The organism is Luteolibacter sp. (assembly GCF_039920825.1).
Classification (GTDB): Bacteria; Verrucomicrobiota; Verrucomicrobiia; order Verrucomicrobiales; family Akkermansiaceae; genus Luteolibacter.
Genome location: NZ_JBDSCX010000028.1, coordinates 1 through 56,388, shown reverse-complemented (window position 1 = coordinate 56,388; position 56,388 = coordinate 1). Strand labels below are relative to the sequence as shown.

Below are 56,388 nucleotides of genomic sequence, written 5' to 3'. Positions count from 1 at the left end.
TGTCGAGAAAGAGGCAAAGTGAAGGAATTTCGCCGCCAGCTCGCACACAGTTAGATCACCGCCCGGCAGGCAATTCGATTCGCGCCCGATAGTTAAACCGGTCGTTGGGAGCGGCATCACCATTGACTGTGAAGTCACTCCAATCTCCCGTCTGTTGCAAGTTATCGGCCCATTTGAAATCCAAGTTCACTGGTCTGGATTTCACCCCGAGCACCGTCCGCGGGATGGCCAGTTCCATTTCCTTTCCCACCACACGGAACTTAACCGGAACCGGTGAATCCCAGAGGTAACCCGTGCCGGCATGTTTCTCGATGAACGTCTGCTGCGCCGTAGCACTCGTGCGATTAACTACAAAATCGTAACCCAGCCAGCCGTTAGCCGGATTCTGATCCGCGTCGATGTAAAGCAGCATCCAATTCGGATCGGTGGGAGGCGTGATCGGATCGTGATTCCTAACATAGAAATAAACGTTCTCCGCGTCAGCGCTCACCTTGGCAACCACGATGTCGTTCCGGCCGGTTGAGTTCAAATAATTTCCAGCCTTGCCCCAACCCGCATGATCTCGGCGCACGGGATCGCCGATATTGTCGCGGAATTCCGGTGAAACTTCGCGCCAGTCATCGAAACGGCCGTCCACCGTGATCGGCTGGCTTCGCACCGGCGGCAGCGCGCGGACGCCCTTGTAACGGCGGATGGCCGAAACCATCTGATAGTAATAGTTGTCGCCATGCCCGCCCTTCATCGGCTCCACGTCGCGGCTGTGCTCCTGATCGAACTGGTCCACGAACATCACGGGCTCCCTAACGCCACCGAAATCGTCGAAACGCCCGGCAATCCATTCGTTCCAACCCGTGATGAAAATGAACTGCGGATCCACTTTCAACGCGCGTTCCCATTGTTCCGCGAAGTTCAATCCGCGCGCCACCGCGTCGGGAGATTTATCCATCGCGCCATCGTGAAAACTCCTGCCCTTCGCGTTCGCCTCGCTCATGGAGCCGAGCCGATGATCCACCGCATTCTGCGCCACGCCCACGGACATCATCTCGTTTTCACCGGAGGAATTGGTGAAAACATGCTGCGGCGAGATTTCCAGCCAACTCCACATGTCAGGCTGCGTCGGGCCTTGGAAATAGTCCGGCTGTGGTTTCCGGAACGTGAAGAAATCGCGGATATTTTCGTTAGGCCCGCCGGTCAGAGCGATCTTCAAGGTTCGGTCTCCATCAGCGGGCTGCCCGTCGATGAAGGCCCGGCCGGAAGCGAACGTATCCGCCGGATCGCTCCACCAACCGATGGTCTTGTTGGAATCCGACGCTTGTAGAAAATAATTTCCCGGCGCCAGCGGCGGATCGAAGTCCAGAGTGAGCCAGGCATTGTCACCCACATTTTCAAAACGGCGGCTCACGATACGTTTACCCGCCGGTCCGTCGCGGAACAAGGTAAGCGTCACCGCGGCGTCGGAAGTTTGCCAGGTCGGAAAACATCCGGCCACGGAGTGAAACGGTTTTGCAGCACTGAATGACTGTCCGAGCACCTGCCCCGCGGTCAGAGGAATCGGAGATGTTAGTTTCGGAATTCCTTCCACATCACCTTGGAAGTAGGCCGGATCCGCAAGGATGAGCGGCTTGCCTTTCCAGCGGAACCACAAGTCCGGCTGCAATCCCGGCTCATACAGGTTCTTCCACAAATCAGTCACCACCGCTTGTGGATTCCCGAAGGGACAGAGAAATGCGATCTGTGGAGTGCGTCCGCCATTTTGCCGGACTTCGGCAAAGGCGTGCAGCAGGGCCCGGTAGCTTTCCGGATAGGTGAGACCGTTGGTGACATCGAAAATCACCATGTCCACACCCGCATCCGTCAGCATCTGAGCGTGTTTGCGGATCACCGCCTCGTCGTCGGAAACATAATACCCGAAAATGGATTCGCCCCAATGGTGTGGCGCGTGCATTGGCCCCCAAAGCGGACTATCAGGTTTGCCCATCGCCTGCGGATCCGCCGCGCGGATTTTTGAAATATCGAACGGGCCCGCCTCGCCATGACGCCCGAGCCAGAGGAAATAGAAAATGCCGACACATTTATCCTTACGCGGCGCGCCCACCTGCGCCTGTGATGGCAGCGAACGCCCCAAGCCATCTGTGGCCACCCACGTATCGCTGAAGGTGTCCCAAATTTCAGGGGCCGCATGCATCAGGCACGGCAGCAACGCAAGACCTCCAAGCAAGCGGTTGAAAAAATGGCGGGGATGCTTCATGGGAACTCTTTCAAACGACCGATCCCATCGATACCTTTCGCAAGAGCAGAGATCCCAGATGCCCGACATTCAACTACCTATCCTCGCCGCTACCGAAACCGCTATCGCTCATGGCGTGACGCCGGACCGCTGTGACATCCTACAAAACGGCAGCACGTTGGTGCTACGGCTGACGGAAACGCTCGTCGCCAGGGTCGTCCAGGATCTCGACGGCCCGCGACAAGGCACCGCTTGGTTCGAGAGGGAAAACGCCGTAGCCCAACACCTCGCACTGCACCGAGCTCCCGTCATCCCCTTGCATCCCGATCTTCCTCCGGGCCCACACGAGCACCTCGGCTATCCGCTCAACTTCTGGCAATACGTCACCGCCATCGATGCCGAAGCCGATCCGGCGCTGATCGGAAGCACGCTCTATCAGTGTCACGACATCCTGAAACCCTTCACCGGCCAGTTGCCCGAACTCGCCATCCTCACCGAAAGCATCGATCTGCTGGAAACTCTGAAACAACGCTCGCTTTTTCCACCGGCCACGCTCGACCTCCTGCGCGACCGGCTTGTTTCATCTCTCAAAGCACTCCGTAAATTTCCCTATCAGCCGCTCCACGGCGACGCCCATCCCGGCAACCTGATAAACACCACCGTCGGCCTGCTATGGACCGATTGGGAGGATACTTTCCTCGGCCCGGTCGAATGGGATCTCGCCTCCATCATCTGGAATGCGCGCATCCTCGATGAAGATCACGAGACCGCCGACGTCATTCTCGATTCCTACCGCCACGCCGGCGGTGTCATCGATTCCACCGCCCTCCACCACAGCCTCATCGCCCGGGCCGCGGTGATGAGCTCGTGGTATCCCATTCTCTATCCGGACCCCTCGCCGGAGCGGCGGAGCAAACTCCAGTTCAGGCTGGATTGGCTGGACAAGGATCGTTAGAACTCACGGCAGACTCTTTCGCCAGGCAAGCACGGTGGAAGAAAGCCGGCTGACGAGATCGGCGTTTCCGCCTGCGACGTTGTGTGTCTCGTTGGCATCCGTTTCCAGATCGTAAAGCGCGGCGCTTGTTCCATCGTCCTGGATGAGCAACTTCCATTTCCCGTCGCGGATGGCGAGATTCGGGCTGCGGTTTCTACCTTGAGGATATTTGAAGGAATCCGGATTACGGCCGTATTCCCAAAGCAACGGCCGGGTGCGCTTGATGGAATTTCCAGCCAAAGCCGCGGCGACGTCCTCGCCGTCAGTTTCTGTTGGAGAGCTGGCTCCGGCGATTTTCGCGAGCGTCGGAAACAAATCGACCGAGCCGATGACACTTTCCTGATCCACGCGACCCGCTGGAATTTTACCGGGCTGCCAGGCAATACAGGGAACGCGGTCGCCACCTTCATAGAGACTCAACTTACTGCCGCGCATGCCACCCACGCGCTTCTGGGCGAAGGTCGGTAGTGCACCGTTATCACCAAAGAAAAGCACTAGCGTCTCCCGCCCCTTCGCTTCCCGCAACGTCGCTAACAGCCGACCGATTTGCCGGTCCATCTCGGTGAGGACGCTTTTGAATTGTCCCGGAGTTTCCGCCTTCGGATCGGCCGCGTCATCCGGAACCCAAGGCGTGTGCGTGTCGTCGAACCACAGGTTGACGAAAACCGGCTTGTCCTGATGCATCTTGAGGAAATCCAGTGTGCGATCGACCATCCAGCGGCTGCGGTCCCAGCGTTTCACCTTGTCCTTGGGCGACCAGATCCAGTCCGTCGCGGTGAGGTCGGGATCGGGTTCCGGACTCTCCCAAGTGCCTAGACCGAGATCATAACCATATGCGGAAAACTTCGGCGCGTTGTCGACATCACGACCGCCGCCGAGGTGCCATTTCCCGATGTGCGCGGTGGCATAACCGGCGGCCTTGAGTTCGCGGGGAAGCGAAGGGAATTTCGGATCGAGGAAATCCGCCTGTCCGCACTCGGCATTGCCTTTGCGGGTTTGGAGAAAACTATTGATCCTTACGCGCCCCGGAAAAAGACCGGTGACCAGTGCCGCGCGGGATGCCGAACAGATTGGCGAGGCCACATAAAATTGGGTGAAGCGGGTTCCTTCGGCCGCCATCCGGTCCAACTCCGGCGTCGGAACCACACCGCCTTGAGTGCCGATGTCGCCCCAGCCGAAATCGTCGGCGAGGACGACGATGATGTTCGGTTGCTCGGCGGCGGACGCGTGGAGATGGAGTGCTAAAAGGATCGTGAGGTAAAATCGCATGGCGGAATGGATTGGAACCCCATCCATCGGACAAAGTTTCCCGAGCAAATCACAGGCTGGCCCAAAGGTGGGCGGCCGCCATGGTCCGGTGCGGCCGGTAGTTTTCGAGGAATGACTGGATTTCGGCGGAAGTCGGTTTCATTTTCGAATTTGTTAGGCGGTGGATGGCATTGCGGATTCCGGCATCGCCGTGGAGCGAACAATCGCCCAGAGCGAAACCGCGCATGAGCGTGTAATTCACCGTCCACGGCCCGATCCCTTTGATGGATAACAATGCGGTTTCGATTTCCGCTTGTGGCTTGTTTTGTAATTCATCCAACGAAAGCACCCCGGAATCGATCAAACGGGCAACGCGAACGAGAGTCTCCGCCTTGGAGCGTGAGAACTGATAGGGAAGCAGTTCTTCGGGCTCGATGCGTGAGGCGGAAGCCGCGTCCGGATAGCACCAAAGTCCGTCAGAGTGTCGGCGGCCGGCGACGCGGATGAAACTCCGGCGAAGCTTGATCGCGAAGGGGAGATTGATCTGCTGGCCGATGATCGCCCACGTGAGCGCCTCGAAAACAGTCGCTGCCTGCGGAATGCGAAGATGCGGATTTTTCCTCACAAGCGATCCCATGACCGAATCGCGACGGGCGAATTTTGCAAAAACCTCGGGATCGATGTTCAACCCAAGAAGGTTCCTGGCAATACGGATCATTACCGATTCATCGGGAGACCCTCCATCAGAAGAGACGTGGCAATCCGCCGTGCTGGCTTTCAAAGAGATCGAGATCACAACAGGTATGCCATCAAGGACGATTCCCTTGCGGATTTGGTCCACAGCGACCGTTTCAGCGAGCCCTTCGCGATCACGGCCGTGGAAGGATCCGACCTCCGCAGTGCTGTAGAAATCCGGGAGCTGAAGAGTGAAATTTTTCATATTGAGCTCGCTCCCAACTCGGGCCTCGGTCCCATCGGAATCGTGTGGAAGATCGGTTGAGAGGTTTCCTTTTGCAAGGCCGCTGCACTCATGCGAGCGTGCCGGAAAGAAAGTTGATATGACCTACTTCTTCAAAACAATGAAGTCTCCCGTAGGGGAACTCAAACTGGTTGCAAACGACAAGGGGCTGGCAGCGATTCTTTGGGAAAATGACGACCCCGGCCGAGTCCAGTTAGATACATTGATGGAAGTCGCCAGCCATCGGGTCCTCCTCAAAACGGAACGGCAGTTGGGAGAATATTTTGCAGGGAGCCGTAGAAAGTTTTCCGTGAATCTCGATTTCTCCGGCACTGAATTTCAGAAGAAAGTTTGGAATGCATTGCTCACCATCCCTTACGGCGAGACCCGGAGTTATGCGGAAATCGCCGGGCAAATCGACAATCCGAAAGCCGTTCGTGCCGTGGGCGCGGCGAATGGCAAAAACCCGATTTCCATCATTGCTCCATGCCACCGGGTGATCGGATCTAACGGCAAGCTGACCGGATTCGCCGGCGGGCTGGATGCCAAGTCGTGCTTGCTGAAAATCGAAGGCTTCGGCGGACAACCACGGGAAGGGCGCTTGTTTTGAGTTTCGGCAACATCCTTGGATTTAGGCGTCCCGATTGGCCGTAGAAGTTGGATCTGCCACGATTGCAACCGGTTGCATGCAAACGGCAAAAAATCCGTTGAAACCGCGGGATACGGTGGTTGGGTTTCCGTCCCACGCAACCGTGGAAGATCATATGAAAACGAAATCCATGAATCAAATTGTCGTGAAAGACGGCAAATCGAAGATCGCGAATTGGACGCAGGAATTTGAACATCGCCCGACCGTGGGTGATCGTGTCGGAATTCCTGCTGATGTGGCGAAGGCACTGAAGGGATATCAAAGTGAAGCGACCGTTTCCTTGGTGGAGATGGATCAACAAACCGGTGATTTCCACATCGTGCTCGAGGCCGAATGCAATCTGCCTGCGGATCAGCGGCCGGTGGTCACCTTGAATGCCAGCCTGCTGCCGGACAGGATCCATGACCAAGTCGAAAATCTCGTGCGGCAACGCCTGGAGATGCCGGTGCTCGAGTGGGAGGACAGCTCCGAAACCACTCCGATCATCCGGTTTCATCCATTCCAAAGCCAGCCGAGAACACCCTTGGCCACTCTGCAAAAAGAACTTCGCGAAATTCTCAATGACGCCGTGAAGCTCGCGCCCTGCTAGATCGGACGCATCGTTTCAAACCCGTGCGGAGACGGCCTCACCCGAGGTTGTCACCGGACGGGTTCAGGGATGATAACCGCCGTAGGCACGTCCATAACGATAATACGGGGCAGGCCGGTAATAGGCCGGGCCACCATAGTAGTAATGATTGTGGTACCCGTGGTTGTTTCCAATCGCGTAGCCGAGAAGCCCCGCTGCCGCCACTCCGGCGACGACCAGCCCGGGATCGACCGCATAGCGCACTTGCTGCGGCTGTGGGGCTGCCTCCTGCGGCCCCGAGTAGCCCTTCGAATCCTGATTGTAGGCCGTGTTGTAGTTCGGCGGATAAACCGGATAGCACCCGACAACGGATGCGGCGCAGGCGATCAACAACGTCGCTGCGGTCAACCTCAGGGATTGCTTTTTCATTTCCATATATGACCGCGAGGTCGCGGAGTTAATCAACTGGAATTTTGATTGGTTCGCGGAAGCGGGAGTTTTTCCCAAGCCCCGCCGGCGAGGCCTCTGGAGGTTTTCATTTCCGAAATCCGTCGCCGGAAAAATTTGATGGGTCGTTTCGACACCTGATTTCCAAATCCGTTGAACGATGGCCGTTTTTGGGCCCACTTGGCCGGATTTGAGCCCTCTATCTTATTTTAACTCCCTGAATATTACGGCATCCTTCAATCAATCGACAAAGTCCAGGAACGAACGGGAGCGCAACCTCCACCGAATCAGGCCACTACGCTTTGAAACGATCCCTAGGTTGGAAGTTTGAACTCAGCAACTTGACCTCCGCCAGCCAAATGCAAGAAGCCACACTCAGACCGGTCACTGACGCGAAAGCTGAATCGATCGTACGGATGGAGGAAGAGGCGCGACAAGTCATCGCCGAAGCCAATGCGATCGCCGACGCGAAAGCCGCCGCCAAGGCTCGGGGAAAGGCGGAGGATGACCTCGTTTCCGCCGCGGTGAAGGCACGCGCCGAAGCCAAAGCAAGAGCGCGGGCGGAAGAGGAAGCCCGGATCGAAGCCGCTGGCGCGGAGCACTGGTATTACATCCACAATGACAAGCAGCTCGGACCGGTATCGTTGTCCGAGATGAGGGAAAAAATTTCAGACCTGTCGATTGAGCCACCGTTGAATCTGGTGTGGACCGAAGGAATGGACGGATGGAAGCCATTCTATGATGCGCGGATCCTGTGCGAACCGATCGACCCGAAAGAAAATCTAACAATATTGATTCCTTTATCCCGGAAAGAGCCGGAGGTGGAAGAAGAAGTGATCCCCTCTTCAGTCGTCGAAGCCAGAGCTGCGGAAATCGCCAAGGTGGCCGCTGCCGCGAAAGCGGAAGAAACCTTGCGGGCCCAAGACGCGAAAGATACCCGGATCGCCGCAGCGGAGAAAGCGCGAGTCAAGGCGGAGGAAGAGGCGAGACTCCGGGTAGAGGCCGAGAGCAAAGCCACCAAAAACGCAAAACTCCAGGCCCTTGCGGAATCCAAAGCAGCCGAAGAAGCCAGAGCCATCGCTGCCGCCAGAGAGGAAGCGAAAGCGGAAGAACAGGCAAAGGCCCAATCGCTGACGGAAGCAAAACTCAAGGCCGCCGAAGACGCTCGCGCAATCGCCGAAGCGAAAGCGGCGGAAGAAGTCAAACGCCGCGAGGCCGCCGAAGCGAAAGCCGCCGAAGAAGCCAAACTCCGCGAAGCCGCCGAGGCCAAGGCTGCGGAAGAAACGCGAATCGCCAACGCTGCGAAGGCACAAGCAAAAGCCGAAGAAGAAGCGCGGGCCGAGGTGTCCGAAATCGCCAGAGCCAAAGCCGAAGCAAAAGCCGCCGCCGCAGAAGCCAAAGCTGCCAAAGAAGAAAAACTCCGCGAGGCCGCCGAAGCAAAAGCGGCCGAAGAAGCCCGCCTCGCAGCCGAAGCCAAAGTACAAGCGAAAGCCGAGGAAGAAACGAAAGCCAGGGCAGCCGAAGAGGCCAGAGCCATCGCTGAGGAAAAAGCCGAGAAAGAAGCAAAACTCCGAGCCGCCGCAGAGGCTAGAGCTGCCGAGGAAACCAAGCTGCGGGCAGCCGCTGAAGCGAAAGCAGCCGAAGAAGCCCGCCTCGCCGCTGCCGCAAAGGCGCAGGCAAAAGCCGAAGACGAAGCGAGAGCCACAGCCGCTGAAGAGGCCAGAGTCATCGCCGAGCAAAAAGTCGCCGCAGAAGCAAAACTCCGAGCCGCTGCTGAAGCCAAAGCGGCGGAGGAAGCCCAACTCCGGACCGCAGCCGAAGCGAAAGCCGCCGAAGAAGCCCGCCTCGCCGCTGCCGCCAAGGCGCAGGCGAAAGCCGAGGAAGAAGCCAGAGCCACAGCGGCCGAAGAGGCCAGAATCATCGCCGAGGAAAAAGCCGCGAAGGAAGCAAAACTCCGAGCCGCTGCCGAGGCCAAAGCTGCGGAAGAAGCCAAACTGCGGGCGGCCGCTGAAGCGAAAGCCGCAGAAGAAACGCGTATCGCCGCTGCCGCCGAAGCACGGGCGAAAACCCAGGAAGAAGCAAGAGCCAAGGCAGCCGCAGAAGCCCGATCCCTCGCCGAAGCAAAAACCGCCGCAGAAGCCAAGCTCCGCGCTGTTGCAGAAGCAAAGGCAGCCGAGGAAGCACGATCCGCCGCTGCCACCAAAGCTCAGGCAAAAGCCGAGGAAGACGCGAGAATCAAAGCAGAGACAAAAGCCGAACTCAAAGCAGCCCAAGAGGCCAGAGCAATTGCCGAGGCCAAAGCGGAAGCGGAAGCAAAACTCCGTGAGGCCGCCGAAGTAAAAGCCGCTGAAGAAGCCAAACTACGGGCGACTGCGGAAGCCAAAGCGAAAGAGGAAGCGGAAATCGGCGCGGCGGCAAAGGCGGAAGCCGAAGAAGATGCAAGGATCAGGGCAGCGGAGGAATTCGAGCGGAAAGCGTCCGCCGAAGCAAAGGCACTGGAGGAAGCGAATCTGAAGGCCGCGATCGAAGCAAAAGCCAGCGAAGAAGCGACACTCAAGGTGGTCGCCGAGGCCATCGCCGCTACCGTGGCAGAAGCAAGGGAAGAAGAAGCCGGGATCGCTGCGGCCGAAAAAGCCAAAGCCGAGGAAGAAGCCAGAATCAAGGCCGAGATAGAGGCGTTGGAAGCCCAGGAAGCCAAAGTGGCGGCGGCAGCGTTAAAGAGAGCTCAAATCCGGACCAGAGCCATGGAAGACGCCAAATTGGTGGCGGTGGTCAAAAAGCAGGCTCGCAAGGAATCACGTAACAAAGCCTTGGAAGCAGCCAGACTCCAAATGCTGGCAAAGACCGAAGCAGCCGACGCGAGGGCCAGGACGGACAAGGCCACCGCGGAGGCGGAAAAGGCTGAAGCCGCGAAAGAAATCACTGCAGCGATCGAAACCGAATCCGCTGAAGTCGAAACGGTCGAAACGGTCGAAACGAAACCCGCCAAAACGAAGAAGTTTGCGAAAAGCTCCGCCAAGTGCGTTTGGTTTTACACCTCGGAAGGCGAACGCCTTGGCCCGGTGAGTTTCGAGGAATTGAGAGCCATGGCCATCGACTCGTCGTTGGATCCGCGATTGGACATGGTTTGGAAGGAGAGCATGGACGCATGGAGACCCGCAGGTCAGATCGATGGATTATTCGAACGCCACAGCGTCCCGTTAGAACCCACGGCATCGCACTCTCCATTGGCGGAGCCCTTTCGTCCGCTGCCGAAAAGCCCTCGGAAATCGATGGGCAGAGATGCGACCTGGCCAGGTGCGCGCCGCCGCAGCCTGCTTGTCGCCACTTTGATTTTACCCTTCGCCTGGCATTACATGCTGAGCACGTTCAGCCCGCTTCTGGTCAAAGAGTTCGGGCAGGTTCTGATGGGAAAAATTCTGCCACTCGCAGCGCTTGTCCCTTGGGTCGTGCTGATTCATTTTGGGTTAAAGCGCTTGGTGAACCTCGGCATGAGCCGCTGGTGGTCGCTTGCCGCTTTCGCACCGATCCTCAATTTGTGGCTGGGCCATCGCTGCTTCGCCTGTCCTCCCGGATACGCCTATCACAAGAAAATGGATGGCACGGGCGTCATCATGTCCCTCCTCTATTGGCTCGTCACGGCATCGACCGTTGTGATCCTGGTCGGATTCGTCGCCATGCTCTTCGGCGCGATCAAAAGCCCCACCATTCAAAATCACCTGCGCGACGTCGTCCGCATCGCAAGCAAGCCATTCAATCAGCAGTGATCCTCACGGACCGCATAGGTGCAAAAAGTCAGCCTCCGCGACGGGATCATGCCAAAGCATTTTCTCAGAGCGCGGAGGCTGTTGAAATTCACGCGGCTTGCTGGGGCATTAGGTGCCGTCCAAGTTCGTTGCGCATGCCTTTTTTAGGCGACCAGACTTCGATCCGGTTGGAAATCAACAACGTCGTCCGCGAGGGCGCCGCATAGATGTAAAAGGACCAGACATCCCTGGAACCTAACAACTGACTCAGCAGAGTGCGGAATTCACGACGATCACCGCTTTTGAAAAGGTGGCCAGGAGCGGCAATGATCGGTCGGGGTTCATCGAGGTCCGCACGGAAGCGGTCCAGCAATTCCCAATCTTCGGTCTCCTGCTGTGGACCGGGGAGGATTTCCAGAAGTTTGTTGCCATCCTTGGACAGCAGATCGGCGAGGTAATCCGCCAGCATCAGGCGACTTCGGCGCTCGTCGGGGATTGGGAAATCTCCGGCGACGGGCACACCACACTCCAACGGTTGATGGTGCATCCCTTGTCCGGCCAGCCACTTGTGAATCTCTGAATTTGTCAGGCAGCGCATGGTTTTCGGCGAGTTGAAACGGGCCGCGAAATCCCGCGGCGATTGGGAGCGCGCCAGAATGGAACGCAACCGTTAGAAGGAGCACGGGACGTGCCATTCAATCGTCGCTGATCACCTCCGGGGAAGTTTTTTTGGAACGCCAAACGGATGTCGCGATCCAAGCCTAAGCATCAACGACAACGCGTCTTCTAGGCTCGCCGTCAAATACAGACTCGCCAGCGTTTTCCGTAGCCACCACGCTTTCCTCCATGTCTTTCACCTCGCTCGGACTCGCTCCCGCTTTACTGAAGGCTTTGGAAACGGAAGGTTATTCACAACCGACGCCGATTCAAAAGCAGGCGATCCCCGCGGTGATCGCGAAAAAGGACGTGCTGGGGATTGCCAAAACCGGATCGGGAAAAACCGCGGGCTACGTACTGCCGATCCTGCATAATTTCCAAACCGCCCCGCCCTCGCAATATCGCGAACCCACGGTCCTCGTTCTGGTTCCCACCCGTGAACTGGCGGGACAGGTGCGGCAGGTTTTCCAAACGTTCATCCCATCCCTAACAAACAGGCCGATCTGCCTCGCGGTTTCCGGCGGTGTCTCGATCAATCCGCAGATGCAGGCCATCGGCAAGGTCAACATCCTCGTCGCAACTCCGGGACGATTGTTGGAACTGATCGAAAAAAACGCCGTGCGGCTTTCCTCCATTTCCACCCTGGTCCTCGACGAGGCGGACAAAATGCTCAACCTCGGATTCAGGGAAGAGGTCGATCGCATTCTCGCCCTGCTGCCGACCGCGCGTCAGAACCTGTTATTTTCCGCCACCCTAGGTGAGGACGTCGGCCTGATCCGGCAGTTGATCCTGAACGACCCGCAGGTGATCAAGATCGCCGAGGAGCCGGAGGCAACCGATCCCATCAATCAGTTAGGCTACCTTGTGTCCGAGGAAAAGAAAGGCCCGTTATTGCGCTACCTGATCAAGCACGGCGATTTGAAACAGGTTTTGGTTTTCGCCTCCTCCACGCTCAAGGTTGACGGCATTGTCAACAAGCTCCTCAAAAACCGGATCCATGCCGCCGCCATTCATTCCAAGCTGGGCCAGCAAGCCCGCAACTTCACGCTCCAGCAGTTCAAGTCCGGCCAACTCCGCGTCCTCGTCGCCACTGATCTGTTAGCCCGCGGCATCGACATCGAGTTCCTGCCTTGCGTTATCAACTACGAACTCCCCCGCTCGCCCAAGGACTACCTCCACCGCATCGGCCGGACCGGCCGCGCGGAATCTCCGGGCGACGCAATCTCACTGATCAGTCCGGAGGAAATGGATCATTTCAAAGTGATCCAGAAAAAGATGGGGACACGCGTTAAAATCCTCAGCGGCGACCAGCTCGACCTGCAGGGGTATTGAGAGACAAGTTAGCCGCGGAAATAGATAAGCTGGCTGTTGGGATTCGCCCAGGTCACATACTCGATATCCAAGGTCAGAAGCAGCGATCTTACTGACGTAGGCACAAAAGTGAGGACACCTGAAACGGCCACCCGGGGATATAGCGCAATCGCTAGAAACCACTCATCGAATCCGTAGTCCGGCCAGTGGGATTGCGTGGCGGGTATCAGCCCAGCTCCCGGAAAATCAATCAGGGAACTCATTTTCCCACAGCGGCAATACCAGGTGAAGGCATGCAACAGGAGCTTGATCGGCCAGCCGCCCCGGATGCCGAAGCTTTGGCCCAAAAATGGCGTATACCTGATTTCACCGTTTGGATAGAAATCGGTGGCATGAGGAAGACGCCACACGCCGAGTTCGGACCGCCCCATTGCCTCTGTTTTCGCAATGTCCCCAGCAATGTCCCCCACCCGGTCAGAGTCGATCAAGGTGATCAATTTCCCCTCCTCTTCGAGAGGCAGGTAGCGCCACAGCGCGCCTGGGGCGAGACGGATGGATGAACTTTTCATCCACCACACTTCACATCCCGCTTCCACCAAATCCGGGATCAAAAATTCCAGATCCTTCGCCAAATGAACGCGGAACACCACATCCGAAAATTGCTCCCTCAGTCCGGGAACCTCCCGGAGCAGAGGCTCCACGTAGTGTTCCCATGGGTCAAAGCGCAGGGCCAATCCAAGTTCCCGCGCACGCTCCATCCGGTCCCGCGTTGGCTCCGGCAGATCGGGATCACACGCCCTCACGTTCTTCCAGAACAAGGACACACTCGCGATATGCCGCTTGTCCTGAGGGTTGAAAACTTGTTCCACCCCATACCACTCCTCCAGCTCCGCTTTCGCTTCAGGAGTCACAGTTCGATGAAATTCATCCACCATCTCATCGGTGAAGACTGGAAATACGTCGGTCCAACTCATGATATCCTAATCGATAATGGTCTTTCTTCGGCCTGGCATAGATTGCCGGAAATGTGAAGTCGCAGTTCTTAAAACGACTGGGTTAAAGGGATTCATCAGGTTCTCGGATCGCCAAAGAACGGTACGACTTCAACACATCTGTCCCGTCCAAGTAATCTCGTTGTGGGAAAAACGCATAGTGGCTCACCACCGCTCCGCCACAGATCACGTTAGCCTTCATCAGGTCGCGCGGCCCCTGGTTGCACAGGAAGTGCTCATCATCTCCCTCCACATTCAGTTGGGCCATGTCCTCGCCCAGCCAGCAGACAAAATTGATGGAAACCCTCTCCCCGGCCACCGTGATGAACTGCCGGAACGCCTGCTCATGCATTTGTAAATCGCCAGTCTCCAAGTTCCCTAAAAAACTCCGGTGCATGGCTTCCGCCCACAGTCCACTGGCCCACGCATTCCCTCCTCCTGGCGTGTCCACAAGCATGGGGGCATCCGCCACCAACCCCGTCCGCTGTCGCAGAAAATCGCACCACCCATTGTTCACCGTATTGGCAAACACCAGAAAATACTCGGGATGCTCCAGCCTGAACGTCAGCAGATTCCAAATGGCATTCGGAGCAATGAACACGATGTCATCGTCCACCTTGATCACAATCGTATCCTCTTTCCGATACTCGGGAAGCGCATAGAATAGCGTCACCGTGGCGTTGCCATCCGGCTCGGCAGGGCACATCACCATCTTGAAAAAATCCGGGCAAGCATCGCACTGCCGCTGCATCCAAGCCAGATCCTCCACATCTTTGGTGTTCGCCCAAAAATGGTGCTCATCAATGAGTCCGCGTTGATTCAGCAGGTACGGCAATTGCACTTCCATATACCTCCTCCTTCCTGCCGGGCAGACTGAAATGACTCGTTTTCCTTCGATCATGATTTAGGGGCCGTTGAGACAGAGTTCCATGCCAGCTGCGGACGGGGACAGTTAGGAAGCGCATCCCAGGTTTTCGCCTTGGCTCATTTAGCAGAAATGACGGTGCGGTCAATATCCGCAGGCATGCTCCAATCTCCATCAATGAGCCGTTCGTTGATGTCGTAGAAATCGAAAATCCCCTGTCGGCTGATCTCAATCAACTGCACATCGAACGGCATTCTTGGCAGGCGATGGCATCTCAGGATGTGCTTCGCGAGTTTGCGCGAAATAATGTAGCCGATGGTCAGGACATTCGTCACGGCGAGCTTATTGAAAACCTCTCCGCGCTCCTCCACCCGGTAGCTTGGGGTGAAATGATTGCCGATGTCATGGAGCTGGATGTGATCGGCATCGTCTGGCAGTTGATCCCAGATGTTATTCAACGTCAGGTTCGCCGCGTCGCCGAATACAAAGTCATCCTCCAGCACCAATCCATAATCGAGTCCGTAGTCATCGATCCTCTCCATGATCCCGATGTGGGAATGGTAGGCGGCCACTTCTCCATCGGCGAGCGGATTTGGGTTCACACCTCGGACAAGCAATTCCGGCCTCACCTGGCGGGCGTCGAAGGCATCGACAATCTCAAAGGGGAGATCGACATTCGCAAGCTGTTTGAGAACCTGCAATCGCCGTTTTCGTGCCCGTCTCAGCGAAATCACAAATAGTTTCCAGTGGTGTGTGTTCATGAATTTATCTCTCTTCTCAATTCATCAGCCGTCCTTGTAGCCATCCTGCCGCCACACGCCGTGGACGAGGTGGACGCCATACTTGCCGAAGCCTGCTCTTTTGGATTTCAGCATCTTCACATCCTTCCACTGTTCACGATGCCGATAGTAAACCGAGGTCACCGCGTCCGGTCCGGTGGAGTGCAGCACATCCAGATCGTTGCAATCCTCCGCCTCGAAGGTCTCGGTCCTCACCACCAGTTCATCGAGCAGGGCGAGCAGGAAGGGATGCCCGGCCATCGCGCCGAAGGCATAGTTGGCCAGCGTCAGCTTCTCCTCACGGGTTCGCAGCCACTCGGGATAGCGGATGCGGAAGGTCTTGTCGTCGATCTCATGCTCGAAGGCAAAAACAGCATGCTCCCTGCACAGCGGATCGAGCCGGGCTTCCAGCATGAAGTCCGTATCCAGATAGAATCCCCCGAGGCGATAGACCGCCAGCAATCGGAACAAATCCGCCTTCTGCACCGGGCGGGGATACCATTCGTAGAGTTCCAAATAATCCGGCAGTTCCTTCTGGATGAAATCCCGGCAATCGCCGTCCGAGAAAAACAGGAACTCCCATTTCGGGTGCATCTCCTGCATCAGGTGCATGCAGTATTTCAACTTCGGCTCCAGCGTGTGCTGGGAGACATGGGTACAGATGATGCGCTTGGGGATCATGGGAAATCAGAGTTTACCGCAAAGGCGCGAAGGTCGCCAAGGGGACGCAGAGAGGAAAACATTCTTGCGCCCTTCTTGCTCCTTTTTGCGGCTAAAATCATTCATTCTCTTCACTTCAATGTTCGATGTTGGGCGTTCAATGTTCGATGTTCAAAGAGAGTCGTCAACGCACCTTCCACCCCATCTGTTTCGCCGTGGTATCAGCAAAGGCAACCTTTCCTTGATCCATCCAAGCCCTGAGCAGAATTTCCGCTTTCACGAACGGAATTTGACTGACCAGCCCTGCCCGAAACTTCCGGGAAAAGTCCGTTTTCCACAGTGTCATCGGCCCTTCCAACTTCGGAACTTTCAGGAGTTTGCCTTCACCCCACACTTTCTCATCAAGCGCGTTGCTTCGCGCCCAATCGGCAATAGCAGACGTAATTTTGATGAAGTAGTAGCCACAGAAAACCAGGTCACAGTCACCGTAGCGACGGTCGAGAAATAGCTCCCCTCCGTCCGATGAAAGATGAAGCAGCGGATTGAGATCCACGAACCACGGCCCGGCCACATTGGCACTTGCACCCGCCAAGAACGACGGGAGGTCTCCCGTGTAATTTGGAAATTTCTCGACCTCATCGCGCTGAGTGTGATTAAAAATCCCCTGAAGCGCGCCGATTTTTTTACGAGCCCTTTTGACCACAGTTGTTTCGGATCTGATTCTTAGCCGAGCTCCATCCTTCCACTCAGCCCAGGGTCGAATCACATCCCCAAGTGCGGACTCGGGATTCGGATAGTTGATCAGTTCACTTTTCGGACTTGCCCAGGTGCAATATTCGATATCAAGGGCAAAAAATTGCCCCAGCGAAGGAATGTCCCAAGGAACAAAAGTAAGAAGCCCCTCATAAGCCATTCGCGGATACATCACAGCCAGCAAAAACCATTCATCAAAGCCATAGTCTGGCCAAGCGGAACCAGCGATTCGATTTTCCCGCAGCCCAGCCAACTCGCACTTGGCAGGCATAGTCCCCTTCAGATTGTGCCAAATAAACGCCCGCATCAACTGCCGCATCGGATACGACTTTGTGCTGCGGAATTGTGCCGCACTCATCGGCCGATAGCCTTCCCCCATACTCCCGCTGAGGTTATAAGGCGTCCTCCAACCGCCAACACCTACCTTTCGTGCAGCCTCAGTTCTGGCAAGATCCGATAACACATGCTCAACGCGATCTGAATCCGTAATCGTCACGGGAAAAAAATCCGAAGCCTCCTCCAACGCAAGAAATCTCCACATCGCTCCTGGATTGTGGCAAATGGAGCTGTTTTTCATCAAATATACTTCACATCCCACCTTCACCAGATCATCAATAAGAAAGCTCAGGTCATTTGCCAGATAGACACGCAACGCAATATCAGGCTCGGATTTTCGGAGCATCTTGGCCCCTTCGATCAGCGGCACCACATAACTTTCCCATGGATCATATCGACGTGCCAGCCCCAACTCACTTGCGTTGACCATTAAGTCCCGCGAAATGGGTGGCAATTCCCCCTGAGCAACCCCGTCATGCTTCCAAAAAAGACTTGTGGAGACCAAATGCCGACAGCCAATCCGTTGGTTGCAAATCACATCAACTTCGAACAAAAAACGGAGATTTATTTTCTCCTCCTCGGACGATCTTTCGTCAAAGACATCGGCCATCTCATCGACCAAAACCGGAAATACCTCTGTCCAACTCATCCAACAAAAATATGGTATTAATTATTTAGCCAGTCCCCGCAATATTACTTCGATTGGCTCAATATCCACGCTTGAGCCGCTTGAGGCCCTTCCTTGATCCTGATTTCTAAAAACTGATTCACAACCTCAGGCGAAGAATTTTCCAAAATATTGCCCTTTTTCACCAATTCGATGTTTTGATTAAATTCAATTTCCAGCTTTTTGATAAGGTCTCCCACAGTCCCCAGCTCGCCTCCTAGCTTATCATTGGACGACAAGTTGCCCAATATCTCATACATTATGCCGAAATATTGAGAAGGTCCATTATATAAGGAATAGGAAGACAACTCCTTGAACGATTCGGCCACAGTCAGATATTTATTTACGATTTGTATTTTTTGATCTTTGGTCTCCGCACCCTCAATTTCGATCTTACTACCTAGAGCGAGGGAGCGCCCCCCACGGAACAAAATCTCGTCATCTTTACTGTTTAATGATGACAACAGTGCTTCCGCATCCAGTCGGTCCGTGCCTATGGATTCAAGTGCCTGTCTTTGGTTGTCTATTGCATCTCCGAAACCAAAGGAAAATTCGTCGGCGAGCATACCATTATGAATTAGATCCAAAAAGGCATCTTTGTCCTTGGGCCTACCACTATTATTGTCCTCCAGAGCAATTGTCGCCGCAATCAGATAGCCCTGCATTTGCCTGGGATTCAACTTGCAATAAAGATTCGCGAACTCCTTCCTTTCTGCCACCGACTGCGACGAGTCGCTCGCGAGACAAAGCATGGCTCCGGCATTGGCTGTGTATTTTTTAAGCTCCCCAAGCAGAGATTTATCTTTGGTCAATAGAAAGACGGCAACCAATGATTCAACACTCCTGTTATTTGCTCCGAGGTAGTTTTTAAATTCTGCCAACTGAAATTCAGGAAAATTTTTGTGAGCCATTAAATCGACACGTCTGGCGGTCGTTCGCGACAATCTCGTCCGTTTATTCCAAGAGATATCGCCACCAGAGTTACTTTTCGAAACATGAGGATCTTTCCTCATATTAACGGCAGTCACCAGATCCGCTGCATCTGATGGCATCGTTAGTCGAAAAATAGACAATCCAGCGAAGACCAAGACTGCGATAACCGCCAACACCCGAAAAGTAAGAACCCGTCTCATGTCTGGTCGCATCCTGTCTTGCCATTGACGATAGGACACCAAATCCAATCCTCGGGATTATCGTAAGTAATATCTCCAACGATATCAGGATTTTCTTTGCACTGAATGGTCTGACCTCCATTTCCCGTGCATGTGTAGTAATACTTACCATCCCCTCCCGCTTGCGAGAAGCAATTCAAATGATTCAAAACGACATCTTTTCTCTGACAAGCCAGTCCGGTGTCCAACTTGCTAACAATCATTCCGTGCACCAGTCCCGAAAAAAGCGTGGTTACAGAAATCCCAACCGCGAGAGCGGTCGTTTTCTTCATGAAGGAACGGCGTGTGGTGTTTTGAATATTCATCGAACTGATAGGTTGAAATTTCTGACAGAAGAGGGTTGCAAAAAAAAAATCGACCCTAGCAAGGTCTTTTTCGTGATTTCTTCAAACCCTATCGAACAGCGGGCCTCCGACAAGCAGAAACGCTTGATCCTGGTAGGCGGATTCCTCGGCGCGGGCAAAACCACGCTCATTGGAAAGCTGATCCGGCACCTTCAAACAGGCGGCTTGCGCTGCGGAGTGGTGACGAACGATCAGGCGACGGGACTGGTAGATACCGCGCTGGCGGAAACGCTGGATGGCGCGAGGATCTCCGAGATCGCGGGCGGTTGTTTCTGCTGCAAGCTGGATCAACTGGAGGGAATGCTCACCGGTCAGTGGCAGGACGACCCGGCCTCCAGCCCGGACGTGATCGTGGCGGAGCCGGTGGGAAGCTGCACGGATCTGATCGCCACGGTGGTGCTGCCGCTGCGGCGGATCTATGGCGAGGCGGTGGTGATCTCTCCCTTCAGCGTGGTGCTGGACGGAAGGCGGGCGCTGGCCAGTCTTGGCGGGCGGCGGACTCCGGGAGATTTCTCAAAAGATGTCGGCTACATCTACCGGAAGCAGATCGAGGAAGCGGAAATCGTGGTGGTGAACAAGAGGGATCTGCTGACGGGGGAGGATGTGGCGGATTTGCTGGCACGGATCGAATCCAACTTTCCCGAAAAAGAAGTTTTCCTGCTATCCGCCAGGACCGGTGAGGGCTTGGCAGAATGGGCGGAGAGGATCACCGCCACGGAAACCGCCCCGCAGCGACTGATGGAGGTGGACTATGAACGATACGGCATCGGCGAGGCGCTGCTGGGCTGGTGCAACGCGGAAGCGGAGGTGACCTGCCAGCACCCGGAAAACGGGGATTCGTTCCTCAGCCGCTTGTCACTTGCGATTTCAAGCACCCTCGCGGAACAATCCTTCGAGGTGGCCCACTTCAAGATGGCGCTCACCGATGCGGACGGTCGGCTCGGGGTGATCAATCAGGTCCTGAGCGGCACGGCCCCGGAGATTTCCCGTTCCTTCGGCGGAGATTTCCGCCACGGGCGGCTCACGGTCAATCTGCGTGCGGAAGGTGATCCTGATCGGTTGCGGGAAATCGTGGAGCAATGCGTTAGACAGATCTCTCAGGATGGAGTGACGGCGGAGTTGCGGGAGATGGCGGCCTTCCGGCCGGGACAGCCGGTGCCGGTGGAGCGCGTGACGATGCTGTGAGAAAAGAGTTTACCGCAAAGACGCGGAGGTCGCCAAGGGACGAGGAGGAAGAATTTTCCTAACTTTCTTAAAAACTGACTCACGATGACACTTCTTCTCATTCTGACGGTCTGCTTCCTGGCTTGGTCTAACGGGGCCAATGACATTTTCAAGGGAGTCGCCTCGCTGTATGGCTGCGGGGCGGCGAACTATCGGACGGCACTGTGCTGGGGAATCCTGTCCACCGCCGCAGGTTCGCTCTCCGCCATCGTGCTGGCCGCCGGGTTGCTCGGAAAATTCTCCGGCAAGGGGCTGGTCCCGGACACCTTGGCAGGAATGCCGGAGTTCCTCGTCGCCGTGGCGTTGGCTGCTGGAATGACTGTGCTCCTTGCAACATGGCTGGGTTTCCCGATCTCCACGACCCATGCACTGACGGGCGCGATGCTCGGCAGCGGATGGATGGCGGTCGGCAGCGGGGTGAAGCTGGCGGTTCTTGGAAAAGGTTTCCTGCTGCCGCTGCTGCTGAGTCCGGTGCTGGCGATGGTGGCAGGCTCGCTCATCTATCTGTGTCTGCATGGGAGTCGCTTGGCACTCCGGATTCCTAAGGAGTGGTGTTTCTGCCTAGGCCTGGAACGACAGACTCTGCCGGTTCCCCAACCGGTCTCGATGTTCGTCGCGCAGGAATCAGCTCCCCAAGTGACGGCGGAATGTGGTACACTCATGGAGTGTCATGAACGGTATCAAGGAAAATTCATCGGGCTTGAAAGTCAGAAGGCGATGGATTTCGCCCATTTTCTGAGTGCCGGCGCGGTGGGATTCGCCCGGGGGCTGAATGACACTCCAAAAATGGCGGCACTGCTGCTGGTGGTCCCTCAGATCAAAGTGCCATGGGCGATGGTGATTGTCCTCATCTCCATGAGCATCGGCGGACTGCTGGGTGCGCGGCGAGTAGCGGAAACCATGGCAAAGAAGATCACCCGCATGAATCACGGCCAAGGATTCTCGGCGAATCTGGGGACCGCGCTGCTCGTGACCTCGGCCAGCGTGTGGGGCCTCCCGGTCTCCACCACCCACGTCTCGGTGGGAGCGCTCACCGGCATCGGAATGGTCAATGGCAAGGCGGATCTCCCTGTCATCCGCAAGGTGCTCCTGTCATGGATCATCACGCTGCCCTGCGCCGCCGTGCTCGGCATGGCCGCCTACCGGATTCTGCAAATTTTCTCCAATCCCTAAAACCCCTACCCCAAAGACAACCGAACCGATGAGCTGGACCGATGCATTTCCCGTGATGAGTGACGAAATGGTGGAGGAGTTCGAACAACTCGCCACCCCGGCGGAAAGGGCCGAACTGGAAGAATGGTATGGCGTGAAGGAGATCTTCAATGCTCAGGGCAATCCGCATTTGGTGAGCTTTTCGCTGTTTTGGAAACCCAGTAGCGCCAGTAAGAAGATTTATCCCACTCCGACACGTGAGATCCTGCAGACTGCGGGCGAACTCGGACTGGACCTGCGGTTCGAGCCATGGCCGCACTACATCCAACCGGTGCTGGATACGGTCCCGGCACTGTTGAGCAAATTCGACGATGTGACGGCACGAGTCTATCTGGCGGCGGATCTGGATTTCCTCGTGCCTGACTTCGTGGAGGCGGGATGCGAAGTCTATCTGATGCGTCATTCATCACTGGCCCATGCGCCGGGCGTGGCCTGGCGCTTGTTAGCCTTCACCGAAAAGGATCGTCTAGTCACCATGATCGACTCGGACGGCATCCGGGACGTTGCGCTCGACCTCAAACGGACGCGGACGATGCAGAAAACCGGCCTCGGTTGTTGGCGGGAGCCTGTCTGCTTCGATTACGACGGAAGTGGAAAAGTGATCTACAATGCCTTCCGGGGATGTCACATGGGTCTCGTCGGTGGCTGGCCGATGGAAAAGCTCCTGCACGCCTTCACCTGGCATTCCATCCGGGGAAATTTCCCCACCACAGTCGAACTGCCGGGATGTAGTCCCAGGCCGATCGGCAGCGGGTATTGGCCGGATTTCGGATTCGAGGAATGGTTTCTCACCGTGGCGATGTATCCGCGACTGGCGGCAAAAGGCATGTTGACCTTTGTGCCCACTGGAACCCATTCATCGCTGCTCCTGATGGACATCGAATATGTGACCTGGGCGAATCCGAAGAGCGAGCTGGTAATTTTTCCAAGCGGATCATCCTGCTGCGGTCCCGGTCCGGTGATGGTGGAGACTGCTTCCACTGAAACCATTCAGGAAGAAGCTGACATCATTCCATTTCACGCTCTGGAAGGCGCTGTATGAAAATCGTCGTGGTGGGAGCCGGTCTGGCCGGATCCGTGGCGGCGCGGCTGCTGACCGACGCCGGGCACCGGGTGGAGATCTTTGAATCGCGCGGGCACATCGGCGGGAATTGTTATGATGCGTGGCAGGACGGGGTGATGGTCCATCAGTATGGGCCGCATTGTTTCCACACGGACAAGCCTGCGGTGTGGGAATTTGTGAATCGGTTCACGAGATTCCGGGAAACCGCCTGCGCGGTGGTGGCGAACACGCGGCTCGGACAGATCCCCATTCCTTTCAATGATATCTCGGCAGAAATCGCGGGGGATCTATCGCCAGAAAAAATCCGGGATCTGTTGTTCGTGGATTACAGCGAGAAGCATTGGGGCGTGCCGTGGGCGGAGATTCCACGCGCCATCACCGGGCGCGTGCCACAGCGGCGGGTGGGCCGGGACTGCCGCTATCACCTGGACCAATGGCAGGGCGTGCCGGTGCAGGGATTTACCAAGATGTTCGAGGCGATGCTGGAAGGGATTCCGGTGCATCTCAATTCCACCGAAGAAGAGTGGCGGAGTGCCCCGGCGGATCACATCATTTTCAGCGGTTCCATCGACGATTATTTCGCGAAGGCGATGGGAGTGCTGGAGTATCGTTCGCTCGAATTCGAATACACGCTGGAAGCCAAGCGCGAGCATTTCCAGATCAACGAGTGCAACCGTGAAAAAGCCTGGACGCGGGCGGTCGATCATTCGCACTGGCTGGACCAGAACGTGGAGCAAACGGTGATCGGTCGGGAGTTTCCCTGCGAGTGGGACGGGACAAATACACGCTTCTATCCAAAGCCGTTCGGCGGAAACCCGGAGAAGTTCCAGAAATATTGGGAAGCCGCGAAAGCCGAGCGCGGGGTGACTTTCCTCGGCAGATTGGCGACTTACAAGTATCTGGACATGGATGACGTGGTGGCGCAGGTGATGGTGAAGCTGGGGGATAAGTTGATGGTTGAGAGTTGAGATTTGATTGAAAGAGAAGAGCCGTTATGGCGCTGTAGCGGCGATCACCGGTCGCCCCGAATTCATGGGTGCCTGGGCCCGGTTCATGGCTTCGCTTTGGCGGAAAAAACCGGGTCAATGACGGCCGGAAAGATACCCTGTTCGTCCCAAAGGCAATTGAGTCCGGCAAAGACTTAACCCTGTCCGGAGCAAAGACAGTTAAGTCCGAGCCGTCCTTAACCTTGAATGGGACGACGATAACCCTGTTTGCGCCGAACTTAACCGCGTTCGGGTCGGACTTAACCTCAATCGAGTCCAACTTAACCCTGTTCGAGCCAAAGGTAACTTCATTTGGCCCGAACTTAACTCTGTGAGACCGGACATTAACCGTGTTCCAAGCAAACCGGGTTAAGTCCGGCGCAAAAGATACTCCGTCCGAGGCAAACGGAGTTAAGCCCGTGGCAAATGGGGTTAAGTATGGGTGGAAAAATACTCCGTGAGAGCCGGACTTAACTCTATTTGTCTCAGAAGATACCCTCCCCGGCCGGATTTGATAGAATCGAGCACTGAAAATCAACGGGAAGGAAGTTTTGTTGGATGGCAACCGCGGTTGCCGGTTCGTTCAGCCGGGGTTTTTCCCACCGGGCTTGGATTTCTCCATGGGATTGCTCGGACCGCGTTGACGGGCAGGTGCGGCCAGTTTCGCAAAGGCAATCCAGAAAGGAGATGGGGCATTTCCAACTAATCCAGAAGAAGATGGGGAAACGCGTTAAAATCCTCAGCGGCGACCAGCTCGACCTGCAGGGATATTGATGCGCCGAAGAATCAAGTCAGCCTGCCGGATCGTCCGAACTGGCAGCCCTTGCCCAACTTCATCCTTGAAGCCAAGATTGGCATATCGTACCACGATTTGAATCAAACCCTTTTTCGGCTACGCGGATTTTCAGGAGGACCAACGGTTGGCGGCCCCGCCCGTTTCATAGTTAGATTTTGCCGCCCGCCATCAAATCCAAATTCATGAAACTCATCCTGCTCATCGCCACTCTCTTTATCCCGGTCGTCCAAGGAAAGGATGTTGATGATGTGTTGGTGAGCTGCCGGTTCCTGGGTTTCGAACCGGCCAAAGACGGGACCACCTCGCTGGTCGCCCCGGGCAAGGACGGCAAGCCGGAAACCATCGCACTCACCATGGGAGAAACTCTCTCCAAACCGGTCGTCCTCAAATCGGAACAGGGAATGATCACCTTCCGAAAGGGAGAATCGGATACCGCTGCGGCCGCCACGGCAAAAATCCCGGCTGGCACCAAGGATGCCATCATCCTCTTTATTCCGACCGAAAAGGAAGGTCTTATCCTTGAGACCCTTGTCGTGGATTCATCGGCCAAGGCCTTTCCACCAGGCAACAGTATCGTTGTGAATCACTGCCCACAAAAGGCGAAAATCACCATGGGAGAACATGTGATTGATATCAAACCCGATGAATCCGTCGCCGTGGCACGCCCCAAGGAAATCGACGAATTCAACATGGTCAACGTCAAGTCCGAGTTGGAAACCGACGGAACATGGCGTATCGCCTCCGAATCTAACATCCGATTCGTACAAACCCAGCGCAATCTGTTTGTGATGCATATCGATGCCGAAACGAAACGTCCCCGATTCTGGTTTTTTCAGGAGTGATTCCACCTCCCGGAAATAGGGACGCAAAGCCCGGCGGATAAAGAGCCACGACACGTTTGTCGTGGGGTGAATGCGAAGAAAAAGCGGGATCTATTAAAGGCGCTTTCTTTTTCACCCCATTCGCAGGCACCACAGCAAGAAGTGTGGTGCCTCCATAGTGACCTGGCCCGGAGTCGATGCTCCCTATTTCCTGCCACGCTTGTCCGTTGGCTTCTTCGAGGCGGGCTTTTTCGGCGCGGACTTCGCAGTCTGCTTTGCTTCGATTTCGCGCGTGCGTTTCCGCCAGTCGCGCTTCTCCGGTTTCTCGCCCGCCGCGGGTGCGGGAGTCGTGGCGTGGTAGTCGAATCCTCTCAAGCGTTTCCGCTCAAGGCGCTGGCCGATGGAGAGTTCGGTCATCCCTAACAAATTAAGATCCCCCTTGGGGACAAAGCTGATCGCCTCGCCCTGTGCCTCCGCCCGGCCGGTGCGGCCGATGCGGTGAACATAGTCCTCGGGATTGACCGGGAAATCGTAGTTCACAACGTGGGAAACCCCGTCGATGTCGATACCACGCGCGACGATGTCGGTTGCGACAAGAACCTGCACTTTTCCATCTTTGAAATCCTGAAGCGCCTGAAGCCGTTGTTCCTGCGAGCGGCTGGAGTGCAACCTCGCGACCTTCACTCCGGCGAGTTTTAGGAAATTCGTGAGGACGTTCGCACCATCCTTCATCCGCACGAAAACGAGGACTCGGGTGAAATGCGACTGCCGGAGGAGCGCCAGCAGCATCTGGCTTTTCAAATGCGCGGGCACTTCATAGACGCACTGGACCACGGTATCCGCCGGGTTCGAGCGCTTTCCGATCTGCACCATCTTCGGCTGATAGAGAAACCGCCGGGCCAGCGACTCGACCTCTTTGGACAGGGTCGCGGAGAACATCAGTGTCTGCCGCCGCTTGGGCAGATCTTTGATGATGGTTTCGATGTCCGGCAGGAATCCCATGTGAAGCATCCGGTCCGCTTCATCGAGCACCAGCATTTCAAGCATGCTGAAATCGACCTTCTGGCGTTCCATCAAATCGATCAAACGTCCCGGTGTGGCGACGATCATGTCCACGCCCTTGCGCACGGCTTTGATCTGAGCCTCCTCTTCCACCCCGCCGAAAATCGCCGCCACGCGGATGGGCAGGCCATTTCCATAGGCACGGATGTTTTCCATGATCTGGAGGGCGAGTTCCCGGGTCGGCGCGAGAATGAGCGCCTTCGTTCCGCGCGGTTGGCCCTGTTGGTTCGCCAGGGAAATGCGGTGGAGCATCGGCAGCACAAAAGCCGCGGTCTTGCCGGTTCCGGTCTGCGCGATGGCGATCAGGTCGTTTCCCTGCATCACCTTGGGAATCGCCGCCACCTGCACCGGAGTCGGGCGGGTGTATCCTGCTTTTTGAATGGCGCGGAGAATGTCCTTCCCGAGTCCGAAGTTGCTGAACGGCATAGGCGAAGCCTACGCTGCGGGGACTGCCGATGGCACGGATATAAATAAACGACTCGATTCTTTCCGCGCAGCGGGTCGCCCGGTTGCACCGTGAAAAATACTGCTCTAGCAGCTTTAACGCTTCACAGACCCGGAAATCCCTTGTTAAGAATTCCGCCGATGAAAATTTCCACAACCACACTACTGCTGGCGACGGGCCTGATGCTCGCTCAAACGAGCTGCCAAACCCAACAAACGATCACCAAAAACAACGCGGCTGCCGAGGAGTGGATGGCCCAACAGACCGCCGGTGCCCGCATCAACGTCTCCGGCAAATGGTTCGCCCAGAGCTGGGGTAATGCGACGCTGAAGCAATCCAGCCGCCAGATCACCGGCACCCTCGACACCTACGAAGTCAAAGGCGTGGTCAGCGGCAACAAGGCCTATCTCACCACCTGGGATTCGGGAAAATGCTACTACGCGGTCATTCTGACCCAATCCTCCGCCCACACCCTAACCGGCTCCTACACCGACGGCCCGACGTATCGTCCCGAGGCCAAGGATCAACGGCCGATCGAACTGCGCCGGTCCTATTGATCGGCGCATGAAATGGTCAATGATTCAGGGTTGAACATCGGATGTTCCGGCACGATTTTGCGAAACCATGAAATTACTTTTCAGCATGATACTCGCCGGGGCCTTGGCTGGCATTTCCACAGGTGCCGAAGAGGTGGCCAAGGACAAGCCGATCAAGGTGGGGCAGGCGGCTGCGGAGATTGCCTCAGGCAGCCAACTGCTCGACGTACGCACCAAGGAGGAATGGGACGAAGGCCATCTCAAGGGCGCGAAACTCGTCACACTTTCCGATGAAGGATTTGCGGACAAGGCCAAGGCCGTGATCGATACCAGGAAGCCGGTGGTCGTCTACTGCCACAGCGGCAAGCGCAGCGCGAAAGCGGCGAAACTGCTGCACGATGCCGGCTTCACCACGGTGCATGACATGGCCGGCGGCATTGTCGCATGGGAAAAGGAAGGCAAAGCGGTGGTGAAATGAATCCCGCCATCGCTGTTGCTTCATGGTCCCAAGATTCGTCCGCCCGTGATCTAACGAACATCTGCGGCGCTCCGGGTTCACTCAATTGTTAGGATTTTCATGAACCGCATCGACCGCCTCACCGGAATGATCCTGCTGCTGCAGGGCCAGCGCGTGATCACGGCCGAGCAGATCGCGGCTCATTTCGAGATCAGCGTGCGGACGGTCTACCGCGACCTCTCGGCGCTGGGAGAAGCGGGCGTGCCGATCATCGCCGAAGCGGGAGTGGGCTACAGCCTGATGCGCGGTTATCACATGCCGCCGGTGATGTTCACCGAGGACGAGGCGGCGGCACTTTTCATGAGCGGTGAGGTCACGGAGCAGGTCGCGGACGAATCTCTCCGGCAGTCGCTGAGATCGGCGCTGCTGAAAGTGCGCTCGGTCCTGCCGCAGGAAAAAAGAGACTACCTCCATCGGCTCAAGGACAAGGTTGGCGTCCGTTTCCGACAGGCCGGTGGCGACGACCGGCGCGAATCACTGATGCCGATCCAGGATGCGGTGGTGCGGAGGCGTTGTTTGGAAATCCGCTACAACACCGCCAACCGCGGAGCCATCACCCGACGTGTCGTCGAGCCGCTGGGCCTCGTGCTTTACGCACGGCAATGGCACCTGATCGCCTGGTGCCGGTTGCGCGAGGACGTGAGGGATTTCCGACTCGACCGCATGGCCTCGTGGGAGCTGCTCGATGAATGCTACGAAGGCCACCCGAATTTTTCCGTGAAGGAATTCCTGCGGGAAAACATCGAGAGCCACGAGCTGACGCCCGCAACCGTCATCGTGGAGCGAGAGGTGCTCGAACGCTTCCGCGCGGAAATGCCGTGCACACCACTGTCCGAGGAAACCCTGCCCGACGGCCGGGTGCGGCTGGAACTCCTGACATTTTCCCTCGCCTGGCTGACGGGGTGGTTGCTGGGTTTCGGTGTACGGGTGGAAGCGCTCGAACCGCCTGAACTCCGGGAAGCCGTCCGCGAGGCCGCGTTGGCGATCGCCGCCCGCCATGCCGGAGAATTCGCAGCCGTCTGAAAGTCTGCTGACATAGGGTTGTCAGTAGGCCGTGGTTGAATCCCCGTGTTGCCCGAAACGTCGGGCACCCAATCAACACCAACCATTACCACCATGAAAAACAACGCACTGAACTGGTTCGAGATCTTCACCAACGACCTCGCCAAAGCCACCGAATTCTACAACACCATCCTCAACACCACGCTCGTCCCCCCATCGACGGCAGGCTGTAACATGTCGATCTTCCCCAGCGATCTCGACAAGGGCGTCGGCGGAGCACTCACCCAAATGGAAGGCTGCAAGCCCGGCCCCGGCGGCACGCTGATCTATCTGAATGTAGAGGGAGATCTCGACGGCGTGCTGTCGCGGATTCCCGCGGCCGGAGGCAAGGTGGTGAAAGAACGCTTCGACATCACGCCCCATGGTTTCATCGGCATTTTCAGTGATCCCGAAGGAAATGTCGTCGGCCTGCACAGCATGTCCTGAGCTCCCGTTTCCGGCCCCGCCGTCACCAGCGGCGGGGTTGGAAAACCACCGTCAGTTAGATCAATTCACCGGTGATTTGCAGCCACTCGTCCGCCAGTGACATCGTGGATGCGGGCACCGGTTTTCCGGCACGCGAATACCAGTAGGCGGCGTTCGAGTGATCCCCCTCCTCGCGGTGCAGATACGCATGAATCCATGATCCCGCGCTTCCCGTGATTTCCTGACAGAGATCGTGCGCCGCATCCCATTGGCCCGCCTTGGCGAACCACAAGGCGCGCGCCGTGGTCGAAAGCCCGGCAGGCGGCGAGGCATCGGAAGCGGCGGAACGGGCGAGGTCTTGGGCGGTCATACGGGAAGTCTGGATGCGTTGTTTTGTGTCAGAGGCTGTCTGAAGAATGATGAATTCCTGTTATCGCGCAGGGATGCCGGGCGCAGAGATTCTTTACGGCGGATCATGTAAACCGGGCGGCTAGTGGTGGATCCCAGCAACTGCAAGGTACACCCGGTAGATCCAAAGTAGGGAAAACAGGCCCCCTACGATCTTGTTCGCCAAGCCAAACGGAACAACCTCCCCTTTCTTCTTATAATAGACGTTGCCGCTTAAAAGGATTCCCAAAGCGGCTGGAGCGAAAACCAGCCAGCACAGCCAGAAAAACCACTGCTTCCGGAAGAAGGGAACTTCCTCATAAGTCTTATACTTCCCAGCCTTCCCCATAGGTGGCGGTGTAGGGTCAGTGGTCGGGGAGTCATACGGATTCTCGTTCATCGCGGTTCTGGTATTGGCTTTATCTTTCTCTCGCCCAACGTTCAAAGCATAGGCAACGGCGGGGTCGAGCGTCCAGAGCGAAGCGCTCTAGCGGCGCTGACCATCAAGGCTTCTCTCTTTGATTGAAAGGCCGTCCCATGCCGTAGAACCAAGCTCGATCTCGATCAAAGGGAACCCGTGGCTTCTTTCCTTGGTGGAACAATCCATAAGTAATGACGAAGACCCCCTCGTGAAAGCCACGGGGGTAAATTCTGGGGCCTCTACGATCGGGGTAATCGAAGGCGGCAGAAATCACCGGACCGAGAGCATAAACGCCCACGCACCCGATCAAGGCCGTTAGCAACATTTTTTGAGGAAGCGCTCGCATGAGGTCCAAGCGATTTCAAGTGACTGAACCGCATCGTTTGATGGACCAAAGCATCCACGCCACACCGGCACCCGCTATCACGGCCATACTCCAGAAATCTCGCTCACTTCAAAGCGATGCTTGGTAAAGCCGCACCAACACATGGAATAGCAAAGGCAAGCGTCATCAACGAAAGGAGAAATCGGATTTTCATGATTTTTGTCGACCGTTTTAGGCCATCCGGCGGCGCGCAGGAAGCTCGAATTCAATTGGGCAGCGTGTCGCCATCGAATGCGTTGTCTTGTTCGCCGATTTAATTTCTGTTCGTCGAGCGCTCAATGTCGTCCGCCGTCCCGATCTTTCCGTCCTTTCCGGGCGAGCGGAATGCCCATCTCTTTCCCACTTGATCGAAGGTGGTTCTGATGGGGCGGCCCCAACCGTCCAAAATCCGCTCTCCTTGAATTCCGCAACTGTTCCAATCGATTTTCGATAATCTCAAAGTATCGATCAAATCCTCTGTTGTCCGCGGGAACTGGGCCGCTTCGATCTCGTCGATTCGTTCCGCTATTTGCGCGATGGCGAAACGCGTCTGTGTCTCGCGAATCTTGGAGGACGAAAAGAGGTTGAAGAGCCACGTCGAGATTCCGCTCGCGAACATCACGATCAGCAACATCGGCAGAAGCGTAACAGGAAATAGCATTCGATAGCTCATTCGATTTTTGGGGCGAAAAGTATCCCTAGCAGTGTTAATCGTGTCGGCTGCAGAGATGCAGGAATCGATCGACACAACGAAGTTGGTCAACGCCAAGCAGATCGAAGTGAGTCCGTCTTTCACAAGCCAGTCGAACCGCTTCCCATCCGCGATCCGGAAACTTGCGAAGGCAGTGGCACATAAACGCAGGCAGGTAGAAAAGCCAGCCACACGGATCGGAGAAAGTAAAATATTCCTGGCTACCCTCGATCGCTTGATCCGGGACTTCCTGCCACGTTTGCTCGGGGTCCAGGGCGTTGAGTTCGGCAACCCGCTCCTCCGACAGGTTCCATTCGTCGTCATAGCCCCTCGCAACGCTCAGCGTGATTCTTGGGCGGGGAACTCCGTCAAATGCGGATTCAATCTCGGGGATAAGCGCCCGCGCCTCCGACCTAGCAATTTCAGCTGCCTGAAGTTGGCACACGGTAGCGGGGTCGTAACCTCGAACCTTGCCCTCCGCCGCTGTGAGTTTTTCAGGCTCGGTCATATATGCAAAACGTTTGAGCCTCTCCGCGGAGAGATGGAAGCACGAATTCAATTTAGGGGCTTATCGCCGCCGGATGCGGCGCCTTGTTCTGCAAGATGTGATTCCCCTTGGATTCTAATCGATGGCTACAAACGGATTCATCTCGACGACAGAACGCCACTCAATGCCGTATCCTTCCTTCAGGATTTTCTTTTTGAATTGTTCATGGATACTGAATCGACCCATTCCCATCTTGTTCAAACCGCGCGCCTCAAGCTCCATATTCGCAGCGGCATCGACTTCCGCTTCGATGCGACGAAATGCTGGATCCAATTCGATCCTGTCTCTCAGGAGGCCATCCTTCTCATAGTAGTTCGTTATTCCGTGCTCCCTCGCCTCCTGCTTGAGCGGATCAGTCGAATCCCTGTAGACATTCACACCCAGAGGAATGGCGACGCATAGTCCAATCCCCCCAAGGATTACGACGATGATCGTAGATGTCCGCTTCTTCATTTTCTCTGTAGAACAGCGTTCTGCCTGTCCCTGACAATACCGAGTCGGGATAACCGGGGCAAGCACGCGAAAAAGCCACTGTGGAGGGTCTGCGGGTGAACGGATTGCGGGATGCGTTCCGTTTGGAAAAGAATATCGAACCACGGATGAACACGGATGAACACGGATAGACACGGATAGACACGGATCATGAATGAGTTCCAAGATTTAAGAGCTTCTCGCGAAGAGCGGGTGCGGCTTTTCTCGCCATCTTCTTCTCATCCGTGTCGATTCGTGTCTATCCGTGGTTCCCTCGTCTCTTTCGGATCGGATGGCGCAGCGGGTGGCGGTGCCGCTCCCAGGCAATCCGGATCAGAGCTCCGCCGCCATTTTGGCGAGGGTGGCCACGGTGTTCATGTTGCGGGCCGTGCCTAATTTGGCGGCGGGGATGGTCAATTTCGAGTTGCCCATGCCGTCGCCGTAGAAGACGTAGATCTCGCGTTTTCCAAGATGGAGTTGTTCGTCCTTTTGGCCTTTCAGATTCTCCATCGCGTTGGCTGGTGGCGGTTCATCGAGGAAGATCGCGACGGTCCGGTTTCCGGGGGCTTCGGGAAATGGATTGCGGGCGAAAACTTCCGCCATTTCGGCAGCGGTACGGACGAGCACACCCACCGGTTTGCCCGCGTATTTGGCCAGCGCTGATTCCAGTCCGGCTTTCACCTTGGATTCCGGTTTCCCGGATTTAAAAACCACGTTGCCGCTCGCGATGTAGGTTTTCACTCCGATGTATCCGAGCGATTCGCAGAGGTCCCTGAGATCCGTCATCGGCAGTTTTCCAGTGCCTCCGACATTCACGGCACGCAGCAGGGCGACATAGGCGGTCATGGAAGGAGGATGAATCCGCGCGAGAATTCCGCAAGATCCGGTGATGGCCCCATTTGGTATTTCCATTGCCAGCCGCTCCCGTTCAACATCGCCGCAGTCCCGATGCGCCCTTCCAGCCTGCCCATTTTATCCGCCTGCGTCTTCGCGCTCCTTCCCACCGGCTGCACGCCGCCCGCGCCTTCACCTGGCGGGTCATCCACCATCTCCAGCTATCTGGCGGAAGTTAAAATGCCGGTGTTGCGCAGCGCGTGGTTCGAAAAACAATGGGGAAAGCCCCATGCGGAAGTGATGGACGACGGCACCTACCGCCTGAGATACCGCCAAGGCACGACGCTGAACTTTGTCATCATCAGCAGCCTGGTGAAAATGGAAGCCACTCCGGAAAATCCGCCGGACTGGGAGGAGGACAACGACGACCCGGAAGGCACCACTCCCGCGCCGGCACCGCACAAGCAGGCGTGGAAACACACGACCATCCTCGGCACACCGGTGAAATGGTATCAAGCGGACGGTGGCAGCGGTGCGGATTTCCCCGGATATCGGACTGTCGATTTTTCCCTAACTGCCCCTGACGGCAGAACCGGATTCTATCACATCGAGGTGTGTGCCGACTCCGGCAGCAAAGCCGCCGCCTGGATCAACCACGTGGGTTGGTAATACGAGCAAGCGCCCGATGAAATCAAAACTGTCGAAACTCCTGAAGCGGGTGCTGCTGGCGGAGCCGGGCTAACAAAAAACCTTCCGCCATCACAAACATGAATTTCACTTCCGACAACTGGGCGGGCGTTCACCCCGCGATCACGGAGAACCTGGCGCGGCATGCGTCAGGGATGGCGGCTGCGTATGGCACGAGCGATCTCGACCGGCGGATCGAGCGGCGTTTCTGCGAGATCTTCGAACGGGAGGTGGCGGTGTTCTTCGTCGGCACCGGAACCGCGGCGAATTCGCTCGCACTCGCTTCGGTGAATCGGCCGGGCGGAGTGGTTCTATGCCACCGCGAGGCGCACATGGTGAAGGACGAATGCGGAGCGCCGGAGTATTTCACCGGCGGAGCACGATTGCAGACGGTGGACGGCGCGGCCGGCAAAATGGATCCGCGGAATTTGATCAGGGAGTTGAAACACTTCAGACCGGATTTCATCCACGCCGGCCAGGCGATGGCGGTGTCGCTCACCCAGGCCACCGAGGTCGGAACCATCTATCAGCCACATGAGATCGCCGCATTATCTGACATCTGCCGCGACCGGGGACTGCCGCTGCACATGGACGGCGCGCGATTCGCCAACGCTCTGGTCTCACTCGGAACCTCGCCTGCGGAAATGGCATGGAAACAGGGCGTCGATATTGTTTCATTCGGTGGAACCAAAAACGGCTGCTGGTGCGCGGAGGCGTTGGTTTTCTTCGATCCGGAGAGCGCCAAGGATCTGCCTTATATCCGGAAGCGGGCGGCTCAGTTATTTTCCAAAACCCGCTTCATCGCCGCCCAGTTCGAAGCCTATCTGGACAACGGACTGTGGCTGGATCTGGCGGCTCACGCGAACCGGATGGCGGCACGTCTGGCCGATGCGATCCGCGGCGGCGCGAATGTCCGGCTGGCGTGGGAAGTTCAGGCGAACGAGGTCTTTGCGATCATTCCCGCCACCACCGTGGAAGAATGGCGGGCAAAAGGAGTGCGCTTCCATCCATGGCCGGTGCCGGGAGATCTTGTCGAGCAGGTGGCGGAAAACGAGATCATCGCCCGATTGGTGACAAGCTTCGCGACCACGGAAGATGAAGTATCGGATTTTATTAAACTGCTAGAGAAGCCGTTGCAGTGATCAAGCGGATCAGAGTTTCAGAATCGCTTCGGCAATGACATCTTCCATTCCCGCCTCGGTGCGGATGTAAAGTTCCTGCAGGCCCTTCTCGGACTGGGTCACGGCCTTGAGTCCGCCGGAGACCTGGCGTTGGATTTTTACCGCGCCGGTGGAGCTCCCCTGCCCCAGCGATTTTCCGCCATAGGATCGGCCGATGATCACACCGATCACCCCATCCAGCGCCTCGATCCTGCGCATGATCTGCTGGCATTCCTTGGAAGTGCTTTGGTGGCGTCCGCGTGAGGGCATGGTCTCGCCGGGTTTTCACCAATCCCGGCCTCAATTGGAAGGAATCATTGCCGGAGCTTTCCAGATAGACAAATACGCGCATCTTTGCAATGTGGATGGCATGGTCGAAAAGGAAGCCGCCGATCCATTTTCCCGCAGGGTCACGCTGGCCTGCGCGTCGCTGGCGGTCGCGGTGGGGCTGATGACCTTCATCGGCTGGATTTCGGACATGCCGCTGCTGGCGAGCGTCCGCGCCAACTACATCCCGATGGCACCGAGCACGGCGTTGTGTTTTTCGCTCATCGGAAGCGGCTTGTTGCTTCACTCGCTCCTGCCGGAAAAGAGGTGGCTGACCCGTTTGTTAGCTGCGGTGGTGCTGGTGGTGGCGTTCGCCAAATTCATCGAGATCTCGGGCGGCTATCATTTCGGGATCGACGCGTGGTTCGTGCGCAATCCTGGAAAATTCGGTGCGGTGCCCACCGGGCGGATGGCGCCGCTGACCGCGTTGAATTTCGTTTTCGTGGCGACGGGACTGCTCATCCTAACAAACCACCCTACCGCCGCACGCGCCTGCGTTCCGGGAGCGTTGGCAACTTTGATCAGTGCCGTCATTCTAGTCGGCTACTGGTATGGCACGCCGCTGTTATACGGGGGAACGATCATCCCGGTGGCGCTGCCAACGGCGTGCGGATTTTTTCTTTGTGGCATCGCGATCATGGCCGCGGCGGGTGCGGACGCATGGCCGCTGCGCGTCTTTCTGGGTGATTCAACCCGGGCGCTGCTGTTGCGGACATTCGTTCCGATCATCATCGCCGCCGCACTAATCAACGGCTGGGTGATGGCGATGTTGTTGAAACAAACGCATACGAATCCCGCGGTGATTTCCGCGATTTGCGCGCTGGTTTTCGCCGTGCTGATCACTGGGATCGTCTCGCAGGTTTCGCGCGTCGTCGGCGGTAGAATCGACAAGGCGGAGGAGGCGCGGAACATGGCTCAAACCGCGCTGGTCCTGCTGAATGCCGAGCTCGAAACCCGGGTGCGGGATCGGACGAAAGAACTGAGAGAGAAAAACGAGCAAATGCTCGAAGAGCTGCGGATGGCTCGCGAGCTACAGACCGCTCTGCTTCCCCGCAATTTCCCGACCATCCCGCCGAACGTGACGGTTCGGGAAAGCGCGCTGCAGTTCCTGAGCCTTTATTTTCCAACAGGCGACGTCAGCGGGGATTTTTTCAACATCTTCCCGGTCGGAGAAAATGCCGCGGGCGTGCTGATCTGCGACGTAATGGGCCACGGCGTGCGCTCGGCGCTGATCACCAGCATGATCCGCGGGCTGGTCGAGGAACACTCAAACGCCGCGGCGGATCCCGGCGAACTGCTGACGCGGATCAATCACGCGCTCACCGTCATTTTCAAACAAGCGGAGACGACGATGTTCGCAACATGCTTCTATGTCGTCGCCGACGTGGAAAATTCGGAATTCCGTTTCGCGAACGCGGGCCATCCGTGCGCGTTGCATTTCCGCACCGGCGACGCGTCCGCGGAAAAACTGCAGGGCAACGGACGCAGGGGGCCTGCGATGGGGCTGTTCCCCGATTTTCACTACACGACTGTTAGCAAGCCGATGATCGAAGGGGACATGGTGATGTTGTTCACCGACGGCCTGTTCGAAGTGGAGGGCACAGCCGGGGAGCTGTTCAGCGAGGAGCAGCTCCAGGAAACCGCCAGCCGCTTCGCATCGTTAACGCCCGAGGAGTTTTTCGACCGCGTGCTCGGCGAGATCCGGGAATTCTCACAACGGGAAACCTTCGATGACGACGTCTGCGTGGTGGGCATGAAGGTCCAGCGCGCGAGTTGAATCATGGCGACGCCCCCCGATCAGGGGGGCTGATTTCCGTTGCCGTTAAAGGATTCCGAGCGAAAATTCGCAGCGATCCCGCGGGCGTTCCCGCCTTTTTTGCCGCCCCCGAGCGGCCGGAATTTTGAGAGATCCGACCTGCCGAATTGATCCGAATGGATCCAAACCCATCCGAATATACTCGATGAACCATCCCCTGCGCCGATCCGCATTCCTTTCACTTTTCAAAATGGCTTCCGCAGGATGGTTGGCAAGTGTCGGGGTTTCCCATGCGTTGACCTACCACATCAGTTATCTGGAAGACGAGGGCAAGCGGGCGCAAATCACCGCGGTTATGAATGAAGCGGTCGCGGTTTACAATGCCACGACCAATTTCAACGTGGATATCAACGTCATCTATCATTCGGGGATTCCAACGGCCCAATCGGACTACAACGGCCAGCTCGGATTCGGCGGCTCGATCAGCACGCAGGTGGCCCTCCATGAAATCGCGCATTATCTTGGAAGCGGCACCACCTCCCAGTGGGACAGCCAATGGGGTGCCTATTGGAACGGCGCGGCGCTCAGGCGTTATGTCAAACTTTTCGACGGTCCGGGAGGCGAGATCTATCGGTCGGGAGTTCACTATTATCCCTACGGCTTCAACTATGGAAATGAAGACAGCGCGGATGCCCGCCGCAGGCTTCCCCGGCTCATCCAGGCCATGCGCTTCGACATGGGCGGCCAGGACATCGACGGCGACGGCATGTCCGACGAATGGGAAAGATACAAAGCAGGAAATCTCAACCTCAGCCGGACCGGCGATGTGGATGGCGACGGGATCTCTAACTACGACGAATGGTGGACCGATGGTGATCCGTTGAAGGCGGTGACAGTGAAAGATGGCCATACCTACGTCATCCGCGCACGCCATAGTCAGAAGGTCGTCAATGTGGCGGGAAACAGCGCCGACAACGGCGCGAATGTGGATCAATTCACCGCGAACGGTTCGACCAGCCAGCAGTGGACGGCAAGCAACCGGGGCGGCGGCTATTGGAGGTTCACCAACGTCGGCAGCGGGAAAGTTCTCGAAACCACCGGCGTCAGCACGGCGCCACTCGCGAATATCCAGCAGTGGGAATGGCTGAACAACGACGGCCAGCAATGGCGGCTGGTGCCGAGCGGTGGCGGACTTTATTTCAAGATCTTCAACAAGGCTGCCATGAACCAGACGATGGATGTGCTGAATGGATCCACCGCGGATTCGGCGAACATTCTTCAATACAATGATGTGATAGGTGCCGTGAACCAGGAGTATGCATTCGACGATGTCACTCCCGGCGAATCCGCAGGCGGACTCCGGGCGGAATATAAATTCGAAAACTCGGTGCGCGACAACAGCAGCAATAATTTCCACGGCATCGGCAGCGGCGGGATCAGCTACACGGCCGGCCGGGTCGATAGCCTCGCCGCCACCTTCAACGGCACCAGCGGATCGGTCGAGATTGCGACTCCGATCGAGAAGAACTTCAGCATCGCCTGCTGGGTGAAAACGACCGCCACCGGCGGCACCGGGCAATGGTATAACGGCATGGGCCTGGTGGATGCCGATGTGGGCGGCGTAACGGCGGATTTCGGACTCGCCCTTGTCGGCACGAAGATCGGCTTCGGAGTCGGCAATCCCGAAACCACGCTTCTATCAGGCAGCTCCGTCAATGATGGCAACTGGCATCATGTGGTCGCAACCCGCGACAACGCCACCGGCGCGCTAAAGATCTACATCGACGGGGTGCTGAACGCCTCCGGAACCGGCGCAACCGGAGCACGCAGCGCTCCGAACTCGATTCACATCGGCAGCGTCGGCGGCACGGTCGGATTCTACAATGGCAGCCTGGACGAAGTGCGGATTTACAACATGGTCCTCGGGCAGGCGGAAATCTCCAAGCTGGCGAACGTCGGCAGCACGCTGGTTGGCAACTATCAGTTTGAAAACAACATCCAGGACATCAGCGGTCAGGTGAACAACGGCAACCCCGTCGGCGCTGCTTTTGTGCCGGGCAAGGACAGCACCAGCGCCGTGCAATTCGACGGTGTCGGAACCTACGCCCAGATTCCGGCTTCCGTGGTCGCGGATTTCAGCATCTCTTACTGGGTGAAAACCACGGCTACCGGCGGCACCGGCCAATGGTACGCCGGCAAATCCATGGTGGATGCCGATGTTCCAGGAGTCGCTAACGACTGGGGAATCGCGTTGGTCGGCAACAAGGCCGCTTTCGGAATGGGTGACGGCGGTGCCGGTTTGACCATTCAATCGACAACTCCGATCAACAACGGAGCCTGGCAACATGTGGTCGTCACCCGCGTGAATTCGTCGGGTGCGATGAAAATTTACATCAACGGAATTCTCGAAGCCTCCGGCACGGGTTCAACCGCGCTTCGCGACGCGCCCCACGGAATCCGCCTCGGCAGCACGCTTTACGGCGGATCGTATTTCGCAGGGACCATCGATGACCTGCGGATTTACAACTACGCGCTGTCCGGTGCCCAAATTTCCGGACTCTTCGCGCCGGTGCCTGAGCCGTGGGTGGACTATGAAATCGGCAGTCCTGTTAGCGAAGGTTCTTCGGGCTATTCCGCCTCAGGCGGAGGCGTTTTCACCGTCTCTGGCGGTGGTACCGGCGGCGGCATCGATCTCAACACCGGCACGACAGACCAGTTTCATTTGCTGGGAACGCCCGTGAGTGGAGACCAAGTGGCGATCACCCGGGTGACCGGTCTGCCGTCTAACTCCTCAGGCACACCCACCTTGTATGCCAAGGCCGGCCTGGCGTTCAGGACTTCCACGAATGCCAACTCCGCCTTTGTCCAGTTGCTCTACGATCACGGACGTGGCTTGCGCTTCAGGTATCGCGACACCGCGGGAGCGACGACCGGACAAGTGGGAAACAACCTCCCCATAGCGGGACAATTCTGGCTGCAACTCGTTAGAAGCGGAAACACCTTCACCGCGTTCTACTCCACGCTCGCGACGACACCCACTGCCGCCGACTGGATTTCCCTCGGCTCCCACAACACCACGCTCGGCACAAGTCCGCTGGCTGGCCTGGCCGTCTGCGCCAACCATGCCACGGAGTTGAGAACCGCGACATTCAGCAATTTCAGCATCACCCAGCCCTCGCCCGGCGACAGCTGGAGGCAACAATACTTCCTCTCCACCGCCAATACGGGCGATGCTGCGGACGGTGCCGATCCGGATCACGACGGCATCACCAACCTGATGGAACGCGCGCTCGGCCTCAACCCCAACATTGGCAATTCCGGCAACGTGTTGCCTCAGCTGCAAAGCACTCCCAATTTCATCACGCTTTCCTACATCCGCAGTCTTGCGGCGACCGATCTTGAATGCCAGGTCATCTGGAGCAGCGACCTGACCAACTGGTCCAGCACGAACGTGATCGACACCGTGACCGGTACGACCGCAACCACCGAAACCCACGAGGCAAAGGTGCCCGTGAGCACTCTGGATCCCGCACACGCGTTCCTCCGCCTGCGGGTCCGCTAGCAGAAAAATTCGGACGGGATGTTGTTACTAAAACTGAATCATGGACCTAGCATTTTTGGCGCGGGGCTACCTGATGAATTTCACGGTTTTCGTGGTGCTCAATCCGTCGTTGTTGGTGACGGTAATTTTGACAGGGGTCGTTCCAACGGTCAGGTTTTTTACCGTGATCTGATAGGGATTCTTGCCCGCAATCGTGATGTTGCCGATGCCGGTGGTGCTGGCCTTGATGTTTTTGATCGTGGTGTTGGTGACCACCTTCGCCTGAACTTTTCCGGTCGTCCCGGTGACGTTGACGGTCTTTGCCACATTCACGATCGGAGCCTTGTGCACGTGCGCCTCTACGACACCGTTCGCATAGGGGCCGCCCGCATTGTCGACCACGTAGTCCGCGGTGAGTTTTTCCAGCTTGATGTCGAACACGCCATTGATACGGGCTTCGGTGAGCGCGCCGGGAATGTTGGTGATGGTAACCGAGAAATTTCCGTCTTCATCGATGGTTCCATTGAAATCCCCCATGATCGTGCCGTTTACCTTGATCTTGCCCGAGCCATTCGCCTTCACCGGGAAGTCGAAGGGAATCGCCGGCGGGTTAAGACCGCCGAAGACCGGGCCATCCAGGTCGAAACTGCCGGATGCGCGTGAATTCTTGATCGTCAGATCAATCGTCAGGGCACCGGTGGAGCCGAACGTCTTGTTCTTCCAACTCCCCTCGTAAAGCGAGGCGCATGCGAGGGGTGTCAGGAACAAAAACGCCGGTAAAACTATGAATTTAATGAGCGTTTTCATCAACCGTGGAGATTGAGGTAACGGCACCGGCGAGTCAATTCAAAACGTGGTCACCAGAGACGTTGACCCATCGCTGAATTCCCTATAGATCCAAGTGCGATTCCACTGAAGCTCATTTCAAAAACCATGAATCAGAACATCGATTGGCCAGAGAAAACCCGTGATGTCCACACCCATCATTTCGACTCGACGATTTGGGACGATTTGAAATTCCGCGACGACGACATCATCATCGCGACCTACGCCAAGTCCGGCACCACCTGGACGCAGCAGATTATCGCGCAACTCATTTTCGATGGGGATCCGGATCTATCAGTCGCGGAAATGTCGCCGTGGCTCGACCTGCGGGTTCCACCGAAGGAAGTGAAACTGCCGCTCGTCGAGGAGCAGACCCACCGCCGTTTCATCAAGACACACCTGTCGGTGGACGCGCTCCGTTTTTCTCCGAAAGCCAAATATGTTTACATCGGACGTGACGGGCGCGATGTGGTTTGGAGCCTTTATAACCACCACTCCAACGCCAACCACTTGTGGTATGAGGCGTTGAACGATACGCCGGGACGCGTCGGCCCACCCATCGGACCGGCCCCCGCGGATATCAGGGATTACTGGCGGAACTGGATGGACCGAGACGGCTTTCCGTTCTGGCCCTACTGGGAAAACATCCGGAGCTGGTGGGACATCCGCCATCTGCCGAACGTCATGTTCATCCACTTCGCCGATCTCAAACAGGACATGCCCGCCGAAATCCGCCGGATCGCCGCCTTTCTGGAGATACCGATCAATGAGGCCCGCTGGGAAGCCATCCTCGAACAATGCTCGTTCGACTGGATGAAGAAGAACGCCACCAAGACCGTTCCGTTAGGTGGCGCGTTCTGGGACGCGGGAGCGGAGGTCTTCATCAACAAGGGAGTCAACGGTCGCTGGCGCGACTGCCTGACCGAAGAGGAATGTGCGGACTACGAAAAACGCGCGGAAACGGAACTCGGAGCCGGGTGCGCCCGCTGGCTCGCGAACGGCGGTGAGGTGACGGTCAATTCCTAACATCAAATTTCATCATGAATACAACTCCCACCGCCAAAGAAATCGGCCATCTGTGGTTCGAACATGTCTGGAACCTGAGGGACCGTGCGAAACTCCACGAATTGATGGCACCCGACGCCGTCGGTTATCTGGAAGGCGGACAGGAAATCGTTGGCCCGGATGCGTTCGCAGCATTTCAATCGGCGTTTCTCGAAGCCATCCCGGACATCCACATCGAAGTCGTCGATTCGCTGGCGGATGAAGACGATGTCTGCGTCCACTGGACGGCAAAAGGCACGCACACCGGCCCCGGTTTGGGAATGGCGGCCACCGGTCAGGAGGTTTCATTCAGAGGAGTAACCTGGCTTCACACGAAGAACGGGCAAGTCGTCGGCGGACGGGATTTCTGGAATCAGGATGGCCTCATGCGGACGCTGTCCAACGCGGTCGTTTCCTGATCATTCGTCACGCAAGATCCACTCCATCGTCTTGCTCGCCAGACAGTCGAGCGCCTTCACGCAGAGCTCCAAGTGATCCTCCCGCGTGTCTTCGATCTTGTTGTGGCTTATGCCGTGGAGGCTTTGAACGAACAGCATCACCGTTGGAATCCCGGCGCGTGAGACCTCCGCCGCGTCATGCAACGGGCCAGACGGCAGACGATGGGAAACTCCGCAGGTTTCCAGGATCGCGGCGTCGCAAAAATCGATCAGCTCGGGGTTGAAAAGCACCGGCTCGATTTGCCACAGGCGCTCCCATTCCACCGTCACGCCACCGTCCGCCGCGTAACGCTCGCTGGCTGATTTCGCCTCACCTAACATCTGCGCCAGCGACTCCGCATCGAGGTGCCGCTGGTCCAGCGTGATCCGGCATTCCGCGACGACGCTCGTCACGATCCCCGGCTTGGTGACACAAGAACCGATCGTGCACACGCCGCCGTGCCGGCCGGTGATATCATAAATCTCGGGAGCCATCCGAGCCGCTGCTAGAAACGCATCCTTGCGGCGGTTCATCGGCGTGCTTCCCGAATGCGCCGCTTGCCCGCGGAACGTGATGGCATGGCGCTCGACCCCGAATGTTCCGAGCACCGCGCCTAACGGAAGATCCATATCCAGCAACACCGGTCCTTGCTCGATGTGCAGTTCCAGATAGGCCGCGGCATTTTTCGCCTCGATCCCCGCATCCTTCACTTTTTCAAAATCAATGCCGTATCCCGCTACCGCATCCGGTAATGAAATCCCGTCCTTATCCTTGAGCACACGCGCCTCGTCGAGATCCAGATTTCCGGAAAACGCCGCTGACCCGAACAGGCTCTTCCCGAAGCGCGCGCCTTCCTCGTCCGCCCAATCCACCACCCGCACCGTCACCGGCGGATTGCCGCCATACTCGGAGCAAATCCGCCGCATCACTTCCACGCCGGCGACCACGTTCAGGCAGCCATCGAGCCAACCGCCGTTAGGGACGGAGTCGATGTGCCCGCCGATGAGCAGCGATTTCTCCGAAGTCCCCTTCAGCGTGAACCAGGAATTTCCCGCCGCATCCTTGTGCGCCTCCACCGGCAGTTCGGCCATTTTTCCCTCCATCCATTTCCGAGCTTTCGCCCAGGTTTCGGTGAAGGCGACACGCTGAGCGCCGTCGTCATCGCCAGTCAATGCCCGCAGCTCCTTCAGCTCCGCCACCGTCCGCTTGGGATCCAGAAAATCATTCATTGTTCGAGTCTCGCCATTTGCAGTTTCCGTGCAAGTTCGATTGAAATCGCCCGAGTGGTGACGGCTGATCTAGCGGGGCCTTTTCCTGGGTCCGTTTTTGATGAAAAAATATCCCCGGATGGCAATATAGGTGGTGATGAGCCAAAGGATCAACAGAAGGCACAAGATCAGAACCGCTGAGATGATGGATCGACCTCTGACGGCTTGGAATACGGATTTCCAGGTTTGATCGGCTGGAACCTCGATGATCCTCGGAAGGATCACAGAAGGACCAATCAGCGCAGGGTGAACGTAGATTTGTAGCGAATCCAATCCCGCCGGGGCATCCTGGCGAAGATACTGAGTGGCCACCGGGATACCCTCATCCGGATTCGGAAGTTCCACATAGCACAAATACTTGCCCGTTTGGGAATCCCTGCGCTCGTCCTTGCGATTGACCAAGGGCACTGAAATCACCTGTGCCTCTGTCATCAGCTTGTCCGTGAGGTGGATGTCCTCGACAAGGTCCACAACCACAAACGGGGCTGCAATCAACATGGTGATCGCGTTAATGCAAAAAAACGCGTGCAAGAGGATTCCATAGCCCATCAGCTTGAAAACAAGCCTCTCACCGATTCGTGCGAAATAGTTCATTTTCCAAGTCGAGGGTTTACGATCATTCGGAATGTCCTGATATCGAATGCACGGAATTCCCCGGTTCCTGTTACCGGTCGTTCCAGCAAGTCCGTTTCTTCCAATGTGAGATCGCCCAGATCCGACGACACCTCCATGGGTGTCCTGCGGCCTCCCGCTTCCAACAGACGCAGGATCAAGTCACGGCCGTCCTCGGAACGCTTGAACGCTTCGAGTGTGATTCCAGGTTGATCGACCGATAGCCACGAATGACTTCCGGGTCCTTTCAGATTACCTTTGCCCACCAGCAGCGGAACATTGAGCGCGAGCGCCGCTTCGACCACTCCGCCTTGCAGAGTATTTCCCGAGTGCGGAAACAGGCTGAAAGTCCGGCGATGGACACCGATGTCGGCAGTGGGATCGGGGGCACTGGCGGATTTGAGCAGCGTGAGGCGGATCCGGTTGCCGAGCACGTCACAACCGAAAGTGCCGTTATTGAGGAGTGCCACGCCGTAGTCGGTTTCAGCGAGGTCAATCCAGCGTTGGATCGAAATTTCAAACCTCGCCGCGTCCCAACCGGTGTTCCGATGCACGGGGCGGCGGACGTGGCCGGATTGGATTTCACAAGTCGCGAAGTCGGTCTGGATCGCGAGTGGAAACGAGACCTTGAGCACATGGTCGCGTTCCTGCCAATCCACGGTGGTGTCGAAGTCGATCCGCGCACTGCCGGCAGTTAGAACAACGCGTTGGGTGATCAGCGATTTCCCGAACGCGCGGACAAACTCAAGCACGACCCTCAACGGCCCGCTCTCCAGCAGACGACCCTGCGCATCGTTGCCGACGATTTCAAAATCCTCCATCGCCGATGCCTCGATGTCCCAAGCACTCCAACGATTCGGATAGTCGCGCAGCAGATGAAATTCGTTCGAGGGACCGGAAAGAGTTTCACGCCCGACCCGCAAGTCCACCACCGAAGAAATCACTCCGTTCGCCGCGATCTCCATGGCGACCAGCCCGTTCTCCACCCGCCAGCCATCCGACGTTTCCCGCACTTCGACCGGCATCACGTCGTGGGTTGGATTTAAAATGGTTACATAGCCGCAGGACGGAACTTCCACCCGAACAGGAACGCCGTCGCAGTCGATCACTTCGGAACGCGCTTGGGCCAGCGTGTTGAAGACCGTGAATGCTTCGCCATCATCCAGCAGGCGGCGGATGCCGGCATTCCTCACCGCGAGGGCGATCGTCTCGATGACCTCGTAGTCCCGGCGGCTTTCCTGATAGACCCGGCCGATCGACGAGCCGGGGAGGATGTCGTGAAATTGATTCAGCAGGAGAAGTTTCCATGCGCGATCCAGCGCCATCGCTGTTAGCGAGGTTTCCTTCGCGGGTGAATGACCCGGCACGTCCCAAACCGTCCGCTGGGGAAACGGATCCGAGTCCAACAGTTCGCCGGGACTGAGCACAGATGTGATCGCGTCGAAAAACTCCGCGTCCCGCAGCAACAACTCGCAACGACGGTTCATCCATTTGTTATGCGCCTGGCTTGTGTAGGTGCCGCGATGGAGTTCGAGATACAACTCACCCCGCCACACCGGCGGATCCTCGATGTCGGCCTCGGCGGCATCGAAGAATCCGTTCACGGTGCCAAATTCAACCGTCGGCATCCCTTCGAAATTTTCCCAGCGCCGGATGCGCTCGATCATTTCCACCGTCGGTCCGCCGCCACCGTCGCCGTAGCCGTAGGGCATCAGCGAGCGCGAGGCGCGGTCCTTCTGCGCGAACTGCCGCTCGGCCTTCGCGAGTTCCTTGGCCTGCACCCGCGCGTTGTAGGTGTTCACCGGCGGGAAATGACTGAAGACGCGGGTGCCGTCGATGCCCTCCCACAGGAACGTGTGATGCGGAAAACGGTTGGTGTCGTTCCAGGAAATTTTCTGTGTTAGGAAACGATCCACCCCGGCCTTCGCGAGGATTTGCGGCAGCGCGGCGGAGTAGCCGAAAACATCCGGCAACCACAGGTCGCGCGTGGTCACGCCGAACTCGCGCTCGAAGAATTCCTTGCCGTGGATCAATTGCCGGACCAGCGATTCGCCCGATGGTACATTGCAGTCCGGCTCCACCCACATGCTGCCGATAGGCTCCCACTGGCCGCGTTTCACCGCCTCGCGGATGCCTTCGAAAATCGAGGGATAGTGCGCCTTCATCCAAAGATACTGGACGGGTTGCGAGCAACTGAACTTGTAGTCCGGATGAAGCGCCATGTAGGCCAGCGCCGTCGAAAACGTCCGGGCGCACTTGCGGATCGTCTCGCGCAGCGGCCAGCACCAGGCGGTGTCGATGTGGGCGTGTCCGGTCGCTGTGATGCGATGAACCGTGTCGCCATTTTTCGAAGCTAACAGAGGCGTGAGAATTTCACTCGCCGCTTTCAGCCATTCGCGATTGCCCCGCTCCATCAGGCGGCATGCCTTGTCCAGTCCCCGCAACAGGCGCGCCCGCCGCGTGCCGTCCGCAGGAAGCTCCAACATCGCTTCGCGGCAGACTCGAAAATCCATCAGGAACGAAAAGACCTCGCGATCGAAAACTGCCAGCTTCGCTTCCCGAAGGCGAAACAGACGTTCATCGGGATCGTTGCGATTGCCATTATCCCAATGCCATTCCGATGACGGATTCGCGGAGGCTTCTACGAAAAAATCCACGGCCCCGCCAGCGGCCAGCGGGATCGCCGACCGATAACGGCTCACGGCGATCACCGGTTTTCCATCCATCCACACCTGACCCTCGCGGCCAAATCCTTCCTCATTTTCAAAACTCAGATCCACCAGCGCCACCACTTCCCTGCCGGTCCATGCCGCGGGGATTTCTCCGCGGAACCGGAACCACGCCGTCCCCCATTCCCTGCCCCATGCGACGCCTTCGGCCACCTCGGCGAATTCTTGTCGAACCGCGTCCTGATAGATCACCGGCTCCCCCGGCGCCTCCCACATGGCGGCGCGGAGCGGCCTTTTTTCCGGGTAGAGCAATGGCAGAATGAACCGGTCCTCCGCCAGCTCGATGCGGGTTTCCATCTTTTGTCGGGTTTCCATAATCCAAGCGGCATCCTCCGCGTTCGGCTCCGGAGCGCAATCCCAAAGCCCGGCTCAACCGGCGCATCGGCAACCCGGAAATTCAGCGGTTGGCGAACGCGGATGGCGGTATTAGGATTCCGCCGTGGCCGACAATCCCTCCATGCCTGACTCACCAATCCAGCTCCAAGGACAGCTGCTTTTGGCCGATCCGTCGTTGCGGGATGGCATTTTCAACCGATCGGTGATCCTCCTCGCCGAGCATAATTCGGACGAGGGCGCGTTCGGCTTGATCCTGAATCACCCTACGGGAAAAACCGTTGGGGACTTGCTGGAAGACGACGCGTTCGCCCCGCTGCGGCAGTTGGCCGTGCATGAAGGCGGCCCGGTTGCCCGCGATCAACTGACGTTTTCCTCGTTCTGGTGGAGCAAAAAACTCGGCCTGCGCTGGAAGCTCCGGATTTCCGCGGCAGACGCCGTGGAGCACGCGCATCGGCCGGGTCGGATCGTCCGGGCGTTCGTCGGATATTCCGGATGGACCGCCGGGCAGTTGGAAAACGAACTCCGCCGCAGCTCGTGGATCGCCGCCCGGCCGCAGCCCGATCTGCTAGGCCTGGACCACGACCGCAGACTCTGGTCAGAGCTGCTGCGCCAGGTTTCCCCGCTCCACCGCATCCTCGCCGAGGCTCCGGACGATCCCTCGCTGAACTGAGGCTGTCGTCCCGCCGTTTTCCCATTTCATCATGTCAGACCCATCGCTCACATTCAGCCTCATCCCGGAAATCATCGCGGAAATCGCCGCCGGCCGAATGGTCATCGTCGCCGATGATCCATCGCGCGAGAACGAAGCGGACCTCGTCGGCGCGGCGTCGCTCTGCACTCCGGAAATGGTCAATTTCATGGCCGTCCACGCCCGCGGGCTGATCTGCGCGCCACTCACCGCCGAGCGTGCCGAAGAACTCGAACTGCCGCAGATGACCCGCCGCAACCGGGAAGGCCACAAGACGGCGTTCACCGTCAGCGTCGATGCTGCGGATGGAATCACCACTGGTATTTCCGCCGCGGATCGGGCGCTGACGATCCAACTGTTAGCCGATTCGAGAGTGAAGGCCGATGCATTTGTCCATCCCGGCCACGTGTTCCCGCTGCAAGCCGTAGCCGACGGCGTGCTGCGCCGCGCGGGCCACACCGAGGCGTCGCTCGACCTCGTCGGACTCGCCGGACTGCCGAAAGCTGCGGTGATTTGTGAAATCATGAACGACGACGGCACGATGGCCCGCGTCGGCCAGCTCGGCGACTATCAGAAGCGCCACGGCCTCAAGGCCTGCACCATCACCCAGCTCATCGAATACCGCCGGCGTTCCGAAAAACTGGTGCACCGCGAGCAAACCATCCTGCTGCCCACCGATTTCGGCCAGTTCAACTGCCACCTCTACCGCGTCAATACCGACGCCAGCCATCACCTGGCTCTAACCAAAGGCATCATCGATCCCCACCAGCCGACACTCGTCCGGGTCCATTCCGAATGCCTCACCGGCGATGTCTTCCAGTCCCGCCGCTGTGATTGCGGCGGCCAGCTCGCCGCCGCGCTTGAGCGTATTTCCGAAGAAGGCGGCGTGCTCCTCTATCTTCGTCAGGAAGGCCGCGGCATCGGCCTGCCCGCGAAAATCCACGCCTACAAGCTACAGGAGGAAGGCTACGACACCATCGAAGCCAACGAAAAACTCGGCTTCGCCTCAGATCTCCGCGACTACGGCATGGGTGCCCAAATCCTCCACGACCTCGGCGTCCGCAAGATGCGGCTCCTCACGAACAACCCGAAAAAAGTCGTCGGACTCGAAGGCTACGGACTGGAAATCGTCGAGCAGCTCCCCATCCGCCAGGAAGCGAATCCCGACAACGAGAAATACCTCGAAACGAAAAAGACACGCATGGGGCACGCCCTTTGAGTTCCACCTTTCGGTCTGTTAGCACTTCGCCTAGAACAGCAGCCTTGGAGCCATGAGGAAGACGAACGCCAGTGTGATCGCGGCAAAGGACGGGTTCAGAAGCCCCATCAGGAACTGCTGCCTTGCGCTTGGCCAGCCTGGGGCAAAGTAGAGCGCTTGGATCAGATGAGCTGCTCCGAACGGGATCGCCACCAGAGCGGCACCCAGCAGAACGAAAAAGCCGCCGAAAAGGAATATCCAGACCATTACGTCATCGGGAATACTTCGAATCAGTAGAAAAATAAGGGCCAGATGGGCCAAATAGGGGGCAACCAGATGAAATGTTAGCGATCTGGCGAGCGGCTTCATTTGAGATATCTTTCCCGACCCATTCATTCTGACAACGATCTTGTCTGCGGGATGATTCCTCTTCAAGGCCGATGCACACGGATGAGGAACACGGATAGCGATCAAAAATTGGATCATTCGCACGATTTCATCCCCTTCCATCCGCGCCCAACCTGACGGTATGAAGTCATTCAGCAACCGGCGCTGGGCAGACCGCAATGGTTAGTTCAACGTCCCTCGCGGAACCCGTGAGTGCTGCAACACGCATGGGTGGCCGAAGGTCCAAAGGTTCGATGATGAACATGAGGTTACTCCTCCCTATCCTGACTGAACCTTGGCGGAAAGCACCATCCTGGGGCGCAAGACCCCGAATGCCTGACTGCAACCTTCCGTCCGTGACCTGACAGAACGGCCGCCCGCGCCGGTTGCCTCCACCCTTAACCGGGCCATCGGAGATCGACCATGAAAAAACAACAAGAAGAACCAAAAAGACAAAGACCTCCCGGAGAAGGCCGGTTGGAGGGAGCCGAGATCTATTTCGCTCCCCCGCCGCCTTCGAAAGGAAGGATCATCGGCCTGGACTGCCACCCGGACACCTTCACCGCGGCGGTCTTCCGGGGCACCACCCCGCACGATGCCCGCAAACTCTCCAGCCACCCGGACATGAGCCTGAAAAAGCTCCTCGACTGGGCTGCCAGGGAGTTCACCCGCGACGACCTTTTCCTCCTGGAAGCCGGTTCCAACAGCTTCGAGATCTGCCGCCGTTTGCAGGGCCTCGGCCTGCGCGCCGTGGTCATGGAAAGCTGCCACGTCGGCAAACACGCCAGAACTTACGCCGACAACGACAAACTCGCCGCCGCCCGCATCGCCCTGGTCTATCTCCAGGGCAACGCCCCCTGCGTCTGGCAGCCCGACGCCATCACCCGCGAGCGCCGCGAACTGCTCCATGCTTATAACAAATGCGTCGTCGACCGCACCGCCGCCACCAACTCCCTCAAAGGCTACCTCAACCAATTCGCCGTGCGCCCTGGCAACCGGAGCCTCGAAACCGAGGCCGCCGAAGCCTGGGTGATGCGCCAGCGCGAGTGGACCGTGCTCCAGCGCGAGCTGCTGGCCGGCTACTATGAGAACCTGCGTTTCCAAACCGCGCGCCGCAAGGGACTGCTGCGGCTCATCGGCCGGCAGATCTGCGCCGAGCCGCTGATGCTGCGTTGCCTGAAACTGCTGGGCATCGGCCAGATCAACGCCTTCGCCCTGCTAGCCATCATCGGCGACGTGCGGCGCTTCGAAAATCCGGCCAAACTCGTCGCCTACATCGGGCTCAATCCCGGCCAGAGGGAAAGCGGTCGCGGCAAACACGTCAAGCTTGGCGTCGGCAAGCACGGCCGCAAGGACATGCGCAACCTGCTCATCCAGGGTGCCCACGCCGTGCTGCGGATGGGCCGGGAAACGGCGCTGGGCACATGGGGCTGGAAGATCTTCGCCCGGAAAGGCCAGCGCAACATCGCCGTCACGGCCGTCGCCCGCAAACTACTCGTCCAAGTTTGGCATCTGCTCACCGGCAACGCGCCCGTCGAACTCGAACCCGGCAAAAGCCTTGCCACCAAGCTCCAAAAACTCGCCGTCACTCTCGGCAAAAAGCTCCGCGCCGAACTCTCCCTGCCTGCCAACCTAGCCGCCTGTGTCCTCCACCTTCAAACCCAGATCACCCAACATGCCGAATCCAACACCGCATGAAGAAAAAACTTGAATGACTACATGCCTGTTCATCCGCAGTTAAAAAATCTACCCCTCCCCTTTTCGGTAGGTTCCGGCTTTTCAGACCGCTTCTCAGACAAATGCGAAATTTCGTGTCGATAATGGACGTTCACCCGGCATGATCCGGCACGCTTCATACGGCGGGAACACCTCCATTCGAAAATCCATGAAACTCAGCCCCCTCGCCATCCTCCTGCCACTGGCCTCAGGCCTCGCCGCCTTGCAAGCCGCACCCGCCAAGGTCAGCATCGGTTCCTCATCCGAAGACACGGCGTTTGAAACCAAAACCACCCCGCCCCCCGCGTCCAACGACGCGGCCACCGGCGCCACTTTCAAGGTCATCGCCGGAACACCGGATCCTAACAGCGCCCCGCTGGCGGCGCTGAATGACGGGAAAATCCCCCGCTCCGACGACGAACCGTCCTCCAACTTCTTTTTCTCCGGCGGCGGACGGATCCTCGTGGATTTGGGAAAAGCCGTGGATGTCGCCACGATCGCCTCCTACTCGTGGCACAGCGGTTCGCGCTCGGGCCAATTCTATCAGGTCTATGCGGCGGATGGCACGGCCAAGGATTTCGTCCCGGAACCGGGTGCCGGCGTTGACCCCGAAAAGAGCGGTTGGAATCTGATCGCGAAGGTGGACACCACCGCTAACAAGCCCGGCCAGCATGCGGCTTCGATTTCACCAGACTCTGGCAAGTCCCTCGGAAATTTCCGCTATGTGCTTTTCGACATTCAGAAGAATCCGAAGGAACCCCGTTTCAACGACACCTTCTTCAGCGAGATCGATATCACGGATGCCGCCGGGCCCGAACTCGTCCGCGTCGTGAAGCCGAAGAAGATCACCCAGGATTTCGCCTCCAAGGACGGCAAATACACCTACACCCTCGACGCCACCGAAGCTCCGGACCTCCAGGAGTGGGCAGCCAAGAACCTCATCCCCGTTCTCGATGTCTGGTATCCCAAGATCATCGACATCATCCCCGTGGAAGGAATGAAGCCCTCCAGCCACATCACTTTCACCCTCAAGGACATTACCAGTGTCTCTGGAATGGGCGGCGTCCCCGCCTACGCCAGCGGAAACTCCGTCGTCTTCAATACCAAGTTCATGCGGGACCAGGCGGGAGGTGAAGCCATCGGTGCCGGCATTCACGAAACCGTGCACGTCGTCCAGTTCGCTGGCGAGCGCGCCGGCGGCGAGCCCCGTGGCCGCGGCAAGAGCCGCCCACCGACGTGGGTCACCGAAGGTGTCGCCGACTACATCCGCTGGTTCCTCTATGAGCCGGAGAAGCACGGTGCCGACATCACCGCTCGCAACGTCAAACAATCCCACTATGACGCCAGCTACCGCGTCACCGCCAACTTCTTCGACTACGTCATCAAGAACTACGAGAAGGACCTCATGCGGAAGCTCAACCTCGCCACCCACGACGGCTACTCGGAAGACCTTTGGAAAGAGTGGACCGGCAAGACCGTTCAGGAACTCGGTGCCGAGTGGAAAAAGGCCAATCTCGACCGCCTCGGCCTGAAAGAGTGACGACCTCTAGCCGGGTGTGTGTTTTCCCCGTCACATCCACCAAAGTCTTTGTTGCACTTTCCCCGCTCATCCGCAGAATCCCGCCATGGAACTCGACCTCCTCGACGTTCAATTCGACCTTCGAAACATCAAACCCCGTGAGCTTGAAGAAGCTTTCGAGGATCCTTTCTCCGTACGTTTCCTTCCCGACAACGAGCGCTCCGACGGCGCTTCCCGCTACTACGCGTTGGGTCGCACGGTTTCGGACCGGTATCTATTCTTCTCCTTCTGGACCGACGGAAAAACGAACCGCGTCGTTGCCGCCCGCGAGATGTCCGAGGCCGAGCAGAAGTTTTACGACCGCAAATACGCGGAATTCCGTTGATCCATCCCTTTTCGCATCCCCATGAACGCCGTCACCCGCTGGACCGACATTCCCGAGTTTGAAGATGAAGCCGCCGAAGCCCGTTTCTGGGAGGCGAACGAGCTGGATGGAAAGCTAATGGCCGCCTCGGTCCACGAGGCCGATTCCCGCGAATCCACCACCATCACCCTCCGCTTCGACCCACGGATGCTTTCGCGGATCAAGCGCATCGCCCGCTCCCGCTTCCTCAACTATCAGTCGATGATGAAGCAGTGGCTCGCCGAGCGGCTTGAGGAAGAAATGCGCAAGCTCTGAGCATGCCGCGGCTTCCACGGAGCCCTAAATTCTGGCTGGGCGCTTTTCTGCTCTGGTTCGGCGTCCTGTGGTTGCTCTCGTCCGGCACCCATCCCGGCATCCCGATGCCACCCATCGATTTCTTCGATAAAATCGAGCATTTCGGCTATTTCTTCGGCGGCGCTGGCCTGCTCAGCGCCTGGCTCTATCGGAGAAACCCGGCAAATCCCAACTGGCTTGCGATCATCGTCACCACCGTCATCGTCATGGCGCTAGTCGGCTGGATGGATGAGTACCACCAGGGTTTCGTCCCCGGCCGCAGTGGAAATGACCTTCCCGACTGGATCGCGGATTTTTGCGGAGCGAGCGCCGGAGCGCTGTCATTCAAGGCGCTTCATCGCAGGTTGAGGTGAAACGCAGGCATGTAATCTGGTGTCATTGGATGTTATCATGTGAGGACTCGTATAGTAACATTTTCACCAGTTTCGCTCCTCGTTCTTTGACCTCCGGGTTGTGACTGCCGACCCATCGTCGAAAAGATTCCGCATATCCTGCCCGTGGATTCTCAGCGCCTCTTTTTCTTGCTCTTGCCGGCTTCGAGATACTCGTCCACGGCGCGGTAAGTGGTCTTCCCCTTGGCGTCGGTCGTTAGAAAAATATAGCTGCGGAGATTCTCGCCGGCCGGCCAGCGGGTGGAGGAGACGAGCTTTTCGCCGGTCTCGTCGCGCTCGCTGATGACGATGTGATAGGCTTTGTCCTCGGGGTTGGTGGGCCGCGACTTGGCGAATTGTCCCGGCTCGATGACCAAGTCGGTGCCGCCGAGTTTCATGACCATGGCTTTGGCGGTGCGGTTGATGAAAAACACATCACCGGCCTTGAACGCAGGATCGTCGGTCCTGACCACGAAGGGGGCGTAACCGGCTGGCTTTTCCGAAGCGAGAAGCACGGCGAACGACTTGCCAGCTTCGGGCAGCGTGACGGTGCAGAGTTCGGTCCCACCGTCCGCGGTCTTGAGGACGAGCGAGCGGCCGGTCACCGGAACGGGATCGGAAAGCCGATTGGCGGGCAGGTCCAGCGGCTCGGATTTCTTTTCATCCACTTGGATGAGGACTTTCGCCTGACCTTCCGTGACTTCGTCGGCCACGAGGCGCACGGTAAGCCCTTTTTCGGATTTTTCCGAAGGCTTCGCCTTTTGCGCGGACAACGGCAAAATGGCGGCGGTTAGCAGGCAGAGAACGCGGAGGGTTGCGGACATGGGTTTGGGACTTTGTGAAATGGAGCCGGCAGAACTTTTCCGGATGATGTCGTGAGTCTTTGCGGCCGGCCTCGGCAAGTCAACGAATTCCACCGGAGTTCGTTGTCAGTCGCGGGACCGCCAACGAAAAAAAGAGCGCGGCAAAAAAGCGTTAGAACAACCGGTTCACCCGTTCACTTTTCCCACAATCTGGCCCGCAGCGCTTCCGCCGCGGCGCGGGCTTCGGCTTCTTTCTTGCTCTTCCCTTTTCCCGTCGCGAGGACCATGGATTGCCAGGAAACTTCGGATTGGAACACCCGGCGGTGGTCCGGGCCGCTTTCGCCGATGACTTTGTAAACCGGCGCCTGCGGGTGAATGGCTTGGAGACATTCCTGGAGCTCGCCCTTCGGATTCCGCTCCTCGGGACTGGTGATCATGTTGCCGATCTCGGATTCGAAGAGGCGCAGCACCAATTCGCGTGCCGGATTCGGACCGGAGTCCAGATAGACCGCTCCGATCAGCGACTCGAAGGCATCCGCCAAGGTGGACAGGCGCCGCCGACCGCCGGTGGCTTCTTCGCCTTTTCCAAGGAGCACGTAGTCGCCGAGATGAATCGCCATGGCAAACCGGGCGAGCGCCCGGCGCGAAACGACGCGGGAGCGGAGTTTGGTGAGACGTCCCTCGGTGAAATCCGGGAACATTTTGAAAAGCTCTTCCGTGACGATGAGCTGGAGCACGGCATCGCCGAGAAATTCCATCCGCTGATTGTCGAAATGCGGTTTCTGCGACTCGTAAGCGAGGCTGGGATGGGTCAACGCTTCCGCTAACAGCAGCGAATTGCGAAATTTGTAATGAATCCTGCTCTCAAGCGGCTGCATCAGTCGTTCTACTAAGGTTCCTTCTCCCCCTTCCAAACCTCCATTGAGGTCCCGATGGGAAAGATGGGGTGATCGACGGGACTCGAACCCGCAACAACCAGAATCACAATCTGGGGCTCTACCATTGAACTACGACCACCATTTCAGGCGGGCGCGAGGAGTAAGCAGTG

54 protein-coding genes and 1 tRNA gene (1 of these 55 only partly in view) are annotated in these 56,388 nt (G+C 57.6%); 28 read left to right on the top strand and 27 right to left on the bottom strand.

What is annotated here, in order from left to right; translation table 11 throughout:
- Positions 1-22 carry the final stretch of a hypothetical protein gene (locus ABIQ96_RS07205; protein ID WP_348213892.1) on the top strand. Its footprint begins 986 nt before the window's first position, so 22 of the gene's 1,008 nt are visible here — the last part of the coding sequence; its start codon lies off the left edge, out of view; its stop codon occupies positions 20-22.
- A gap of 33 nt (positions 23-55) precedes the next feature.
- Here the strand turns inward: ABIQ96_RS07205 and ABIQ96_RS07200 are convergent, their stop codons facing one another.
- Complete coding sequence (locus tag ABIQ96_RS07200; protein WP_348213891.1) at positions 56-2,248, bottom strand: hypothetical protein; 2,193 nt, start codon at positions 2,246-2,248, stop codon at positions 56-58.
- A gap of 58 nt (positions 2,249-2,306) precedes the next feature.
- On the opposite strand from ABIQ96_RS07200, the gene ABIQ96_RS07195 reads away from it, so the two are divergent.
- Positions 2,307-3,182: a phosphotransferase gene (locus tag ABIQ96_RS07195; RefSeq protein ID WP_348213890.1), complete on the top strand. Its 876-nt coding sequence runs from the start codon at positions 2,307-2,309 to the stop codon at positions 3,180-3,182.
- A gap of 3 nt (positions 3,183-3,185) precedes the next feature.
- Here the strand turns inward: ABIQ96_RS07195 and ABIQ96_RS07190 are convergent, their stop codons facing one another.
- The gene (locus tag ABIQ96_RS07190; protein WP_348213889.1) at positions 3,186-4,490 is read right to left on the bottom strand and encodes a sulfatase-like hydrolase/transferase; all 1,305 of its coding nucleotides are present in this window, start codon (positions 4,488-4,490) and stop codon (positions 3,186-3,188) included.
- A 49-nt stretch (positions 4,491-4,539) separates the two neighbouring features.
- Complete coding sequence (locus ABIQ96_RS07185) at positions 4,540-5,409, bottom strand: DNA-3-methyladenine glycosylase 2 (protein ID WP_348213888.1); 870 nt, start codon at positions 5,407-5,409, stop codon at positions 4,540-4,542.
- Positions 5,410-5,527: 118 nt separating this feature from the next.
- Here ABIQ96_RS07185 and ABIQ96_RS07180 point away from each other — a divergent pair, with 118 nt between their 5' ends.
- Positions 5,528-6,037: a methylated-DNA--[protein]-cysteine S-methyltransferase gene (locus ABIQ96_RS07180; protein ID WP_348213887.1), complete on the top strand. Its 510-nt coding sequence runs from the start codon at positions 5,528-5,530 to the stop codon at positions 6,035-6,037.
- A gap of 169 nt (positions 6,038-6,206) precedes the next feature.
- Positions 6,207-6,665: a hypothetical protein gene (locus tag ABIQ96_RS07175; protein WP_348213886.1), complete on the top strand. Its 459-nt coding sequence runs from the start codon at positions 6,207-6,209 to the stop codon at positions 6,663-6,665.
- Between the two features lie 63 nt (positions 6,666-6,728).
- Here the strand turns inward: ABIQ96_RS07175 and ABIQ96_RS07170 are convergent, their stop codons facing one another.
- Complete coding sequence (locus ABIQ96_RS07170; RefSeq protein WP_348213885.1) at positions 6,729-7,073, bottom strand: hypothetical protein; 345 nt, start codon at positions 7,071-7,073, stop codon at positions 6,729-6,731.
- A gap of 377 nt (positions 7,074-7,450) precedes the next feature.
- Here ABIQ96_RS07170 and ABIQ96_RS07165 point away from each other — a divergent pair, with 377 nt between their 5' ends.
- Positions 7,451-10,858: a DUF4339 domain-containing protein gene (locus ABIQ96_RS07165; RefSeq protein ID WP_348213884.1), complete on the top strand. Its 3,408-nt coding sequence runs from the start codon at positions 7,451-7,453 to the stop codon at positions 10,856-10,858.
- Between the two features lie 88 nt (positions 10,859-10,946).
- Here ABIQ96_RS07165 and ABIQ96_RS07160 read toward each other — a convergent pair whose 3' ends face one another.
- Complete coding sequence (locus ABIQ96_RS07160; RefSeq protein WP_348213883.1) at positions 10,947-11,435, bottom strand: hypothetical protein; 489 nt, start codon at positions 11,433-11,435, stop codon at positions 10,947-10,949.
- A gap of 248 nt (positions 11,436-11,683) precedes the next feature.
- On the opposite strand from ABIQ96_RS07160, the gene ABIQ96_RS07155 reads away from it, so the two are divergent.
- Positions 11,684-12,826 carry a DEAD/DEAH box helicase gene (locus tag ABIQ96_RS07155; RefSeq protein WP_348213882.1) on the top strand — a complete coding sequence of 381 codons (1,143 nt, stop codon included), beginning with the start codon at positions 11,684-11,686 and terminating at the stop codon, positions 12,824-12,826.
- 8 nt (positions 12,827-12,834) lie between these two features.
- Here ABIQ96_RS07155 and ABIQ96_RS07150 read toward each other — a convergent pair whose 3' ends face one another.
- The 7 genes from ABIQ96_RS07150 to ABIQ96_RS07120 form a co-directional block, all read right to left on the bottom strand.
- Positions 12,835-13,779 carry a hypothetical protein gene (locus ABIQ96_RS07150; RefSeq protein WP_348213881.1) on the bottom strand — a complete coding sequence of 315 codons (945 nt, stop codon included), beginning with the start codon at positions 13,777-13,779 and terminating at the stop codon, positions 12,835-12,837.
- Positions 13,780-13,861: 82 nt separating this feature from the next.
- Positions 13,862-14,698: a hypothetical protein gene (locus tag ABIQ96_RS07145; protein ID WP_348213880.1), complete on the bottom strand. Its 837-nt coding sequence runs from the start codon at positions 14,696-14,698 to the stop codon at positions 13,862-13,864.
- An 83-nt stretch (positions 14,699-14,781) separates the two neighbouring features.
- Positions 14,782-15,423: a glycosyltransferase family 25 protein gene (locus ABIQ96_RS07140; RefSeq protein ID WP_348213879.1), complete on the bottom strand. Its 642-nt coding sequence runs from the start codon at positions 15,421-15,423 to the stop codon at positions 14,782-14,784.
- A 24-nt stretch (positions 15,424-15,447) separates the two neighbouring features.
- Positions 15,448-16,122 (bottom strand): glycosyltransferase, encoded by a 675-nt coding sequence (locus ABIQ96_RS07135; RefSeq protein WP_348213878.1) that lies wholly within the window; start codon positions 16,120-16,122, stop codon positions 15,448-15,450.
- A 163-nt stretch (positions 16,123-16,285) separates the two neighbouring features.
- Positions 16,286-17,839, bottom strand: a complete 1,554-nt coding sequence (locus ABIQ96_RS07130; RefSeq protein WP_348213877.1) for a hypothetical protein — start codon at positions 17,837-17,839, stop codon at positions 16,286-16,288.
- Positions 17,840-17,883: 44 nt separating this feature from the next.
- Positions 17,884-18,909: a MoaD/ThiS family protein gene (locus tag ABIQ96_RS07125; RefSeq protein ID WP_348213876.1), complete on the bottom strand. Its 1,026-nt coding sequence runs from the start codon at positions 18,907-18,909 to the stop codon at positions 17,884-17,886.
- Positions 18,910-18,986: 77 nt separating this feature from the next.
- Entirely contained in the window at positions 18,987-19,334 is a 348-nt protein-coding gene (locus ABIQ96_RS07120) for a twin-arginine translocation signal domain-containing protein (protein ID WP_348213875.1), read from the bottom strand.
- A gap of 72 nt (positions 19,335-19,406) precedes the next feature.
- On the opposite strand from ABIQ96_RS07120, the gene ABIQ96_RS07115 reads away from it, so the two are divergent.
- From ABIQ96_RS07115 to ABIQ96_RS07095, 5 genes are all read left to right on the top strand, one after another.
- Positions 19,407-20,558 carry a GTP-binding protein gene (locus tag ABIQ96_RS07115; RefSeq protein ID WP_348213874.1) on the top strand — a complete coding sequence of 384 codons (1,152 nt, stop codon included), beginning with the start codon at positions 19,407-19,409 and terminating at the stop codon, positions 20,556-20,558.
- Between the two features lie 84 nt (positions 20,559-20,642).
- Complete coding sequence (locus ABIQ96_RS07110) at positions 20,643-21,770, top strand: inorganic phosphate transporter (RefSeq protein ID WP_348213873.1); 1,128 nt, start codon at positions 20,643-20,645, stop codon at positions 21,768-21,770.
- A 28-nt stretch (positions 21,771-21,798) separates the two neighbouring features.
- A complete protein-coding gene (locus tag ABIQ96_RS07105; RefSeq protein ID WP_348213872.1) occupies positions 21,799-22,851 on the top strand; it encodes a hypothetical protein in 1,053 nt (350 codons plus the stop codon).
- The gene (locus ABIQ96_RS07100; protein WP_348213871.1) at positions 22,848-23,840 is read left to right on the top strand and encodes a UDP-galactopyranose mutase; all 993 of its coding nucleotides are present in this window, start codon (positions 22,848-22,850) and stop codon (positions 23,838-23,840) included. Before ABIQ96_RS07105 ends, ABIQ96_RS07100 begins: the two co-directional genes overlap by 4 nt.
- 996 nt (positions 23,841-24,836) lie before the next feature.
- The gene (locus ABIQ96_RS07095; RefSeq protein WP_348213870.1) at positions 24,837-25,496 is read left to right on the top strand and encodes a hypothetical protein; all 660 of its coding nucleotides are present in this window, start codon (positions 24,837-24,839) and stop codon (positions 25,494-25,496) included.
- A 183-nt stretch (positions 25,497-25,679) separates the two neighbouring features.
- On the opposite strand, the gene ABIQ96_RS07090 is transcribed toward ABIQ96_RS07095, so the two are convergent.
- Positions 25,680-26,963 (bottom strand): DEAD/DEAH box helicase, encoded by a 1,284-nt coding sequence (locus ABIQ96_RS07090; protein WP_348213869.1) that lies wholly within the window; start codon positions 26,961-26,963, stop codon positions 25,680-25,682.
- Between the two features lie 159 nt (positions 26,964-27,122).
- Between ABIQ96_RS07090 and ABIQ96_RS07085 the strand changes: the two genes are divergently transcribed.
- The 4 genes from ABIQ96_RS07085 (at position 27,123) to ABIQ96_RS07070 (ending at position 29,523) form a co-directional block, all read left to right on the top strand.
- The gene (locus tag ABIQ96_RS07085; RefSeq protein WP_348213868.1) at positions 27,123-27,539 is read left to right on the top strand and encodes a hypothetical protein; all 417 of its coding nucleotides are present in this window, start codon (positions 27,123-27,125) and stop codon (positions 27,537-27,539) included.
- A gap of 67 nt (positions 27,540-27,606) precedes the next feature.
- Positions 27,607-27,996: a rhodanese-like domain-containing protein gene (locus ABIQ96_RS07080; RefSeq protein WP_348213867.1), complete on the top strand. Its 390-nt coding sequence runs from the start codon at positions 27,607-27,609 to the stop codon at positions 27,994-27,996.
- Positions 27,997-28,095: 99 nt separating this feature from the next.
- Positions 28,096-29,058, top strand: a complete 963-nt coding sequence (locus tag ABIQ96_RS07075) for a YafY family protein (protein ID WP_348213866.1) — start codon at positions 28,096-28,098, stop codon at positions 29,056-29,058.
- Between the two features lie 93 nt (positions 29,059-29,151).
- Positions 29,152-29,523: a VOC family protein gene (locus ABIQ96_RS07070; RefSeq protein WP_348213865.1), complete on the top strand. Its 372-nt coding sequence runs from the start codon at positions 29,152-29,154 to the stop codon at positions 29,521-29,523.
- A gap of 55 nt (positions 29,524-29,578) precedes the next feature.
- Here the strand turns inward: ABIQ96_RS07070 and ABIQ96_RS07065 are convergent, their stop codons facing one another.
- The 5 genes from ABIQ96_RS07065 to ABIQ96_RS07045 all read right to left on the bottom strand — a co-directional run bounded on the left by ABIQ96_RS07065 (position 29,579) and on the right by ABIQ96_RS07045 (position 33,229).
- Entirely contained in the window at positions 29,579-29,872 is a 294-nt protein-coding gene (locus ABIQ96_RS07065; RefSeq protein ID WP_348213864.1) for a hypothetical protein, read from the bottom strand.
- Between the two features lie 1,076 nt (positions 29,873-30,948).
- Positions 30,949-31,335, bottom strand: coding sequence for a hypothetical protein (locus tag ABIQ96_RS07060; protein WP_348213863.1), 387 nt, complete (start codon positions 31,333-31,335; stop codon positions 30,949-30,951).
- A gap of 46 nt (positions 31,336-31,381) precedes the next feature.
- Complete coding sequence (locus ABIQ96_RS07055; protein WP_348213862.1) at positions 31,382-31,873, bottom strand: DUF6714 family protein; 492 nt, start codon at positions 31,871-31,873, stop codon at positions 31,382-31,384.
- 114 nt (positions 31,874-31,987) lie between these two features.
- Positions 31,988-32,365 (bottom strand): hypothetical protein, encoded by a 378-nt coding sequence (locus ABIQ96_RS07050; RefSeq protein WP_348213861.1) that lies wholly within the window; start codon positions 32,363-32,365, stop codon positions 31,988-31,990.
- A 351-nt stretch (positions 32,366-32,716) separates the two neighbouring features.
- A complete protein-coding gene (locus ABIQ96_RS07045) occupies positions 32,717-33,229 on the bottom strand; it encodes a DUF1697 domain-containing protein (RefSeq protein WP_348213860.1) in 513 nt (170 codons plus the stop codon).
- 102 nt (positions 33,230-33,331) lie between these two features.
- On the opposite strand from ABIQ96_RS07045, the gene ABIQ96_RS07040 reads away from it, so the two are divergent.
- The gene (locus ABIQ96_RS07040; RefSeq protein WP_348213859.1) at positions 33,332-33,886 is read left to right on the top strand and encodes a hypothetical protein; all 555 of its coding nucleotides are present in this window, start codon (positions 33,332-33,334) and stop codon (positions 33,884-33,886) included.
- Between the two features lie 98 nt (positions 33,887-33,984).
- Positions 33,985-35,046, top strand: a complete 1,062-nt coding sequence (locus ABIQ96_RS07035) for a low specificity L-threonine aldolase (RefSeq protein ID WP_348213858.1) — start codon at positions 33,985-33,987, stop codon at positions 35,044-35,046.
- A gap of 9 nt (positions 35,047-35,055) precedes the next feature.
- Here the strand turns inward: ABIQ96_RS07035 and ABIQ96_RS07030 are convergent, their stop codons facing one another.
- On the bottom strand, positions 35,056-35,334 hold the full coding sequence (locus ABIQ96_RS07030; protein ID WP_348213857.1) for a hypothetical protein: 279 nt from the start codon (positions 35,332-35,334) through the stop codon (positions 35,056-35,058).
- A gap of 34 nt (positions 35,335-35,368) precedes the next feature.
- Here ABIQ96_RS07030 and ABIQ96_RS07025 point away from each other — a divergent pair, with 34 nt between their 5' ends.
- Together ABIQ96_RS07025 and ABIQ96_RS07020 are read left to right on the top strand one after the other, a co-directional pair.
- Positions 35,369-37,168: a PP2C family protein-serine/threonine phosphatase gene (locus tag ABIQ96_RS07025; RefSeq protein ID WP_348213856.1), complete on the top strand. Its 1,800-nt coding sequence runs from the start codon at positions 35,369-35,371 to the stop codon at positions 37,166-37,168.
- Between the two features lie 229 nt (positions 37,169-37,397).
- Entirely contained in the window at positions 37,398-40,709 is a 3,312-nt protein-coding gene (locus ABIQ96_RS07020) for a LamG-like jellyroll fold domain-containing protein (RefSeq protein WP_348213855.1), read from the top strand.
- 66 nt (positions 40,710-40,775) lie between these two features.
- Here ABIQ96_RS07020 and ABIQ96_RS07015 read toward each other — a convergent pair whose 3' ends face one another.
- Entirely contained in the window at positions 40,776-41,495 is a 720-nt protein-coding gene (locus ABIQ96_RS07015; RefSeq protein ID WP_348213854.1) for a hypothetical protein, read from the bottom strand.
- A 126-nt stretch (positions 41,496-41,621) separates the two neighbouring features.
- Between ABIQ96_RS07015 and ABIQ96_RS07010 the strand changes: the two genes are divergently transcribed.
- The gene (locus ABIQ96_RS07010; protein ID WP_348213853.1) at positions 41,622-42,539 is read left to right on the top strand and encodes a sulfotransferase domain-containing protein; all 918 of its coding nucleotides are present in this window, start codon (positions 41,622-41,624) and stop codon (positions 42,537-42,539) included.
- A 14-nt stretch (positions 42,540-42,553) separates the two neighbouring features.
- Positions 42,554-42,976, top strand: coding sequence for an ester cyclase (locus ABIQ96_RS07005; protein ID WP_348213852.1), 423 nt, complete (start codon positions 42,554-42,556; stop codon positions 42,974-42,976).
- On the opposite strand, the gene ABIQ96_RS07000 is transcribed toward ABIQ96_RS07005, so the two are convergent.
- From ABIQ96_RS07000 to ABIQ96_RS06990, 3 genes are all read right to left on the bottom strand, one after another.
- Positions 42,977-44,224 carry a Zn-dependent hydrolase gene (locus tag ABIQ96_RS07000; protein ID WP_348213851.1) on the bottom strand — a complete coding sequence of 416 codons (1,248 nt, stop codon included), beginning with the start codon at positions 44,222-44,224 and terminating at the stop codon, positions 42,977-42,979.
- A gap of 69 nt (positions 44,225-44,293) precedes the next feature.
- Entirely contained in the window at positions 44,294-44,761 is a 468-nt protein-coding gene (locus ABIQ96_RS06995; protein WP_348213850.1) for a hypothetical protein, read from the bottom strand.
- A 92-nt stretch (positions 44,762-44,853) separates the two neighbouring features.
- Positions 44,854-47,919 (bottom strand): glycoside hydrolase family 38 C-terminal domain-containing protein, encoded by a 3,066-nt coding sequence (locus tag ABIQ96_RS06990; RefSeq protein WP_348213849.1) that lies wholly within the window; start codon positions 47,917-47,919, stop codon positions 44,854-44,856.
- A 142-nt stretch (positions 47,920-48,061) separates the two neighbouring features.
- Here ABIQ96_RS06990 and ABIQ96_RS06985 point away from each other — a divergent pair, with 142 nt between their 5' ends.
- The gene (locus ABIQ96_RS06985; protein WP_348213848.1) at positions 48,062-48,610 is read left to right on the top strand and encodes a YqgE/AlgH family protein; all 549 of its coding nucleotides are present in this window, start codon (positions 48,062-48,064) and stop codon (positions 48,608-48,610) included.
- Between the two features lie 31 nt (positions 48,611-48,641).
- Entirely contained in the window at positions 48,642-49,847 is a 1,206-nt protein-coding gene (locus tag ABIQ96_RS06980; RefSeq protein ID WP_348213847.1) for a bifunctional 3,4-dihydroxy-2-butanone-4-phosphate synthase/GTP cyclohydrolase II, read from the top strand.
- 30 nt (positions 49,848-49,877) lie between these two features.
- Here the strand turns inward: ABIQ96_RS06980 and ABIQ96_RS06975 are convergent, their stop codons facing one another.
- Positions 49,878-50,195, bottom strand: coding sequence for a hypothetical protein (locus ABIQ96_RS06975; protein ID WP_348213846.1), 318 nt, complete (start codon positions 50,193-50,195; stop codon positions 49,878-49,880).
- 441 nt (positions 50,196-50,636) lie between these two features.
- Between ABIQ96_RS06975 and ABIQ96_RS06970 the strand changes: the two genes are divergently transcribed.
- From ABIQ96_RS06970 to ABIQ96_RS06950, 5 genes are all read left to right on the top strand, one after another.
- Entirely contained in the window at positions 50,637-51,911 is a 1,275-nt protein-coding gene (locus ABIQ96_RS06970; RefSeq protein WP_348213845.1) for an IS110 family transposase, read from the top strand.
- 187 nt (positions 51,912-52,098) lie between these two features.
- Positions 52,099-53,469 carry a basic secretory protein-like protein gene (locus tag ABIQ96_RS06965; RefSeq protein WP_348213844.1) on the top strand — a complete coding sequence of 457 codons (1,371 nt, stop codon included), beginning with the start codon at positions 52,099-52,101 and terminating at the stop codon, positions 53,467-53,469.
- An 85-nt stretch (positions 53,470-53,554) separates the two neighbouring features.
- Positions 53,555-53,833, top strand: a complete 279-nt coding sequence (locus ABIQ96_RS06960) for a BrnT family toxin (RefSeq protein ID WP_348213843.1) — start codon at positions 53,555-53,557, stop codon at positions 53,831-53,833.
- 21 nt (positions 53,834-53,854) lie between these two features.
- Positions 53,855-54,127 carry a CopG family antitoxin gene (locus ABIQ96_RS06955; protein ID WP_348213842.1) on the top strand — a complete coding sequence of 91 codons (273 nt, stop codon included), beginning with the start codon at positions 53,855-53,857 and terminating at the stop codon, positions 54,125-54,127.
- 2 nt (positions 54,128-54,129) lie between these two features.
- Positions 54,130-54,519 carry a VanZ family protein gene (locus ABIQ96_RS06950; RefSeq protein WP_348213841.1) on the top strand — a complete coding sequence of 130 codons (390 nt, stop codon included), beginning with the start codon at positions 54,130-54,132 and terminating at the stop codon, positions 54,517-54,519.
- A 152-nt stretch (positions 54,520-54,671) separates the two neighbouring features.
- On the opposite strand, the gene ABIQ96_RS06945 is transcribed toward ABIQ96_RS06950, so the two are convergent.
- The 3 genes from ABIQ96_RS06945 to ABIQ96_RS06935 all read right to left on the bottom strand — a co-directional run bounded on the left by ABIQ96_RS06945 (position 54,672) and on the right by ABIQ96_RS06935 (position 56,357).
- The gene (locus ABIQ96_RS06945) at positions 54,672-55,361 is read right to left on the bottom strand and encodes a hypothetical protein (RefSeq protein WP_348213840.1); all 690 of its coding nucleotides are present in this window, start codon (positions 55,359-55,361) and stop codon (positions 54,672-54,674) included.
- Positions 55,362-55,534: 173 nt separating this feature from the next.
- Positions 55,535-56,218 (bottom strand): ribonuclease III, encoded by a 684-nt coding sequence (gene rnc / locus ABIQ96_RS06940; RefSeq protein ID WP_348213839.1) that lies wholly within the window; start codon positions 56,216-56,218, stop codon positions 55,535-55,537.
- Positions 56,219-56,282: 64 nt separating this feature from the next.
- Positions 56,283-56,357 (bottom strand) — tRNA-His (locus ABIQ96_RS06935).
- Positions 56,358-56,388 lie beyond the last annotated feature (31 nt).

Bases quoted from the DNA above. Each gene is read 5' to 3' on its own strand.
- ABIQ96_RS07200 (WP_348213891.1), bottom strand. From the start codon at position 2,248: ATGAAGCATCCCCGCCATTTTTTCAACCGCTTGCTTGGAGGTCTTGCG.
- ABIQ96_RS07195 (WP_348213890.1), top strand. From the start codon at position 2,307: ATGCCCGACATTCAACTACCTATCCTCGCCGCTACCGAAACCGCTATC.
- ABIQ96_RS07190 (WP_348213889.1), bottom strand. From the start codon at position 4,490: ATGCGATTTTACCTCACGATCCTTTTAGCACTCCATCTCCACGCGTCC.
- ABIQ96_RS07185 (WP_348213888.1), bottom strand. From the start codon at position 5,409: ATGAAAAATTTCACTCTTCAGCTCCCGGATTTCTACAGCACTGCGGAG.
- ABIQ96_RS07180 (WP_348213887.1), top strand. From the start codon at position 5,528: ATGACCTACTTCTTCAAAACAATGAAGTCTCCCGTAGGGGAACTCAAA.
- ABIQ96_RS07175 (WP_348213886.1), top strand. From the start codon at position 6,207: ATGAATCAAATTGTCGTGAAAGACGGCAAATCGAAGATCGCGAATTGG.
- ABIQ96_RS07170 (WP_348213885.1), bottom strand. From the start codon at position 7,073: ATGAAAAAGCAATCCCTGAGGTTGACCGCAGCGACGTTGTTGATCGCC.
- ABIQ96_RS07165 (WP_348213884.1), top strand. From the start codon at position 7,451: ATGCAAGAAGCCACACTCAGACCGGTCACTGACGCGAAAGCTGAATCG.
- ABIQ96_RS07160 (WP_348213883.1), bottom strand. From the start codon at position 11,435: ATGCGCTGCCTGACAAATTCAGAGATTCACAAGTGGCTGGCCGGACAA.
- ABIQ96_RS07155 (WP_348213882.1), top strand. From the start codon at position 11,684: ATGTCTTTCACCTCGCTCGGACTCGCTCCCGCTTTACTGAAGGCTTTG.
- ABIQ96_RS07150 (WP_348213881.1), bottom strand. From the start codon at position 13,779: ATGAGTTGGACCGACGTATTTCCAGTCTTCACCGATGAGATGGTGGAT.
- ABIQ96_RS07145 (WP_348213880.1), bottom strand. From the start codon at position 14,698: ATGATCGAAGGAAAACGAGTCATTTCAGTCTGCCCGGCAGGAAGGAGG.
- ABIQ96_RS07140 (WP_348213879.1), bottom strand. From the start codon at position 15,423: ATGAACACACACCACTGGAAACTATTTGTGATTTCGCTGAGACGGGCA.
- ABIQ96_RS07135 (WP_348213878.1), bottom strand. From the start codon at position 16,122: ATGATCCCCAAGCGCATCATCTGTACCCATGTCTCCCAGCACACGCTG.
- ABIQ96_RS07130 (WP_348213877.1), bottom strand. From the start codon at position 17,839: ATGAGTTGGACAGAGGTATTTCCGGTTTTGGTCGATGAGATGGCCGAT.
- ABIQ96_RS07125 (WP_348213876.1), bottom strand. From the start codon at position 18,909: ATGCCATCAGATGCAGCGGATCTGGTGACTGCCGTTAATATGAGGAAA.
- ABIQ96_RS07120 (WP_348213875.1), bottom strand. From the start codon at position 19,334: ATGAATATTCAAAACACCACACGCCGTTCCTTCATGAAGAAAACGACC.
- ABIQ96_RS07110 (WP_348213873.1), top strand. From the start codon at position 20,643: ATGACACTTCTTCTCATTCTGACGGTCTGCTTCCTGGCTTGGTCTAAC.
- ABIQ96_RS07105 (WP_348213872.1), top strand. From the start codon at position 21,799: ATGAGCTGGACCGATGCATTTCCCGTGATGAGTGACGAAATGGTGGAG.
- ABIQ96_RS07100 (WP_348213871.1), top strand. From the start codon at position 22,848: ATGAAAATCGTCGTGGTGGGAGCCGGTCTGGCCGGATCCGTGGCGGCG.
- ABIQ96_RS07095 (WP_348213870.1), top strand. From the start codon at position 24,837: ATGAAACTCATCCTGCTCATCGCCACTCTCTTTATCCCGGTCGTCCAA.
- ABIQ96_RS07090 (WP_348213869.1), bottom strand. From the start codon at position 26,963: ATGCCGTTCAGCAACTTCGGACTCGGGAAGGACATTCTCCGCGCCATT.
- ABIQ96_RS07085 (WP_348213868.1), top strand. From the start codon at position 27,123: ATGAAAATTTCCACAACCACACTACTGCTGGCGACGGGCCTGATGCTC.
- ABIQ96_RS07080 (WP_348213867.1), top strand. From the start codon at position 27,607: ATGAAATTACTTTTCAGCATGATACTCGCCGGGGCCTTGGCTGGCATT.
- ABIQ96_RS07075 (WP_348213866.1), top strand. From the start codon at position 28,096: ATGAACCGCATCGACCGCCTCACCGGAATGATCCTGCTGCTGCAGGGC.
- ABIQ96_RS07070 (WP_348213865.1), top strand. From the start codon at position 29,152: ATGAAAAACAACGCACTGAACTGGTTCGAGATCTTCACCAACGACCTC.
- ABIQ96_RS07065 (WP_348213864.1), bottom strand. From the start codon at position 29,872: ATGACCGCCCAAGACCTCGCCCGTTCCGCCGCTTCCGATGCCTCGCCG.
- ABIQ96_RS07060 (WP_348213863.1), bottom strand. From the start codon at position 31,335: ATGCTATTTCCTGTTACGCTTCTGCCGATGTTGCTGATCGTGATGTTC.
- ABIQ96_RS07055 (WP_348213862.1), bottom strand. From the start codon at position 31,873: ATGACCGAGCCTGAAAAACTCACAGCGGCGGAGGGCAAGGTTCGAGGT.
- ABIQ96_RS07050 (WP_348213861.1), bottom strand. From the start codon at position 32,365: ATGAAGAAGCGGACATCTACGATCATCGTCGTAATCCTTGGGGGGATT.
- ABIQ96_RS07045 (WP_348213860.1), bottom strand. From the start codon at position 33,229: ATGACCGCCTATGTCGCCCTGCTGCGTGCCGTGAATGTCGGAGGCACT.
- ABIQ96_RS07040 (WP_348213859.1), top strand. From the start codon at position 33,332: ATGCGCCCTTCCAGCCTGCCCATTTTATCCGCCTGCGTCTTCGCGCTC.
- ABIQ96_RS07035 (WP_348213858.1), top strand. From the start codon at position 33,985: ATGAATTTCACTTCCGACAACTGGGCGGGCGTTCACCCCGCGATCACG.
- ABIQ96_RS07030 (WP_348213857.1), bottom strand. From the start codon at position 35,334: ATGCCCTCACGCGGACGCCACCAAAGCACTTCCAAGGAATGCCAGCAG.
- ABIQ96_RS07020 (WP_348213855.1), top strand. From the start codon at position 37,398: ATGGCTTCCGCAGGATGGTTGGCAAGTGTCGGGGTTTCCCATGCGTTG.
- ABIQ96_RS07015 (WP_348213854.1), bottom strand. From the start codon at position 41,495: ATGAAAACGCTCATTAAATTCATAGTTTTACCGGCGTTTTTGTTCCTG.
- ABIQ96_RS07010 (WP_348213853.1), top strand. From the start codon at position 41,622: ATGAATCAGAACATCGATTGGCCAGAGAAAACCCGTGATGTCCACACC.
- ABIQ96_RS07005 (WP_348213852.1), top strand. From the start codon at position 42,554: ATGAATACAACTCCCACCGCCAAAGAAATCGGCCATCTGTGGTTCGAA.
- ABIQ96_RS07000 (WP_348213851.1), bottom strand. From the start codon at position 44,224: ATGAATGATTTTCTGGATCCCAAGCGGACGGTGGCGGAGCTGAAGGAG.
- ABIQ96_RS06995 (WP_348213850.1), bottom strand. From the start codon at position 44,761: ATGTTGATTGCAGCCCCGTTTGTGGTTGTGGACCTTGTCGAGGACATC.
- ABIQ96_RS06990 (WP_348213849.1), bottom strand. From the start codon at position 47,919: ATGGAAACCCGACAAAAGATGGAAACCCGCATCGAGCTGGCGGAGGAC.
- ABIQ96_RS06985 (WP_348213848.1), top strand. From the start codon at position 48,062: ATGCCTGACTCACCAATCCAGCTCCAAGGACAGCTGCTTTTGGCCGAT.
- ABIQ96_RS06980 (WP_348213847.1), top strand. From the start codon at position 48,642: ATGTCAGACCCATCGCTCACATTCAGCCTCATCCCGGAAATCATCGCG.
- ABIQ96_RS06975 (WP_348213846.1), bottom strand. From the start codon at position 50,195: ATGAAGCCGCTCGCCAGATCGCTAACATTTCATCTGGTTGCCCCCTAT.
- ABIQ96_RS06970 (WP_348213845.1), top strand. From the start codon at position 50,637: ATGAAAAAACAACAAGAAGAACCAAAAAGACAAAGACCTCCCGGAGAA.
- ABIQ96_RS06965 (WP_348213844.1), top strand. From the start codon at position 52,099: ATGAAACTCAGCCCCCTCGCCATCCTCCTGCCACTGGCCTCAGGCCTC.
- ABIQ96_RS06960 (WP_348213843.1), top strand. From the start codon at position 53,555: ATGGAACTCGACCTCCTCGACGTTCAATTCGACCTTCGAAACATCAAA.
- ABIQ96_RS06955 (WP_348213842.1), top strand. From the start codon at position 53,855: ATGAACGCCGTCACCCGCTGGACCGACATTCCCGAGTTTGAAGATGAA.
- ABIQ96_RS06950 (WP_348213841.1), top strand. From the start codon at position 54,130: ATGCCGCGGCTTCCACGGAGCCCTAAATTCTGGCTGGGCGCTTTTCTG.
- ABIQ96_RS06945 (WP_348213840.1), bottom strand. From the start codon at position 55,361: ATGTCCGCAACCCTCCGCGTTCTCTGCCTGCTAACCGCCGCCATTTTG.
- rnc (WP_348213839.1), bottom strand. From the start codon at position 56,218: ATGCAGCCGCTTGAGAGCAGGATTCATTACAAATTTCGCAATTCGCTG.